This is a genomic window from Paenibacillus cineris (assembly GCF_018333335.1).
Lineage (GTDB): Bacteria > Bacillota > Bacilli > Paenibacillales > Paenibacillaceae > Paenibacillus_AQ > Paenibacillus_AQ favisporus.
This window is the reverse complement of record NZ_BORU01000001.1, coordinates 3,167,497-3,225,167: the sequence shown is the minus strand read 5'-3', so window position 1 is coordinate 3,225,167 and position 57,671 is coordinate 3,167,497. Positions and strand designations below refer to the sequence as shown.

The 57,671-nt window shown below is 49.0% G+C and carries 55 protein-coding genes and 1 pseudogene (2 of these 56 only partly in view); 41 read left to right on the top strand and 15 right to left on the bottom strand.

Annotation, left to right across the window (positions count from 1 at the left end; all coding sequences use genetic code 11):
• The 3 genes from KI379_RS15010 to KI379_RS15000 all read left to right on the top strand — a co-directional run.
• Positions 1–798 carry the 3' portion of a helix-turn-helix domain-containing protein gene (locus KI379_RS15010; RefSeq protein WP_212984055.1) on the top strand. It extends 57 nt beyond the left edge of the window, so the window shows 798 of its 855 coding nt (coding positions 58–855); the start codon falls outside the window, past its left edge; its stop codon occupies positions 796–798.
• Positions 799–897: 99 nt separating this feature from the next.
• Positions 898–1,206 carry a hypothetical protein gene (locus KI379_RS15005; RefSeq protein WP_076164638.1) on the top strand — a complete coding sequence of 103 codons (309 nt, stop codon included), beginning with the start codon at positions 898–900 and terminating at the stop codon, positions 1,204–1,206.
• A 20-nt stretch (positions 1,207–1,226) separates the two neighbouring features.
• Positions 1,227–1,598: an iron chaperone gene (locus tag KI379_RS15000; protein WP_212984054.1), complete on the top strand. Its 372-nt coding sequence runs from the start codon at positions 1,227–1,229 to the stop codon at positions 1,596–1,598.
• 107 nt (positions 1,599–1,705) lie between these two features.
• On the opposite strand, the gene KI379_RS14995 is transcribed toward KI379_RS15000, so the two are convergent.
• Positions 1,706–2,221 carry an RrF2 family transcriptional regulator gene (locus KI379_RS14995; protein WP_076164643.1) on the bottom strand — a complete coding sequence of 172 codons (516 nt, stop codon included), beginning with the start codon at positions 2,219–2,221 and terminating at the stop codon, positions 1,706–1,708.
• A 171-nt stretch (positions 2,222–2,392) separates the two neighbouring features.
• On the opposite strand from KI379_RS14995, the gene KI379_RS14990 reads away from it, so the two are divergent.
• From KI379_RS14990 to KI379_RS14975, 4 genes are all read left to right on the top strand, one after another.
• Positions 2,393–3,052 carry an FMN-dependent NADH-azoreductase gene (locus KI379_RS14990; protein ID WP_089547654.1) on the top strand — a complete coding sequence of 220 codons (660 nt, stop codon included), beginning with the start codon at positions 2,393–2,395 and terminating at the stop codon, positions 3,050–3,052.
• Positions 3,053–3,145: 93 nt separating this feature from the next.
• Positions 3,146–3,586, top strand: coding sequence for an ATP-binding protein (locus KI379_RS14985; RefSeq protein ID WP_212984053.1), 441 nt, complete (start codon positions 3,146–3,148; stop codon positions 3,584–3,586).
• A 395-nt stretch (positions 3,587–3,981) separates the two neighbouring features.
• Positions 3,982–4,587: a TetR/AcrR family transcriptional regulator gene (locus tag KI379_RS14980; RefSeq protein ID WP_076164652.1), complete on the top strand. Its 606-nt coding sequence runs from the start codon at positions 3,982–3,984 to the stop codon at positions 4,585–4,587.
• Positions 4,588–4,733: 146 nt separating this feature from the next.
• Complete coding sequence (locus tag KI379_RS14975) at positions 4,734–5,171, top strand: VOC family protein (RefSeq protein ID WP_163875551.1); 438 nt, start codon at positions 4,734–4,736, stop codon at positions 5,169–5,171.
• Positions 5,172–5,218: 47 nt separating this feature from the next.
• On the opposite strand, the gene KI379_RS14970 is transcribed toward KI379_RS14975, so the two are convergent.
• Positions 5,219–6,061: an AraC family transcriptional regulator gene (locus tag KI379_RS14970; RefSeq protein WP_212984052.1), complete on the bottom strand. Its 843-nt coding sequence runs from the start codon at positions 6,059–6,061 to the stop codon at positions 5,219–5,221.
• 173 nt (positions 6,062–6,234) lie between these two features.
• Between KI379_RS14970 and KI379_RS14965 the strand changes: the two genes are divergently transcribed.
• Complete coding sequence (locus tag KI379_RS14965) at positions 6,235–7,620, top strand: family 4 glycosyl hydrolase (RefSeq protein ID WP_212984051.1); 1,386 nt, start codon at positions 6,235–6,237, stop codon at positions 7,618–7,620.
• A gap of 330 nt (positions 7,621–7,950) precedes the next feature.
• Positions 7,951–9,138: a serine hydrolase domain-containing protein gene (locus KI379_RS14960; protein WP_212984050.1), complete on the top strand. Its 1,188-nt coding sequence runs from the start codon at positions 7,951–7,953 to the stop codon at positions 9,136–9,138.
• A gap of 50 nt (positions 9,139–9,188) precedes the next feature.
• On the opposite strand, the gene KI379_RS14955 is transcribed toward KI379_RS14960, so the two are convergent.
• Genes KI379_RS14955 through KI379_RS34350 form a run of 3 tightly spaced genes read right to left on the bottom strand, consistent with a single transcriptional unit; the run spans position 9,189 to position 10,922 of the window.
• Entirely contained in the window at positions 9,189–9,650 is a 462-nt protein-coding gene (locus tag KI379_RS14955; protein WP_212984049.1) for a hypothetical protein, read from the bottom strand.
• Positions 9,651–9,655: 5 nt separating this feature from the next.
• The gene (locus KI379_RS14950) at positions 9,656–10,447 is read right to left on the bottom strand and encodes a hypothetical protein (protein ID WP_212984048.1); all 792 of its coding nucleotides are present in this window, start codon (positions 10,445–10,447) and stop codon (positions 9,656–9,658) included.
• 22 nt (positions 10,448–10,469) lie between these two features.
• A complete protein-coding gene (locus KI379_RS34350; protein WP_373309559.1) occupies positions 10,470–10,922 on the bottom strand; it encodes a CBO0543 family protein in 453 nt (150 codons plus the stop codon).
• A gap of 263 nt (positions 10,923–11,185) precedes the next feature.
• Between KI379_RS34350 and KI379_RS14945 the strand changes: the two genes are divergently transcribed.
• On the top strand, positions 11,186–11,593 hold the full coding sequence (locus KI379_RS14945; RefSeq protein WP_244879301.1) for a hypothetical protein: 408 nt from the start codon (positions 11,186–11,188) through the stop codon (positions 11,591–11,593).
• A 97-nt stretch (positions 11,594–11,690) separates the two neighbouring features.
• Here KI379_RS14945 and KI379_RS14940 read toward each other — a convergent pair whose 3' ends face one another.
• From KI379_RS14940 to KI379_RS14930, 3 genes are all read right to left on the bottom strand, one after another.
• Entirely contained in the window at positions 11,691–12,911 is a 1,221-nt protein-coding gene (locus KI379_RS14940; protein ID WP_089550256.1) for an MFS transporter, read from the bottom strand.
• Between the two features lie 367 nt (positions 12,912–13,278).
• Complete coding sequence (locus KI379_RS14935) at positions 13,279–15,471, bottom strand: M56 family metallopeptidase (protein WP_212984046.1); 2,193 nt, start codon at positions 15,469–15,471, stop codon at positions 13,279–13,281.
• Positions 15,468–15,845, bottom strand: a complete 378-nt coding sequence (locus KI379_RS14930) for a BlaI/MecI/CopY family transcriptional regulator (RefSeq protein ID WP_212984045.1) — start codon at positions 15,843–15,845, stop codon at positions 15,468–15,470. The genes KI379_RS14935 and KI379_RS14930 overlap by 4 nt, the downstream gene beginning before the upstream one ends.
• A gap of 227 nt (positions 15,846–16,072) precedes the next feature.
• Here KI379_RS14930 and KI379_RS14925 point away from each other — a divergent pair, with 227 nt between their 5' ends.
• Complete coding sequence (locus tag KI379_RS14925) at positions 16,073–16,888, top strand: nucleotidyltransferase domain-containing protein (RefSeq protein ID WP_212984044.1); 816 nt, start codon at positions 16,073–16,075, stop codon at positions 16,886–16,888.
• 95 nt (positions 16,889–16,983) lie between these two features.
• Here the strand turns inward: KI379_RS14925 and KI379_RS14920 are convergent, their stop codons facing one another.
• On the bottom strand, positions 16,984–18,003 hold the full coding sequence (locus tag KI379_RS14920) for an alpha/beta fold hydrolase (RefSeq protein WP_212984748.1): 1,020 nt from the start codon (positions 18,001–18,003) through the stop codon (positions 16,984–16,986).
• A gap of 138 nt (positions 18,004–18,141) precedes the next feature.
• On the opposite strand from KI379_RS14920, the gene KI379_RS14915 reads away from it, so the two are divergent.
• Positions 18,142–19,047 carry a LysR family transcriptional regulator gene (locus KI379_RS14915; RefSeq protein ID WP_212984043.1) on the top strand — a complete coding sequence of 302 codons (906 nt, stop codon included), beginning with the start codon at positions 18,142–18,144 and terminating at the stop codon, positions 19,045–19,047.
• A gap of 137 nt (positions 19,048–19,184) precedes the next feature.
• Here the strand turns inward: KI379_RS14915 and KI379_RS14910 are convergent, their stop codons facing one another.
• Both KI379_RS14910 and KI379_RS14905 read right to left on the bottom strand, forming a co-directional pair.
• Positions 19,185–20,060, bottom strand: coding sequence for an aminoglycoside phosphotransferase family protein (locus KI379_RS14910; RefSeq protein ID WP_212984042.1), 876 nt, complete (start codon positions 20,058–20,060; stop codon positions 19,185–19,187).
• Positions 20,061–20,249: 189 nt separating this feature from the next.
• Positions 20,250–21,713 carry an alkaline phosphatase family protein gene (locus KI379_RS14905; RefSeq protein ID WP_244879300.1) on the bottom strand — a complete coding sequence of 488 codons (1,464 nt, stop codon included), beginning with the start codon at positions 21,711–21,713 and terminating at the stop codon, positions 20,250–20,252.
• A 125-nt stretch (positions 21,714–21,838) separates the two neighbouring features.
• On the opposite strand from KI379_RS14905, the gene KI379_RS14900 reads away from it, so the two are divergent.
• The gene (locus tag KI379_RS14900) at positions 21,839–22,732 is read left to right on the top strand and encodes a phosphotransferase enzyme family protein (protein ID WP_076164676.1); all 894 of its coding nucleotides are present in this window, start codon (positions 21,839–21,841) and stop codon (positions 22,730–22,732) included.
• Between the two features lie 31 nt (positions 22,733–22,763).
• Here KI379_RS14900 and KI379_RS14895 read toward each other — a convergent pair whose 3' ends face one another.
• Positions 22,764–23,660: an NmrA/HSCARG family protein gene (locus tag KI379_RS14895; RefSeq protein WP_212984041.1), complete on the bottom strand. Its 897-nt coding sequence runs from the start codon at positions 23,658–23,660 to the stop codon at positions 22,764–22,766.
• A 126-nt stretch (positions 23,661–23,786) separates the two neighbouring features.
• Here KI379_RS14895 and KI379_RS14890 point away from each other — a divergent pair, with 126 nt between their 5' ends.
• The gene (locus KI379_RS14890; RefSeq protein ID WP_212984040.1) at positions 23,787–24,131 is read left to right on the top strand and encodes a winged helix-turn-helix transcriptional regulator; all 345 of its coding nucleotides are present in this window, start codon (positions 23,787–23,789) and stop codon (positions 24,129–24,131) included.
• Positions 24,132–24,211: 80 nt separating this feature from the next.
• On the opposite strand, the gene KI379_RS14885 is transcribed toward KI379_RS14890, so the two are convergent.
• Positions 24,212–24,664: a carboxymuconolactone decarboxylase family protein gene (locus KI379_RS14885; protein WP_212984039.1), complete on the bottom strand. Its 453-nt coding sequence runs from the start codon at positions 24,662–24,664 to the stop codon at positions 24,212–24,214.
• A gap of 769 nt (positions 24,665–25,433) precedes the next feature.
• Between KI379_RS14885 and KI379_RS14880 the strand changes: the two genes are divergently transcribed.
• From KI379_RS14880 to KI379_RS14840, 9 genes and pseudogenes are all read left to right on the top strand, one after another.
• Positions 25,434–25,799, top strand: coding sequence for a DUF2089 domain-containing protein (locus KI379_RS14880; RefSeq protein WP_089547632.1), 366 nt, complete (start codon positions 25,434–25,436; stop codon positions 25,797–25,799).
• Positions 25,800–25,812: 13 nt separating this feature from the next.
• Positions 25,813–26,244, top strand: coding sequence for an SHOCT-like domain-containing protein (locus tag KI379_RS14875; RefSeq protein WP_212984038.1), 432 nt, complete (start codon positions 25,813–25,815; stop codon positions 26,242–26,244).
• Between the two features lie 6 nt (positions 26,245–26,250).
• Positions 26,251–26,595 carry a hypothetical protein gene (locus KI379_RS14870; protein WP_212984037.1) on the top strand — a complete coding sequence of 115 codons (345 nt, stop codon included), beginning with the start codon at positions 26,251–26,253 and terminating at the stop codon, positions 26,593–26,595.
• Between the two features lie 330 nt (positions 26,596–26,925).
• The gene (locus KI379_RS14865; RefSeq protein ID WP_212984036.1) at positions 26,926–27,255 is read left to right on the top strand and encodes a PadR family transcriptional regulator; all 330 of its coding nucleotides are present in this window, start codon (positions 26,926–26,928) and stop codon (positions 27,253–27,255) included.
• Between the two features lie 14 nt (positions 27,256–27,269).
• A complete protein-coding gene (locus tag KI379_RS14860) occupies positions 27,270–28,133 on the top strand; it encodes a pentapeptide repeat-containing protein (protein ID WP_212984035.1) in 864 nt (287 codons plus the stop codon).
• 165 nt (positions 28,134–28,298) lie between these two features.
• On the top strand, positions 28,299–29,543 hold the full coding sequence (locus KI379_RS14855; RefSeq protein WP_373309558.1) for a serine hydrolase domain-containing protein: 1,245 nt from the start codon (positions 28,299–28,301) through the stop codon (positions 29,541–29,543).
• Between the two features lie 444 nt (positions 29,544–29,987).
• Entirely contained in the window at positions 29,988–31,010 is a 1,023-nt protein-coding gene (locus KI379_RS14850; RefSeq protein WP_212984034.1) for an aldo/keto reductase, read from the top strand.
• A 12-nt stretch (positions 31,011–31,022) separates the two neighbouring features.
• Positions 31,023–31,139 (top strand): annotated as a pseudogene (locus KI379_RS14845) (SRPBCC family protein); the annotation flags it as partial.
• 174 nt (positions 31,140–31,313) lie between these two features.
• The gene (locus KI379_RS14840; protein ID WP_373309557.1) at positions 31,314–31,853 is read left to right on the top strand and encodes an NUDIX hydrolase; all 540 of its coding nucleotides are present in this window, start codon (positions 31,314–31,316) and stop codon (positions 31,851–31,853) included.
• Positions 31,854–32,052: 199 nt separating this feature from the next.
• Here KI379_RS14840 and KI379_RS14835 read toward each other — a convergent pair whose 3' ends face one another.
• Positions 32,053–32,943: an AraC family transcriptional regulator gene (locus KI379_RS14835; protein WP_280518756.1), complete on the bottom strand. Its 891-nt coding sequence runs from the start codon at positions 32,941–32,943 to the stop codon at positions 32,053–32,055.
• 179 nt (positions 32,944–33,122) lie between these two features.
• On the opposite strand from KI379_RS14835, the gene KI379_RS14830 reads away from it, so the two are divergent.
• From KI379_RS14830 to KI379_RS14795, 8 genes are all read left to right on the top strand, one after another.
• Positions 33,123–34,946 carry a beta-L-arabinofuranosidase domain-containing protein gene (locus KI379_RS14830; protein WP_244879376.1) on the top strand — a complete coding sequence of 608 codons (1,824 nt, stop codon included), beginning with the start codon at positions 33,123–33,125 and terminating at the stop codon, positions 34,944–34,946.
• Between the two features lie 29 nt (positions 34,947–34,975).
• Positions 34,976–36,397, top strand: coding sequence for a family 43 glycosylhydrolase (locus tag KI379_RS14825; protein WP_212984744.1), 1,422 nt, complete (start codon positions 34,976–34,978; stop codon positions 36,395–36,397).
• A 203-nt stretch (positions 36,398–36,600) separates the two neighbouring features.
• Complete coding sequence (locus KI379_RS14820) at positions 36,601–37,584, top strand: ABC transporter permease (RefSeq protein WP_076164706.1); 984 nt, start codon at positions 36,601–36,603, stop codon at positions 37,582–37,584.
• A 15-nt stretch (positions 37,585–37,599) separates the two neighbouring features.
• On the top strand, positions 37,600–38,487 hold the full coding sequence (locus KI379_RS14815) for a carbohydrate ABC transporter permease (protein WP_244879298.1): 888 nt from the start codon (positions 37,600–37,602) through the stop codon (positions 38,485–38,487).
• A gap of 63 nt (positions 38,488–38,550) precedes the next feature.
• On the top strand, positions 38,551–40,116 hold the full coding sequence (locus KI379_RS14810) for an extracellular solute-binding protein (RefSeq protein ID WP_212984031.1): 1,566 nt from the start codon (positions 38,551–38,553) through the stop codon (positions 40,114–40,116).
• Positions 40,117–40,220: 104 nt separating this feature from the next.
• Positions 40,221–41,984 (top strand): sensor histidine kinase, encoded by a 1,764-nt coding sequence (locus tag KI379_RS14805; protein ID WP_212984030.1) that lies wholly within the window; start codon positions 40,221–40,223, stop codon positions 41,982–41,984.
• Positions 41,962–42,708: a response regulator transcription factor gene (locus KI379_RS14800; protein ID WP_212984029.1), complete on the top strand. Its 747-nt coding sequence runs from the start codon at positions 41,962–41,964 to the stop codon at positions 42,706–42,708. Before KI379_RS14805 ends, KI379_RS14800 begins: the two co-directional genes overlap by 23 nt.
• 90 nt (positions 42,709–42,798) lie before the next feature.
• Entirely contained in the window at positions 42,799–45,084 is a 2,286-nt protein-coding gene (locus KI379_RS14795) for a glycoside hydrolase family 95 protein (RefSeq protein ID WP_212984028.1), read from the top strand.
• A 63-nt stretch (positions 45,085–45,147) separates the two neighbouring features.
• Here KI379_RS14795 and KI379_RS14790 read toward each other — a convergent pair whose 3' ends face one another.
• The gene (locus tag KI379_RS14790; RefSeq protein ID WP_089550251.1) at positions 45,148–46,011 is read right to left on the bottom strand and encodes an AraC family transcriptional regulator; all 864 of its coding nucleotides are present in this window, start codon (positions 46,009–46,011) and stop codon (positions 45,148–45,150) included.
• A 235-nt stretch (positions 46,012–46,246) separates the two neighbouring features.
• Here KI379_RS14790 and KI379_RS14785 point away from each other — a divergent pair, with 235 nt between their 5' ends.
• From KI379_RS14785 to KI379_RS14740, 10 genes are all read left to right on the top strand, one after another.
• Entirely contained in the window at positions 46,247–47,122 is an 876-nt protein-coding gene (locus KI379_RS14785; protein WP_212984027.1) for a fumarylacetoacetate hydrolase family protein, read from the top strand.
• A 21-nt stretch (positions 47,123–47,143) separates the two neighbouring features.
• Positions 47,144–48,610 carry an alpha-ketoglutaric semialdehyde dehydrogenase GucD gene (gene gucD / locus KI379_RS14780; protein ID WP_212984026.1) on the top strand — a complete coding sequence of 489 codons (1,467 nt, stop codon included), beginning with the start codon at positions 47,144–47,146 and terminating at the stop codon, positions 48,608–48,610.
• A gap of 16 nt (positions 48,611–48,626) precedes the next feature.
• Entirely contained in the window at positions 48,627–50,603 is a 1,977-nt protein-coding gene (locus KI379_RS14775) for a YjhG/YagF family D-xylonate dehydratase (protein ID WP_212984025.1), read from the top strand.
• A 234-nt stretch (positions 50,604–50,837) separates the two neighbouring features.
• Positions 50,838–52,064: a copper amine oxidase N-terminal domain-containing protein gene (locus tag KI379_RS14770; RefSeq protein ID WP_212984742.1), complete on the top strand. Its 1,227-nt coding sequence runs from the start codon at positions 50,838–50,840 to the stop codon at positions 52,062–52,064.
• Positions 52,065–52,176: 112 nt separating this feature from the next.
• Complete coding sequence (locus KI379_RS14765) at positions 52,177–52,614, top strand: Rrf2 family transcriptional regulator (protein WP_076164724.1); 438 nt, start codon at positions 52,177–52,179, stop codon at positions 52,612–52,614.
• Between the two features lie 498 nt (positions 52,615–53,112).
• Positions 53,113–54,333, top strand: a complete 1,221-nt coding sequence (locus KI379_RS14760; protein WP_212984024.1) for an MFS transporter — start codon at positions 53,113–53,115, stop codon at positions 54,331–54,333.
• Positions 54,334–54,459: 126 nt separating this feature from the next.
• Complete coding sequence (locus KI379_RS14755) at positions 54,460–55,314, top strand: alpha/beta fold hydrolase (protein WP_212984023.1); 855 nt, start codon at positions 54,460–54,462, stop codon at positions 55,312–55,314.
• Between the two features lie 385 nt (positions 55,315–55,699).
• Positions 55,700–56,890: an NAD(P)/FAD-dependent oxidoreductase gene (locus tag KI379_RS14750; RefSeq protein WP_212984022.1), complete on the top strand. Its 1,191-nt coding sequence runs from the start codon at positions 55,700–55,702 to the stop codon at positions 56,888–56,890.
• Between the two features lie 166 nt (positions 56,891–57,056).
• A complete protein-coding gene (locus KI379_RS14745) occupies positions 57,057–57,527 on the top strand; it encodes a hypothetical protein (protein ID WP_212984021.1) in 471 nt (156 codons plus the stop codon).
• Positions 57,528–57,594: 67 nt separating this feature from the next.
• Positions 57,595–57,671: the beginning of an NAD(P)/FAD-dependent oxidoreductase gene (locus KI379_RS14740; RefSeq protein WP_076164735.1), read on the top strand. Its footprint extends 1,108 nt past the window's final position; 77 of the gene's 1,185 nt are visible here — the first part of the coding sequence; its start codon is at positions 57,595–57,597; its stop codon lies off the right edge, out of view.

Here is a 57,671-nt window from a genome sequence, read left to right as displayed (position 1 = left end):
GAGGATCTCAGCATGCTTCCTTATCCTGAGCGTTATACGCTCATTCTCTTCACATCAGGAGGGATGAGCGGGACGTTAAACGAACGGCCGATATCGATCGCAGCTCCTGGTATCCTTTGCTTGGCCGGGGATGATGAGATAGAAGTGACAGAAAAACAAAACGTTGCTGCACAATCCTTTCGTTTTCATCCCGATTTTCTTAACACGATCACTCTCTCTGAAACACGGGACTATTTCCCGTCGAGTCCAAGAATACAAGCAGGCCGTTCCCTTTTTCAAAGGGAGGATTCATATACAGCTGTACCCCGTATCACCGAGAAAGCATTCCCGCGATTATTTGAATGGTTTTTCATACTTGGCATGGAAGTGCAGGCGCAAAGCGATGCCCGCTGGGTGTGCAGAATAAAGAAATACCTCATCCAGATTTTAGGTTTGCTCGAGGATTTAAACCGGAATGGCGAACATTCCCCTGTCGATTTGGTGCTAGAGTATATTCACACGAACTATTCCAGAAAGATTTCTTTGGAAGATCTGACGAGCTGCGCTCATTTAAACCGAGTGACGCTGAATAAGCTGTTTCAGGAAAGATGCGGTCATACAGCCATGGGTTACTTGCTGTCATACCGTTTAAAAGTTGCAAGTGAACTTTTAACGCACACCGGGATGAAGCTTGATGAAATTGCTCACGCTGCCGGATTTGAGTATGACACTCACTTGATCAAGCAATTTACGGCTAAAAAAGGCATTTCACCTACAAAATACCGGAACATCTCCCGCCAGTTCTCCACGGTTCAATAAAAGACGGAGAGCCTTTGAGCCTCCATTGACAGTGATCCGCTTAACGATTAAGGTAGTGGAGGATATGAAGTAGAAAGTCATTTATTGTGGAGGATATTTATGAATCAACGCTTTCGAATTACGAGATCGATGCAGCCGGACTCCGGTGATCAAGACATTTCATTGGAAGAATGCAAAGCTTATTTTTCAACCAAGGCTGATTTTACTTACCAAACGGTGCTGACTGTACAAGGGGAAGAAAGTACCATGTCGATCGAAGGGGATTTCTTTATGTGGCGGCATGGAGACACCCTCATTCCTTTTAGGCACTATATGGGGGAGTTGTATGCAGCTGTCTCACATCAAGACGTCGTACCCCTTATGATCGAAATTGCTGGAGATTTGCGGGCGGACATCGTGGAAGGGTAATGGACATAGGAGGGGAGACCATGGAAGTTTTTGAAGAATACTTAACACGGATCGATAACCTCGAGCACCGTGCCCGATTGGAAGAAATACTGGGCTGGATCACGAAAACATTCCCGAATTTAACGCCAAAGATTGCATGGAATCAGCCTATGTTTACCGATCACGGCACATTTATCATCGGCTTCAGCGTTGCCAAGCATCATCTTGCTGTTGCTCCTGAAAGGGCGGGAATTATTCGTTTTTCCGATGAAATAGTACAATCTGGCTATGATCACACCAAGGAGTTGGTGCGGATCCGCTGGGATCGTCCTGTTGATTACTCCTTACTTGAAAAAATGATCAAATATAACATTATGGATAAAACAGACTGCACAACGTTTTGGCGGGCATAGCTTATTCATAAAGTGCAAATCACTAGATTTCGAGAATACACATTAGTTAAAAAAGCCGCAGCTGCGCGGCTTTTTTTGTATTTTATATCCAATTTCAAAAACCTGTCCTACTTAACCTTGATGTTCTTCTTAAAATAGGCACGCGCATCTTCCCGGGTTTCCTTGGGCAAGGTGCGCTCCAGTTCCTCGTTCATCCACTGCAGGGTCCGGCTTCGCAAAGAATCCCGCATTTTCTCCTCCGCATCCAGCATGACCATGTTGATCAGGCAATCCGAAGGCGTACAGGAAGCGCACGCATCGTTGTTCTCCTTGCTCCGGTAGAAATAATTTTTATCTTTAATGTTCTGGCATTGAAAAATGGGCTGATCTCCTTCGACGGCCGTGACGACGTCCCAGAAAGTTATCGCATCCGGGGATTTGGCCAGCTTGTAGCCGCCCTTGACCCCTGGTACCGAATCCACAATACCCGCTTTGGACAGCTTCCCGAAAATTTTGGACAGATACGTCTCCGACAAACCTTGGTAGGCGGAAAGTTCTTTGATCCCGATCGGACTGTCCACCGGGAGATCAATCAAATATACGAGGCAATGCAAAGCATATTCGACCCCGATACTATACTGCATGCAAGCCACCTGCCTCCCGACAAATTCACTAACCATAATGTTAAAAGCAAACATTTTTGATGTCAAACGTAACGCGATTGACAAACGGAATGATTGCAAGTTATAATGTCGACAGAACTAATCGACGATTAATGTTATCGACAATTATAGATGAGTAGGAGAGGATGCATCATGAATAAAATGCTGGTTCTAAATGCCCATCCGGACGTACAATCCACCACCTCGGTGACTTTAAACGTGCTCGAGTCTTTTTTACAGCGTTACAGAGAGCTTGTCCCGGATGGTGAGGTCGAACAACTCAATCTTTATCGAGACGAGATACCTCTGCTGGATCACGTTGCTCTAGCGGCCCGCAGCAAGTCCGCTGCAGGACAATTGCTCACACCGGAGGAGCAGGCAGTTACGGACCGGACGAACGAACTGCTGCGGCAGTTCAAAGATGCGAAGAACATCGTCATTGCGATGCCGATGCATAATTTCAATATCCCGTCCAAACTTAAAGACTACATGGACGCCATTCTCATTCCGCGGGAAACGTACACGTTTACCCATTCGGGATCCGTAGGCTTGCTCAAAGACGGACGGAGCGTACTCGTTATTCAGGGAAGCGGATCGATATACACCAATAACGACTGGTACACAGAAGTGGAGTATTCCCATCAATATCTGCGATCGATGTTTACCTTTATGGGATTTGACAGCTATGAGATCATTCGCGCGCAGGGAAACGCTGTTTTACCGAAAGAGAACGTATTGGAGCGGGCTAAGCAGGAGGCCCTTCAGGCGGCCGAACGTTTCGCACATCGCATGTCTGGCAGCGTGACGAGATAAGGGCTCGTATTAAAGAGCGTGCTGGGGGATACGATAAAGATCAAAGCGGATCTGAAACGCCCCGCCATCTTTAGGCCAGGAAGGAAAACCGTCATGGAATGCGTCATTTTCACTGGGATACAAGCTTCCGGAAAATCAACATTTTACAAGGAAAGGTTCTTTGCAACTCATATGAGGGTTAATCTTGATATGTTGAGAACAAGACACCGGGAGAATGTTTATCTGGAAGCATCCGTCCGAACGATGCAATCCTTTGTGGTAGACAATACGAATCCCACCGTGGATGATCGAAAAAAATATATCGATTTCGTAAAAAAACATCATTATAAGGTTATAGGGTATTATTTCGAACCTGACTATGAATTATCCCAAGAGCGTAACAACAAGAGAGAAGGGAAAGAAAAGGTTCCTGAGATCGGTATGATAAGCACTTTGAAGAAGCTGCAACGACCGTCTTATCGTGAGGGTTTTGATGAGCTGTATATCGTCAAGTCGCTAAACGATGCGTTTGAGATTCAAAAATTACCTTTATGAAGGATAACACAAACTTACCGTGCGCCGTTAGGCGGCACGGTTTTTTGCTAATCCCTTCCGGTCAACAGTCGTCTTCCCAGCTGCAGCCTCGCTTCAAGCTCAATCCGGTTTTTGCAATCCTCGCAGTAATACATTCCATTTCTGTTTCGTTTCGCGCGGTCGTAAGCTGAAGTGCCCTCGAAGGCGATAAATGCCCTTTTGCACCCATAACAGATCAGTTGCACGCGAAATCCTTTAGATTGCTCCTGCACAGAATTCCCCCTTCTGTAATTGATAAAAAGTCCAGCTCCCTTGACTTGGTAACCACGGAACGGTATAACTGAAAAATGAAATAACACACTGTGCTATTTATTATAATACAGTGTGTTAAAATAAAATCAAGGGGCGTTTTCACCATGCCAAAAATTGTGGACCATGACCAAAAAAGAAAACTGATCGCCGAATCGGCATGGAAAATTATTGAAACAAAGGGGATCGAGCATGCGTCAATCCGCGCCGTCGCCGCTGCGGCAGGAGTGTCGCCTGGAGCTTTACGGCATTATTTTTCAACGCAGGACGAGCTGCTGCTATTTATCGTGGATTATTATTTAACGAGAGGAGCCGACAGAGCAAAAGGAATCGAGATAAGCCGTATTCCGATGAAAGCCGCACTGGAAGTGGTTTTAGAACTCCTTCCCATGGATTCGGACAAACGAACGGCAGCCGGCGTCTGGTGGGTATTCGCCATCCGTTCCCTCACGAGTTCGGCGTTACAAGATAAAAAGGATGAGCTCACGGACGGGCTTCTTGACCTGAGCAGAACCGTCCTTGATCTTCTGGCTAAGGCAGAGCTTCTTCCCTCATCCATCGACATGGAACTCGAAACCTTGAGATTGGCCGCGGTGATTGAAGGCTTGACGGTCCTCGCGTTGCTTCGGCCGGAGATCTACGCGCCGGAGACCATTGAACGGATCATCGTCCGCCACCTTCAGGAGCTGTGTGGTCAAGCCATGAGTGAGTAAACAAGATGAGGAACGGTTTCACCAAACTCAACTTAGCAATTGAAAAGAAATCGCTTTAGTTGATATACGTTAATATTGGTTTGAGCTTATTGCGTCATTCAAAAGCGATCTGCATCATTATTTCTCGGATGAAGGAGATGTGCGAGATGAAGGTTAATAAAATAGATCATGTAAGTATAAACGTAAATGATCTCGCTGCCGCCAAAGCGTTTTTTCTCGATATAGGCTTTGAGGTGCGAGCGGAATGGGAGATGGAAGGCGAGCTGTTGGATCGGGTCCTAGGGCTCCGCGATGCAAAAACAGCCTGCGTAGCATTGGGGGCACCAGGGAGCCAGGCATGGATCGAGCTGGTCAAATATTATCAACCGTCAGATGATACCGAAATTCAGCAGTCTTATCCCTATACGCTCGGTATCCGGCATATGGCCATTGAGGTTGAAGACATTGAAGGCATCGTATCCACATTGAAACAGAAGGGCACGGAAACCTTTAGTGAGATCCAGCAATATGAACAAAGTTACAAATTATGTTATGTTCGTGGGCCGGAAGGAATCATTTTGGAATTGGCAGAGAAGGTCAAATGACGGGAGATCACGTCTCTGACGTACGTTGGATGCGCAGACAACCAGGGTTATTCGAATTTCGAAGGCGGCACGTTGTAATATTTTTTGAAGGCTTTTGAAAAGGTAAACGGATCAGGATACCCGAGAAAGCCTGCGATCTGTTGGATCGTGTATTTTTTGGCGTAGAGATAGTCTCGTGCCCGGTTCATTTTGATTTGGAAAATGTACTGTCCCGGCGTAATGCCTACGCTTTTCTTGAAAAAGGAGATAAAATACTTCTCGGATACGCCGACAAGCGCAGCGAGCTCATTCATCCGAACGGAACGGTGCAGGTTTGCATCCACGTATTGAAATACGTCCTGCAGTACACTTAGGCTTCCTTCGGTTTTACCCGGTTTCCTTCCGTTGAGGAATGTGCCAGTGTAGGTGCCTTGCCCGTGAAGCTCAAGGATCTTTGCAATGACCGCAAGGAGGCATGCTTTCAAGTAAAGCTGATTCCCCGGTGTGCCGCTGACCTGTTTCAACCGGCGATAGGCCTGTGTGAACAATACCGCTTCCTCCTGGATCAGGCCGCTGGGCACGATTCCAGGGAGTTCGAACTCACCTAGTATTCGCTGTTGTTCGCCGATACCGAAATTGAAATGAATGTAAATGAATCGGCAGCCGTCCTCGGTCGTCGAAGCGTTATAAGGCATATCGGGATAAAAAAACACCGCATCTCCCGGACCCGCCGTATGTTCGGACCCGCCGATCGTTACCCTCACGGAGCCCGATTGAATGAACCATAGATCGTAATCGGGATGAGACTTGTGTTCGATCCAATTCTTATCGTGAGTTTGTTCTAAATAAGAGCTTATGCCGAGCGTGACATACTCCGAGAGTTCGTTGAGAATACTCATGTTGGCATTCATCGGGATGCATGGCCTCCTTTACTGCATGACATCTGTGATTTTAAACTTAGTATAACAAAGGGTTTACGAATTGTTAATGATATTACTTTTTGACATGTACTTGAAACGATCTCACATTCCGTTTTCCGGCCATCCTCCTATAATGGACTTATATCATACGAGGAGGGTTATTCGTGAACGGTGTGAACATGCAGCAGCCGAAGGTCGTCGTCATTGGAGCAGGCAGCCTGTTTTTCGGTCGTCAGTCCATTTGGCAGATGGTCCATTCACCATACTTGAATCAGGGAACGCTTGCTTTGGTGGATACGGACGAGGAACGATTATCGAAAATGGTCAAACTGGCGGAGATGGTGGCCAGGGAGAACAACGTATCTTTGAAAGTGGAGGGCTCAACGGACCGAAGACAGGTGCTTCCGGGGGCTGACTTTGTCGTACTCAGCTTTGCGGAGCAATCGGTCAAATACCGGGGCATCGACTGCCAAGTGTCATTAAAATACGGCATTCGCATGTGTTCCGGGGATACGATCGGTCCAGGCGGTATATTTCGGGCGATGCGGGAGCTGCCGGTCATTATGGAATGTGCTAGAGATGTTGAAGAGCTGTGCCCCGACGCCTGGGTGATCAACTATATTAACCCGTCTACCGTAAACGGGATCGCTTTACACCGTTATGCGCCGAAGCTGAAATCGTTCGCGCTGTGCGACAGCCACCATATGCCGCATAAAAAAGCCTATTACGCCGTACGGGCGGGAATTATCGGGGACAGAAGCGGGTTCAACGAGGAGATCGACAGGAAGTTCGACTTCCGCGTCGCCGGCGTCAACCATTTCACGTGGCTTTTGAAAGCGGAGTTCGAAGGCAAGGATGTCATGCCCATGATCGCGGAGGCGATGCGCAAAGCGGCTGGCGAGGAGAACAACGGAGGAGACCGCGGGGCAAAGGCGCTTCATAACGACGCCATTACATATGAGCTGTACGATATTTTCGGGTATATCCCTACGTGTACGGCCCATACCAAGGAATACGTCCGTTATTGGCAAGGTCACGGCAAGACGCCGGACGCCATTCCGCCGTTATCGATATGGGAGACGGAGGACCGGTATCAGCGGCACGACGAGATGTGGCGGCAGGTCGACGACTTCCTCACGGGGAATGTTCCGATTGCCGATTATATGAGTACCTTCGGCCCGGATCACGCGACGGACATTATCGAAAATATGGTAGGCAACTTGGGGAAACGGTTCTTCATCAATACGCTGAATCGCGGCGCGGTCACAAATATGAGCGACGACTCGTTCCTGGAACTGCTGTGCGACGTGAGCATGGACGGGGCGAAGCCCGTTCACGTAGGCGAGATGCCGCGGGGAATCCGGGGCATGCAGGAGCTTGTGCTGGATACGCATGAGCTTACGGCGGAGGCCGTCGTGGAGCAGAGCTACGAGAAGCTGCGGAGAGCGATGCTGACGGATCCGCTCGTGAACTCGATCAGCGACGCAGACCAGATCATCAAAGAACTGCTGACACTGGAGCGGGAGATGATCCCTGATGCCTGGTATTAAGCTTGACAATCCAAACCCAAACCAGGTTCGGCGTCATGAGCGTCAGTATATGTAGGAGAAAGCCGGGCGCAGTAGGCTGAGAAAGTTCCATGATTGAACCTTCGTGCCCGTACAACAACAAGCAAGCGAGCTGGCGCATTATGCGCAGCTCGTTTGTTGTTTTTGGATAATCAAGCCTCCGATCGTTCTGGATTTATCATTTCGGTCTGGGGTACATCACCATCACGCCAATTATACACATGAATCTTTAATAACACCTTATTATATAGAAGATATGTATTCAGATAAAATATGATTGAGGGGTATATAAAGAAGAAGGGATGGTGGTAAATGATGAATTTTACGAAGCTCACTGCGTATCTGGATACTTTTTATAATGAAAAAAACATTCCTGGTTTAGGTGTCGCTATGTATCACAAACACCAGCCTGTTTACGAACATTATACCGGGTTTTCAGATGTAGAGAATCAGGTTCCATTTAGAAGGGACAGCATTTTCAAATTGTATTCTGCAACAAAGGTCGTGACCTGTACAGCACTGCTGCAGCTGCTAGAGCGAGGAAAATATAAGCTCACGGATCCTTTGTATGAGTACATCCCAGAGTTTAAGCACATGCTTGTTCGTCATTCGCTGCCAGATGGAACAGTCGACCTGCTTCCTTCACAAAATCCAATTACCATCGAGCATTTGTTTACAATGACTGCAGGAATCGAAACGATTCATACGGATGCAGTACACAAGGCTGTAGCCGTGAGCAGTAGTAAGGGCCAGACACTTGCTGTGATCAAGACAGTGGCGCAGGAGCCGTTAGCCTTTGAACCGGGCTCGCATTTTAAATATACGGCGTGCCACGATGTGCTGGGTGCATTGCTCGAGGTCATAACAGGGCAAAGCTTTGGACAATATGTACAGGAAAATATTTTCGATCCGCTAGGGATGAAAGATACCTCATTCCAGCTAAAGGATGAGAGCCGCTTTTGCAAGCTGTACAATCGATTTAATGGTAAGACGCACACGGCAGAAAGCGTTGGAGAAACCTTAAAGCTTAAGCCAGGTCCAGCTTATGAAAGCGGCGGCGGCGGATTATATTCGACAGTGGCAGACTATATTATATTTGCAGAGGCATTATGCAACTACGGATTGGCACCGAATGGCGTGCGCATCCTTAAACCGGACACAGTGGATGCTATGCGAAGCAACCGCCTGTCACCTACTGCGCAGCAGGATTTTGCCAAATTCGGCGGGGGAAGCAAACTGGGCTATAGCTATGGCTTAGGCGTAAGAACCTTAGTGAATCCTGAGGATAACAATGCACTTAGCCAACATGGGGAATTTGGCTGGGATGGCGCTAGAGGCTGTTACGTTGTCATGGACCCTGAATCGGAAGTCACGCTGTTCTATGCGCAGCAGGAACATGGTTCGGAGTGGTATCGCTGGCACGGTACGATACGGAACTATGCCTATGCGAGCATTTGGGATGCAGGATGCCGCCAACCCAATAACAAAGCCGCCGTTTAGAGGATTTGTGAGGCGAAAAAAGCCGCATGGTTGCGGCTTTTTGTATTTTCTTAAACGACCCTTGCTGTTCCAAAAGCATAATGATGCCATAAAATATCTTCCACCGTGTCCGCCTGCTCCTCCTCGCATTCAATCAAGAGGATCACTTCCGAATTTTTGCCCCGTAACAGACGCCGCTGCTTTTTAATGACTTTGTAGTAAAACAAGTCGATGCAAACCCCAAGGATAAAACCAGCTGACGTGCCAATCAGGCCGCAGTAGATCGGTCCCCAAGCCAGCTTAAAACCGACACTGGCACCAATGACGGCAAACGCCGTTCCAAGCGCAGATCCTGTGCTGACCAATGAAATGCCGTCTGCGTTGTGAATGCTGTCAAACAATCGCCGCTCTGTTTTGCGGTTCGTTAAAGGTACAGCGAAAATGTTCTCTTTGTTGATTCCGTTTTTCTCCAGAACCGTGATCGCTAATTCCAAATTGGTGGAATGCTCAAACGTTGAAAATATTTGTACCATCCGGTTTATTTCACTACCTTTCCCTTTTTTACTTGAAACGAAGGGCTTTGGTAATGCTTGATCAGGAAGCTCTTCTGCTCGTTGTTAAACAGCTTGTTGTTTTCCACGGTGTTTGCATACGAATCGTACGCTGCGAATCCCCACATAGAGGGCATAAACAGCAGCCATTGTTTGTCAAGCACGGCCGTTGACTCCGTTAATTGACCAAGGAACAGGTATTGGACGGACAGAAGCAGTTTGGAGAAATATAAAAATGCGATCGTCCAAGCAAGTGAGAAAAACGCGGTGACGATGCGGTGAATGTGCAGCTGTCCAAGCCCTGGCATAAATAAGGACCAGATGACCGACATGACGGGTTGCCGTTTATCCAAATAATTAATTTCCATCGCTCCGATGGTAAAAGAGTTAAATGGCGCATTTTCTTTTTCAGCGAGCAAATAAACTTTGTTCATATCGACCGATGTCCGGTAACTGTCCCAAATGCCAAACAGATAAACCGGAATATACATGAGCATCCACCTTGAATCCAGTACCTCTTTCGCTGACTCAATATTCCCGCAAAACGAATGTACCATCGCCAGATTAATCTTTGCGTTGTAATTGACAATCACTTCCCATATAAACAAGGTGAGCCCACGTAAATATTTGCTTAACAGGAGGTGCCCAAAACCCGGAAATGCTGCAGACCACCAAGCAATGATATACGGATTGCGGATATGAAACTGGGTGGTGCCTGCAATGGAAATATGGGCTTTGTAGCGGCGGAATTTGTTTTCGACATTCCTGTAATTATCCACGAACTTTCCTCCATAAATACACTTAACGATTGGTTGTTTGCCTTCTCACGAGTTTCAGATTACACACCAGAATTAAGAATATAAAGGGATACAATACAGCTGAATACCACAGCTTCCAACCGTTGTAATAAAAAAAGTCAGTCTGCAAGGTCAGCCATTCAAAGCTGATCGAAAATGCGGACCACGCTAAAATATATATGATTTTGGACCAGTTTCTCTTATGGAAAGGAAAAAAATTCAAGAACAGAAAGCTGACGGACGGGAAATACATGATAATTGCCAACATAGATAACCACTGGAATCCAGGGGATAGATAGCCATAGAGATCATAATGCAGGTCAAACACCACATCCGTGGTAAGACCGAATGCGTAGGCAAAAAAAGAAGTCGCATAAACCTCAATCCTGCTTAAATTTTTGGGAACAGAAAAAGACAAAATGTTCAGAAATAAAAAAAATACAAATATATAGACCATGCTTATTGACCACTTCCCATTTTGATCCGGCGCAGTTCTGTGCCTGATTAGCATTATGGGATGATTCAGATGATTATAAACCCCCTTCACTGAAGACAGTAAAAAGCCATCGGCGATGGTAACAAGGACTTATCGAATTTTTGATAGGCATTACTAGTCTCCCAAAAAGATCATACTTTTGGCCGGGCCGTGTTTCTACCCAAGCATTACCATAGGGACAGCATACATTAATAGAGTCAACTTATGATGATTAAGGAGGAGATATGATGGGGAACAACAATATTCACGGCTGTCCCGCTCCACAGAATATTACATTGGTGCAGCGCTTGCAGGCGCTTGTGGGACGAACGGTTACGGTGTTCCAGCCCGGGTTTCCGAGATTAACCAAAACGACAGGCAAGCTCTCCAATGTGACCAAGTCTTCGTTTACAGTTGGCAAGACTGTAGTCGCAATTCAAACCTCCTTCTATATCGTCACGAATGAAAAGGTTATACGGACGAAACCCTTTGACTTGACGGCCACCGCAGAAGATATCGGCGAATTGAGCGGGATTTTAATCCGCGTGGGCCGGGGGTTTGTCGAGTTTGTCCAGACCCCGGGACGAAGAGTGCCTACCATTTTCCCATTGAATATATTTACTGAAGTGATTTGCGAAAGCGAAGAGGAGTAAGAGCCGGACCAAAGCGAAAACCTTCAATCCGTGGCATGGATTGAAGGTTTTTTGAGTTTAGATGCTACTATTAAATTGTAAGATGCAATGCAGTTTTTTACCCTTCTTCCGTCGAGTAGGTCTTCAGGTTCCGAAGAACCGGGAAAAGCCAATACATCCAGATTACGGCAACAGCAAGGGTACCAACGCCGCCGATGATGGTTGCCGGCACGGCACCGACCAACCCGGCCATCGTGCCGGATTCGAATTCGCCGAGCTGATTGGAAGTGCCGATGAAGAGCGAGTTAACGGCATTGACCCGGCCCTGCATCTCTTGGGGCGTGTTCACCTGTACAAGCGTCGAACGGATCACGACGCTGACGACGTCGGCTGCGCCGGTGAGAAACAACGCGAAGAGCGAAAGCCAGATGCTGCGGGAGATGCCAAACAGGATGGTCGCCAAGGCGAACATCACGAGCGAGGCAAACAGCGTTTTGCCAATGGCTTTCTCAATCGAAATTCGCGTGAGAATCAGCGAAACAACGATCGCGCCGACTGCTGGCGCGGCGCGAAGCAGGCCGAGGCCAGTCGGACCGGTCTTCAGGATTTCGTCGGCAAAGATGGGCAGCAATGCCGTCGCACCGCCGAGCAGAACGGCGAACAGATCGAGCGAGATGGTGCCCAGGATGATTTTACGGGCGAATACGAACCGCAGACCGCTGAAAAAGGTGTCAATCCCGACGGCATCCAGCTTTTTAACGAAATGAACGGTCTTCACGAAGAAAATCAATACGACGGATATAAGGAGTGCGACCAGCGTTGTAATGTAGGCCGTAGAGATGCCCCAGATCACGAGTACGCCTCCGAGCGACGGGCCGACGATCATCGCCGTTTGCATCCCCGAGGCGGACCAGGCGGCTGCCTGCGGCAGCTGCTCGCGGTCGACGATATCCGGCACGAGGGCGGCAGAAGCCGGACCCTCGAAGGTACGGCAAGCGCCAAGAATGGCCGCGGCGATCAACAAATGGACAGAGGTGATCCAGCCCTCAATGCTGCTGATGACGAGAAAGACGACGACAGCGCACTCCATGAGTTGGCAAATATACACGATGGTACGGCGATCATAGCGGTCCGCCGTCTGCCCGGCCGGCAGCGTCAGCAGCAGCATAGGCAGGAACTGGGCCAGGCCGACAAAGCCGAGCTGAAAGGCGCTGTCCGTCAGTGCGTACATCTGCCAACCAATGACGACGGACAGAATTTGAAACGCGCTGGCCGAGAAAATCCGCGCAATCCATAAGTGCAAAAATGAGCGGTTATGGAGCACGGACGAAGTGTTCACATTCAATGCAAGTCATCCTTTCTTGGTGTGGAAAAATGCCGAACGTATAGTTTCGGTTAGGCGAAACTATGTATTTGCTTACATAGTGCTCATTCATTTTATATGAAATGAAAAAAAGAAGGAAGGGAGGGGGAGAAAAACATTCTCAGAACCGCCAAGGGCTGTCTTATACTTGGATGCCACTGGAGATGTGAGGCATGCGTTACTTTGGACGATTCAAAATTTAGGGGATGTTAAAGTAAACCGGATCTTAAGCATCAACGGCGAACTATAATGTGAAGATTACAAGCAAGCCCCTCACGATAATGATCGAGAGGGGCTTGCTTATTATTCGTGCTATTTCCGAAAGTTACCTTTTCCCCAGGGACTATTGCAATGGAGCAGAAATCATAGCTTTCAGGCTGTCTTCCGGGAGTTTGTCCATGCCCCAGAAAACGGCACTATAATAAATATCGTTCTGGTTCCATAAGTAATAAGGAAGTTTAAGGTTATTGTCGGATGATAAGTAGACATGATTCTTGTCTTCATAAGCTGAAACTTCGACGCCGTCCACCTCCAGTGTCCGGGTGAGCGAGAGTTGGGACGCGTCGAAAAGCGGCTCTTTGCTCTGATATAGCGAGACACCGGTTGAGGAATCGGAAGGTCCGTGATAAGTTGTCCATAGTGCGTCCGCCGCTGGTCTGAAACCATACCTGGTATTCTGGTCGCCGGCTCTAAGCAGTACCGAACCGCTCAGTTTATGTTCGGGCAATTCCTGAGGGATTTTCACCTTAAAGCCGAGAATGTTCTTCGCCGCAAGCAAATCTTTCTCATCATACAGGGGAAATGAGTTTCCAGCTCCGTCGTAGCGGACATGCTGTACTTCCTTCGGCATGACAAAAGATTGCACCATTTTGGTGAGATCTTCCAGCGACATATACTCGCTATAATAATTGATTGCGTACCATACGTGGTCATCCTGCCAGTAGAAGCTTCTGCCGGTTTCCGGCCTTTTCTTGTCGCGTCTCATTTCCGTGAATAACGTGCCTTTGACATTGCCGACCGTCACAGCTTCCTGTCGGTATTCAAGCGGCTTGTTCGGATTTGGGGGAATCTGAGAATAAGTAGCTCCCTGCAATTCACCTTCCTCCAACAAATTTCCCTTGCCCTTGGAAGCCTTGACCTCTATGGTTTGTTCATTTTTTTGGTCAAAGTTAGATACAAAAGTAACGGATACTCCGTCGATAATAGGATCGGTATCATGAATGTTGGTGACGTTCTTAAAATATAATATATCCTCCAATTGATAACCTTCAGGAAGATAGTCAGGCACTTTATAGTTATACTTCGGAAAATCAAGTGCCCGATCGATACTATGAAACCATCTGAATCTGTCGTTGTATGTAGGATATAGGTTCAAACCCGTGTTTACGGATGGTTTCGCCATATCCAGCCTAGTATCCTTCCCGGCATCCGACGCATTGGTGAGCAAGATGGCTCCCAAGACGATAACCAAAAGAATCGCAGCGGCGGATAGCTTGTACGAACCTTCCTTAAACTTGGCAATCATCATCATTCTCCGTTTCGCTTCATATTTGCTGTCCCCAAAATGCGACAGGTTGATGCCAGGAGGAGGTTGTTGGGAAAATGAACGCGACAGCATGAGTAACGTCTTGCCATAAGGCAAAGCTTCACGCTCTCCCAATGTTTCAAGAACTCTTGCGTCGCAGGCCACCTCCTGATCGGCTTTCATTTTTCGAACGGAATGCCACACCAAAGGGTTGTACCAATGCATTCCTACGGAAAGAGCCCACAGAGAGTTGAACCACAGGTCTTTACGCTTGTAGTGAATCAGCTCATGCATCAGGATATGCGTTAGCTGGTTTGAATCAGCGATCGTGCTGACATCTTCGGGCAAATAAATCCTTGGCTTCCATAAGCCATAAAGACAAGGACTGCGAAGATAGCTTGTTTCATAGGCGTATATTCGTTTTTTTATGTTCAGCTTTCGTTTACACGCTTCAAGAACGTCGAGTACTTTAGTGTTCTCAATCTTTATGGAGTTTTCAAATCTTTTTCTGAAAATGAGCGCGCTCAGCAGGTAATATCCTCCTAAGCATAGAAGCCCTACAAGCCATACCAGCGAGCCGATCGATAGCCAAGTCAGTCCATTCGTAATGCCTGTGGAATGGTCTTGAGAAGAACGTGTTATGAAGGAAGACCCAAGTTCCTCTGCCGGATTTGGAGTGAGTTCAGGAAGCTGGTTTTTTACATCAGTTTCATTGTATTGAATTTCCGTGCTTGATCCGTTCTCACTTTGATGAGTAGGTTGTATACTTTGCTGATCCGAATTTCGTTCCATCGGGAACATTTGCGGCAGCACATTAAACAGGCTCATCGGACTCTGCGGAGCAATGGGAACCAGAAGCTTAATTAACACAAGAAACCACAATATATAAACAACTCTCGGTTTAAGATGCTTTTGGAACAGCTTCCGGATCAAAAGCAATAACAGTAGGATTACCGTCGATGCCACTGACGCTGTGAACAGAAGAGTGAAGGCCGTTTCCAGATACTTCATGACTTCTTCTTGTTCTCCAAGATTTGTTGAAGCTCCTCAATATCTTTCTCCGAAAGTGTCTCTTCTTCGAGAAATTTTGCGCACAGCATCCCTACAGCTCCTTTATAAACTCTATTCAGGAATGAGCGATTCTCGGCTTTCAAGTATTCATCATGCGAAACCAGCGGATAGTAGAGGTAATTCCGGCCGGACTTTTCAAATCGAATGGCCTTTTTCTTGTGAAGCCTATTCAGGAAGGTTTTAACTGTCTGGTCTGACCATTGCATTTGCTGGGTTAATTCGGAAATGATCTCGCTGGCGGACATAGGCTCCTTTTCCCAGAGAAGCTTCATCACTTCGCTTTCGGCTTCGGTAATGTGAGGGGATTCGTGCATGGTATTCACCTTTCTTGTTTTTTTGTTTACAGCTGTAAACGATGTTTAAAGTTTACAAGTGTAAACGAAACGTGTCAAGCCTAAATCGAGCTCCCTGAACCCAACAAAATATTCATGCTTTTACCACCCGCATCCTTGAAAACGGCATACAGTTGACGATCCATCTTTGTAAATGTTATTTTGTAATAATACCCATTTTATGGGTCATAAATGAAGGAGTGCTTGGCATGAAGTTACCTTTACACGATCGATTCATTAAACAAGCGATTGAACATGTAAGCAAAGATCAACGTTTTATGGGCCTGCTCGCAGGCGGATCTATGTTGTATGGAGAAATGGATGAGTATAGTGATCTGGATTTAATTATCGTCTACGATGATGCTTTTCAAAAAGAGATCATGGAACAGCGCATCCCATTTGCCGAAAGGCTTGGTCATTTACTTTCTGCATTCACAGGCGAGCATGTTGGGGAACCCCGATTGCTTATTTGTTTATATGGACCAGCCCCTCTCCATGTCGATTTAAAATTTGTTCATTTGGAAGAGCTCGAATCCCGGGTCGAGAACCCACTGATTCTTTGGGAGAGAGGTAGTGGAATTTCAACAATACTCCATAATACAAGTGCATCGTTCCCCTCCCCTCAGCCTCAATGGATCGAAGATCGCTTCTGGGTATGGGTTCATTACTGTGCTGCAAAATTAGGGAGAGGCGAATTATTCGAAGTGATTGATACGATAACATATATGCGGAATACAGTGTTAGGACCATTGGTACTCATCCACAACGGTCATTCCCCGAGAGGAGTCCGAAAGCTCGAGAAATATGCTCTCAAGGAAATGGAGGAATTACAAGGAACGGTCCCTATCCATAGCTTTGAAAGCTGTTATCATGCGTTAAAAAATACGATCCAGATGTATCAGCGACTACGCCAAGGTTCGGATATTGTGCCAAGGAACGAAGCAGAACGCGTCTCTATCGAGTTTCTTGACGGTATCTATTCAGAAAATTCCAATGGAGGCTCGTTCAACGAACGGAAACTATAGCGCAGCATAAACACAACAGCAGCCGATCCAACGGATCGGCTGCTGTTGTTACTCTCACAAGGGTTTGTTCGATGAGGCGTCATGATTTTAATGAACTATTCATTTACGCGAATCGCTAACAGGCGTTTTAGATTGTCATCAATAAATTGATTATCGGCAGAGTTGATTCCACGGCCGGCAAAATGGCCCCAGATCGACTCGATCGGTTTAAAAACCGCATGAGGTATAAGCTTAGCCTCATATTCACTATCGTCCGCGGGACAGAAGAGATCCGTACTTCCCGGCATGATGCAAGCATGCGCCTTAATGCTTCCCAGCGCCTTATCGAAATCCCCGTTATAAGCGGGGTTTGCACTAATATCCGCATGTTGGCCGGTCCATAACATGGCCAGTACGTTGTGCGGATCCATCTTCATAAAGCTATCCTCCCAGACGCCAGCCATAAAATCTGCCAAAGTTCTGAATCCCATCTCACGATAAATTTCCTCTCTGTAAAAGGCCTGAGATACACCCCATCCCGCATAGACATCGCCAACGGCGCGCATGTCAGTAGAAGTCAACCCGTCAAGTTTACTGGAATCGAATCGGACTGCAGCCATGAGCGCGGCTTTCATTCCGCCCAGGACTACATACGTTTGCGGCCAGGTCTTTGCTACTCCGGCGAAAGGAGCGATTCGTTCCACCATGTCGGGATAGCTTGCCCCCCATTGGTAGGCTTGAATGCCTCCCATGGACCAACCGACAACGAGAGCAATCTTCTCAATGCCGAATTTTTCGGTCACCAGCCGATGCTGGAATGTAACGTTGTCATAGATCGTTACCTGCGGAAAATTCGCCCGGTCGAATGGAGGAGGCGTGTTGCTGGGAGAGGAGGATAATCCGTTGCCCAGCAGATTGGGAACGATGATGAAATATTCTCGCGGATCCAGTGCCATGCCGTCTCCGATCAACCATTCATTTTGAACATGCTGGTCGCCAAATGCCGTTGGATAGACGATGACATTATCTTTCTTTTCATTCAATTTTCCATAAGTCTTATAAGCAAGAAAAGCGCTCGGTAACGTTACTCCCGACTGCAAGGTTACGTCCCCCAAATCAAAAATTTCATAATCCATCATATCGTTTGCTCCTTTCAAGTTGAAACCAATAGATTGTATTTCTTGTTGTCAGTATAGTTCTGTGTTACTCTCAATAAAAGTGAATAGAATTCAAAGCAGTGTTCAATATTATTGAAAATGAAAGGGGAGCGTGTGATGGAATTGCGCCAGCTGATTACGTTCCGTACGGTTGCATCCACATTAAATTTCAGTCGGGCTGCGGAAGTGCTAAACTACGTCCCCTCCAACGTCACGATGCAAATAAAAGCATTGGAAGATGAGCTTGGGGTTCGTCTCTTTGACCGATTGGGCAAGCAGCTTGTTCTCACGACGGCGGGGAAACGCTTTTTAACTCACATTCAAGGTGTTCTGGACAAGCTGGACGAAGCTCGCAGCGTGATTCATGACAATGAAGATTTAACCGGCACCCTGACGATCAGTGCCAATGAGGTCGTGTGCGCCTATCGGCTCCCAGCTGTCTTTCAACGATTTCGCTCGCAGCATCCGGGGGTTCGTCTGATCTTCCGCTCCGTTCCTAATCTAGAGCTCAAGCAAGCACTATTTGAGGGAACTGCCGACGTCGTCTTTATGCTGGATGAGCCCATTCGCTCGAGCAGACTTGCCGTGGAGCCGTTGGTGGAAGAGAGGTTTCGTCTCTTTGCTGCTCCCGACCATCCTCTCGCCAAAAGAAAACTGCTGCAGCTGGAAGATTTTCACGGAGAAGTGTTCCTGACGAATGAAAAGGGTTGTCCTTACCGAACCATGTTCGACCGGTCATTTGAGAAAGAGGGGATAGATAGTATTACGTATTTAGAGTTTCAAAGTGCTGAAGCGATTAAACAATGTGCCGTTTCGGGAATCGGTATTGCCTTCCTTCCTGAAATCGTAACAGAAGCTGAAGTTGATCGGGGCGACCTTGTTGCTCTTCCATGGGAAATTCCGGATCTGCACGTGTATACCCAGATGTCTTGGCATAAAGACAAGTGGCTTTCACCAATCATAGAGTCTTTTATAGAAGCGGCAGGAGAAGTGCTTGCAAATTCCCCTATTCATGCCGTGTAGTTCGCAGAACCATTTATTAAACAAAAAACAAGTTCTTATCTTTTTCGAAAGACAAGAACTTGTTTGGTTAATATGAATTGTGGGGGAACGTATCATATGGATAGAAGGGATTGGCTAGAGGCACTAAGGTTCTTTACTTACAACCGCTTGTAATCCTGGACAATGGTGTCCACCACATGCTTTCCCCAATCCGCAGCTTCCGAGCCCTTTTCATTCCAATCAAAGGTGATGAGCCCTTTCCATAGGGCCCATCCGCGAGCGCGATGAATGGTGTCCTCATCAAAATCCATCCGTTTCAGGAAGTGGCCGCGGCTGGCTTCATCAAAAAAGTTCCAGGCCATCACAAGGTCGCTCGAAGGATCGCCTACGCCCATCGTTCCAAAATCAATAACGCCGCACAGTCGTCCATCCCTCACGAGCAAATTGCCTACGGCAACATCACCATGCAGCCACAGCGGCTTTGATTGGTATCTTGTCGCAAGGGCAAGCTCCCATATTTCCGTTAGCAGCTTGTGATCGTATTGCCCGGATAGCTTTTCGATGATCGTTCTTGTCTCATCATCATATACCGTAAGATTTCCCCCTCGATGAAAGTTCTGGACCCCTGCCGGGACGCCGCGGCTTGCGTCGATCGCCTCCAACTCTTGTAAAAAACTGGCGAGATCTTCGGCAAATTGGTTGTGATCGGATATGTTGCTGTGCGTGACCGTGTCGCCGTCAATCCAAAGGTTCACGGACCAGGGAAGAGGATATTCGTCCGTGGGCGCTCCTTTGGCAACCGGAACCGGAATGGGGACGGAAAGAAGCGGCTTGAAAACGGGAAGCCAGGTCAGTTCTTTTTCAACAGCCGAGGCGTAGCGTTCATGGCTTGGTAAACGGACGGTCATTTCACTGCCCAGTCGGTAGGTACGGTTATCGTGGCCGCTTTTTTCTACAGGCATTATCTCTAAATTCGCCCATTCCGGAAATTGACTATCGATTAATCGGCGTACCAGCTCACAGGTAATCTCCATCTTCTCACCGCTTTCTAAAAAATGGTAATCAAATTATAACCTTTCACCTGCATCTCCTCAAGGGTTGGAGACCGAGAAATAAGAACGTAAAAAAAACCGGGATATGTATAGCCCGGCTATCGCTGTTTTTGATCATGTCTCTATGAAATCAGACCAGTCACCATGGGGCAGAGCAATGTTATAATCAGCTCAAACCTTTAAAAGTTGAAGAAAATAAGATTTTAAATCGACGACCCGTAGTGACTCCGGTTTATGGTCTGTACCGGCAATTATTAGAGGAACGAGCGACTCCGCTTGACTTATGCCCCCGTGCCCTGCGCCCCCTATATGGGTGGGTGAACTGCCGTACTTCAATTCAAATCCCGGCTTTGCGGTTACGACCATGTATTCCCCATGATGTGAATGTAAGGCAGCGGACAATCGCCGGAGAACATCGGGGTAATGTCCATAGTCCACCGTGTTCTTTTGGGTATTGATTTGTAAATCAAGCACTTCGGGATCTTCGGCCAATGTCCATGATTGATGATAGGGATCAACCAGGTCTCCTTGTGACCGATAGGCGAATTTCTTGGATGATTCTGATCGAACAACGCGAATCCAATCATCATCTTTCCAAGCCAATATATCGATTCTCGGATCAGCCTTCAATACCTCTGATATTTGCTCAAAAGAATATTGTGAGGTTAGCTTATACAGATAAGCCATTCTATCATTGATGGCAAGAATAAGCTCGGTCTGGTCCGTGACGGCGCCTCCCTGCCGTAAAATGCGGTATTCGTTCAAGATTTGCCCTAAATCAATGACCGGTTGGCGATTTTTTGGGTGGACGTGAGCCATTCCGTTATCCCCCATGATGATGATTACGGCTTTTTCCAGAGCCTCTTCCGGTGAACCAAATGCCTGCAGCAAGGTCTTCAATTGGTGATCGGTGCGGATCACGCCATCCAAATCCGACGGCCCTTTTTTATGTATTTTTTGGTCCAGATCGGGGAAATAGACATACAGAAAATCAGGCAATTGCTCGTTTTGAATAAGATGCGTCACCATTCCGAGCGAATATTCATTGTTAAAGCCGAACTTACCGATGGGGCTCACCGGCAAGCTTTTCACGCTTTTCAGCGGATTTGAGAATGCTCCATAGGCCAACAAATCCGGACCTTTGACCGTGATATTTTTAGGTAATGCTGTCGGCATATGAATCCAAAAAGGAAAATTCAGCTGGTGATCCGCGCTTCCCCGATAGATCAAACCATTAACGGACCCCGATTGTAACCCCATACGGTCCAATTCTTCAAAAATGGTCGGTATTTGCGGATTCAGGTGGTCGCCGTTCATACGGATTAAGGCATCATTCAAATATTGGTTGATTCCGTTCCTGTAGATTTCCCAAAATCCGCTGCCATAATTAATGACTTTTTTGTCTTGTGCTGAGTACCAGACCAGTCCCGGTACACGATGTTCATCCGGATACGTTCCCGTCAGCAGTGTGCAGTCAATCGACACGGACATGGTGGGAAATGAGGTGACGACATTCTTATAGTATTGACCGTGTTCCATCAAGAACTGAAAAGTTGGAAGTTTGTTTTGCCCGATTCCCTTATCAATCGCCTGGCTCATTAACGTATCGACACAAATGAAGATAATGTGCTGCAACCTGTTCACCTGCCAATTTTTTCTGCAAGCCTATTCTTAAGCCACATTATTTGCTTTCAGTATTCAAAATATTCGGCAAGCGGAATGTCATGTAGGATGACATTTGTATCGAAGGGGGAGTAGAAGTGAGCGATCGCGCGGATTTGGCGCTGCCATTGGATAAGCTTTTTGAACAGTTTCATATCAAAGTGGTCTCTCCATTAGGCGGGAGACTCAACCAGCACTGGCTGGTAAATTTCAAGAACGACCACCTTGTATTACGGCGCTGGTACAAAGAAACTCATTTGGATGAGATCGATTATGAGGTGAAATTGCTTAAAAGCATAGCTGAGCTTGGATGGCCTGTGGCTTCCGTTATTGAAGGGCCGTTCGAGATGGATGGGTATATCTGGGGTTTGTTCCCTTATCTTTACGGTGAATCGCCATCTGTCGACAACCGGGCGGCCGAACAGCGTGCAAGGGGGCGGCTTATGGGTCAGTTTCATTCAGACCTTGGCAAACTCAGTGGAATCGGTCAGCGCAAGGATTGGCGGCGGTGCGAAGAGATTCTATTTGACTCTGAGCTGGATCGATTGCTGTCACGAAATGAAAAGCAGCGCCCTGAGGAAATACGGATTCTGTGGTGGCATTTGGAGCGTGCCCGCAGGCGGGTGGAGGAGCTGAAACTTCATTCCAGACCCGGGATCGTGATCCACGGGGATTTTACACCCTGGAACCTGCGATTCCAGGATGGGAAGCTCTCCGGCATACTCGATTTTGAGCTTGCGCACTGGGATCATCGAGTAGGCGACTTTGCTCTTTCTTGGCGGGGAAAGTACGACGAGGTGATTTATGGGTATAATGAAGTATCACCTCTTGAGCTGGAGGAGTGGGAACTGATTACGCCCATATGGTGGGCGGGGTTGATTGAGAATGCATGCAGGCACCTGAAGGAAGGAACTTGGGACGACGGCTGGATTGTCAGGAAATTGTTAGAGCGTTCACCGTTGATGGGACAGGACGCCGTCCCGTTCCGTTAAATGCGGCTGTTAGACTTCAGGATGATAAACTTTAATTGGTTTGGTTCGTTTGAAAAAGTACTTCGAACATCGCTTTCCCTTTCTTCTCCAGCCAAGTGTCAAAATCCATAAGACCGGGGTGTAAGCTGCGCAATGTTGGAAAATCGACTTCGTAGCCGTCTCCGTTTAACCATTCATAGATCCGCGCCAAGGTTTCGTTGTGCTGACGTATCGTTTCTATAGGGATTTGTACATAGCTTATCGGGCGGCCTGTCGCACGAGTGATGGCTGAGGCAATGCTAGGCGGAGTCCGTGCGTCACCGGCGATTTCGATCGTTTTGCCCAGAAATTTGTCGGGATGTTTGAAGGCCAGCTTGACGAACGCACCGATGTCTTCCACAGCTATGCAATGTACAGGTACGTCCGGGTTGGTGGCTTCAGCCAATGTCCCATGCTGAATACCATAAAACGGACTGGCGTAACTTTCCATAAATCCCGACGGGCGCAAGATCGTTGCAGGAAGGCCAAGCGTCGTAATGTATTGTTCAATTTCCCACTTGGCAAAATAACGAAAGTGAGACTGTACGTCAGCACCGCTATTCGATGAATAAACGAAATGCTGAACCCCGGCATCTTTCGCCGCATCGGCTGCATTTTTACCCCAACGAATTTCTTCGGCCGTTCTTGCATCGCTAGGCTCCCACGTAGGTGGTTGAACGCTGAAGACCCCGTGCACTCCTTGCATGGCAGCATCCAGCGATGCGCGATCTCCCAAATCCCCACGGAACAATTGAGCACCCGCTTGAGCAAGGGTTTGGGCTGCCGTACTTGAAAGATCACGTGTGAAAGCACGCACCTGCCAGCCATCAGCAAGCAGATGTGACGCTGCCGCACCCCCTTGCTGGCCTGTGGCTCCTAAAACCAAAATCGTCTTCTGAAGCGTAGTCATATGCTTCCTCCTTCAAGGTAATGGAATAACTAATTGAAAGTGTAAATCATATATGATTTCTTTGTAAGGAGACACTTTGTTGAGTTATACTTACGAATAGTAAGTAATTTGTGAGGAAGTGATTGCTTGAACCCAAGTGATGAACAAAAATGCCTATCCGCAGTTAACGAAGCGTTACAAGTGATAGGCAGCAAATGGGCTTTCCTGGTAATCTCTCAATTGTATTATAGTCCTCAGCGCTTTAATCAGCTGCGCCGGAATTTGAGCACCATCAGCATCAAATCTTTAACCGATATTTTGCGGCATTTAGAACATTATAAAATCGTAAATCGTCAGGTTTACCCAACAAATCCTATTAGCGTCGAGTACTCTTTAACGGAAAAAGGGAGAGAGTATAGGGAAGTACTTTTTCAAATGCGCCAATGGGGAGAAAAATGGAGCTCCACCCCAAATGAAGCTGATCACCCTTAAATCGGAGAGTCATGTAATAAAAAAATGAGCACCGTCCCTCGGGACAATACTCATACCTGGAATAGCCGCTTTCTTTTGACTCATTCTGCTTCCGGCTGGAATCCCATCGCAATCGACATTCGGTTCCAACTATTGATCATCATGATTAACATCGTTAGATGGATGTACTGAGTTTCCGAAAAGTACTTCCTGACGTTATGATATACATCATCCGGCACTTTAAGCGAGGGCAGCAATGTTATATGCTCTGTAAGCTCTAACGCTGCCTTCTCCATTTCCGTGTAAAGGTTGCTTTCTTCCCATGCACTGAGACAATACAGCCTCATTTCGGATTCCCCTAACTTCCGGGCATCAGCTGCATGATAAGAAAGGCAATATACACATCCGTTAATTTGCGATGCTCTGAATATGACCAGTTCGCGAAGCTTTGGATCAAGATCTGTCGATTTCGTATACGCATCCAGCTCACCTAGAAGCTTAACTCCTTGCGGCGCTAATTTCATTACCTGATGAATATCAAACCGTTGAGACATAAAGAGTTCCTTCTTTCTTGTTTGATTTTTTTGCTCAGGCAAACCGTTTCATGCCTTAGCCAATCCAGTACTACAGGGAGGAATCGGAAAGGGTTTTACTTTTGACTAATCATATCTCGATATCACTGACAGTTACGGTCAGTATTTTTGTACCGGATTTCTTTTTATGAGACGTTCCTGAAGAAGGGCCTCTTAAGACACGTGTCCATCCAAGGACCGCCGACCTGTAGCCGCTACCAGGATTTGCGCGCTTCAGGAAACACACAGCTAACCAACATAGAAAAAGCAGTAAGCGACACCGCGGAATCGATGCAGTAAATGCCGTCAAACTGCATATTTCTCTGCAGCTTAAGAGGTGTTGGCCTGGTTTTGGATCATCTTGCTATAAAAGAAGGCTGTGGAGGATAGCAAAACAAAAAGCCCGACTAACATGAAGTTAATCGGGCTTTTGTGCGCAGGCCGGCTTTAATGATTAACTCTCAGGACAGAATATATATGTCCATCAGGGCCAATAAACCCAAAGAAGCGGACAATGCTTTCATCGCGGATGGGTTTAACCGGAACGCCTTTTGCACGAAGAAAGCGATAGACCAAATCAATTTGATTTGAATTCGTTGGTGTTTCTGGTTTTGTTAAATGGCAATTAAAAAATGTTTATAATAATCACAATAAAATTAATAAATTTGATTCAAAAATTAAAATAATTAATTTTTAGGATTCACAAATTGAATATATTGTTTTATAATTCAAAAAAAGAAAGGAGTAGAGTATGAAGTATCCCATCATCACACAGTGTCCTGTATGTGACCATCCGCTGCACGCAGTCAAGCTGGAATGTGGACATTGCCGGACGACGATTGAGAACACGTTTGAATTATCAAAGCTGGCTCTACTCTCACCTGAACAGCTCCATTTTGTAATCACCTTTCTTGTGAACAGGGGCAACATCAAGGAAGTAGAGAAAGAGCTCGGCATATCTTACCCGACAGTTCGCGGCAAGCTCAATGATATCATCACGGCCCTCGGTTACGATACGCGGAAGAAGCAGGAAGTCGATGAGAAAAAGGTCATTTCCATGCTGGAGAATGGCGAAATTACCGCGGACGAAGCGGTCAGAATGTTGAAGGATGAATAAGGAGGAAGAAACGATGAGAGAAGAAATCAGCAAAGTGCTCTCCATGATGCAGGAAGGCAAAATTGATTCTGATAAGGCAACGGAGTTGATTAATGCACTGCAGGAGAAGCAAATGGCACATCCATCGCAAGCCGTGCAGGTACTTGGGAAACCAGACTATTCGAAGAAATTGTCATCGGGTTCCGGCCGTTATTTAGACAAAACGTTGAAAATTCGAGTAACAACTGAAGAAAACGATAATGTCAGCATTAATTTACCGATTAAACTGGTGAAGGCGGTTCTCGGAGCGGGGCACAGCATCGCATCTAATATTCCGCAATCCGCGGAATATGTGAAGAATATCGATATCGATCTGCTGATCGATGCAATCGAAAACGAGCTTGACGGGCAAATCGTTGATGTCCGTACGGGTGACGGGAATACCGTCGCCGTAGTGATTGAGTAATTGGCCATGATAACTGTTAAGGTTAAGAGCAAAGGGTATGCTTTTGTGATTCCAGTCCCTTATGCCGTATTGCGCATGGGAAGTGGTATTCTGACTTCCGGTTTAGTTCAGCGCAAAATGAAGGATTGGATGAACAAGTCTGGCGGACATGCGGGTGGGGACTCGAGCCGGAATCAGGATTTCGATTCGGACGGCAGACGATTCGGGACTGAATTGCTGCTGTCAATTCTTGAGAACGCAAGCACGCAGCAAGCGATCAGGCAGCTCATCAAGGAACTGCAGCGGTGCAAAGGTACGGTTCTGGTCGATGTCCAGGCTCAGGACGGTACGAAAGTGTTGATTAAATTGTAGGCAAAGCTTTTAATTACAGCATCATCGTGCTAGAGAGAAGTGGCCTATGCTGAATCATAGCACGTAATACGACAGGAGCATATACGTGTGATAGCCGCGGCGCTGCGGCTTTTTGTGTTTTAGCAAGACATGTTTTTTTCAAAACCGAAAGCAAAGAACAAATATCACGTTGACGAGAAAAAAACATGGAGCTTATTTGGTTAACCATAATTAAGTTATGTTAACTAATCACAATTAGCGAAAAAGGGATTTTAGCAAAGTGTTTTAATAAATTAATTACCTTGACAGTCACAGTAGTGAATTGTATTATGCAGATATGGAGGTGATTGTATGAGTGATAACAAAATCACATCCGACCTGCTGCGAGGCCATACCGACACGATGATTTTACGATTATTATCCGAAGCGGACCGCTACGGTTATGAAATTGTCAAGCTGATTGCCGAACGTTCGGGAGGTGAGTACGAACTAAAGGAAGCCACGATGTATTCCAGCGTCCGGAGGCTTGAAGGGGACGGAGATATCGAGTGGTATTGGGGCGATGAATCGCAGGGCGGACGGCGCAAATATTTTCGAATTACCGCGAAGGGCAAGGAAACGTACGAGCGCAACAAAAGCAACTGGGAGTACGCCAAGCGTGTGCTTGAAAACTTGTTATAAGGGGAGTCGATGGGATGAACGAGAAATTGACGAACTATCTGAACGGGGTTTTTGCACCGTACGACGGGGTAAAGAGCGTCAGCGAATTAAAGGCGGACCTGCACTCCGATTTGCAGGAGCGGTTCCGTGAATTGAAAGCCGAGGGCAAGGACGATGAAACGGCTTTGGAGATGACCATCGACAGCATCGGCGACATAGAACAAACCGTACTGGAGGTGGCAAACCTCTCCCGTTCGCTGGAGCGGCAGGTGCTGACCAACCTCAGCGCGAGCAACTTGACGGGGAGCGACTTTGCGGGTGTTACCGCCCATAAGGGAAAATTCACAGCGAGCGCGCTGCGGGGATCCGACTTTACGAATGCGGACTTAACCGGCAGCTCGTTTAAGAGTAGTGACGTGCGGGACGCCCGTTTCGACGGCGCCAATCTGACCGACTGCAACTTATCCACCCTGGACCTTGCGAATGCAAGCTTCCATAAATCCATCCTCGTGCGTACGAACTTCAGCAAATCATGGCTGGCCGGAGCAAAATTCACAGGCGTTCATCTGACTGACGTCAACCTGACGATGACCGCTCTCACCAAAACCGTTTTTGAAAACTGTGTTTTTGACGGGGTGGACTTCACGTCCTCCGATTTGAGCGGACAGCGTTTTGACGGTCAAGTCTTCGTCGGCGTCAAGTTCGATAAAGCTGGATTGAAAGAAGTTTCATTCAAGGGCGCTACGCTCAAGAATGTATCTTTCCAAGGATCTCTGTTGACCAAGAAATATTACCGCGCGATTAAAACCGTTTGCTTTGACGGGGCGTCGATGGATAAGCTGACCTTTGCCGCACTCAAGGGCATGGATGCCAATTTGTCAAAGGTTACGGTGATCTAGTACATATCTCGATTTGGATACCCGAAACAGGAGGTGAGCCATCTTTTACTTGCCGATATTTCGTCTCGTTGATGCAGCTAATATACCTTTTTGACAAAGGGCTTTAAAGCATGAATGACAAGAGAGAAACATAGGGCTGATAACAAGTAAAGAGAGGTCATCCAAATGGAAAAGATGATATCGGGAAAAAGCAGCAGCGGCTTTTCCGAAACCGGGCTGCAAAGAATGCGTGACGTGCTGACGCGGCATGTTGAATCGGGGAAAATTCCCGGGCTCGTCGCCCTGGTCAGCCGGAACGGAGAAACGCACGTCGAAGCGATCGGCACGATGCGCCATGACGGTGGCGTACCGATGCGCCGGGATACGATCTTCCGGATGGCGTCCACTTCCAAGCCGGTCACGATGGCTGCGGCGATGGTCTTGCTTGACGAGTGCAGGCTGCGGCTGGACGATGTGGTAGATCCGTGGCTGCCCGAACTCGCCGACCGGCGGGTGCTGAAGAGAGCCGACGGCCCGCTGGACGATACCGTGCCGGCGCGGCGTCCGATCACAGTAAGGGACATTTTGACCTCCACATTCGGGCTTGGTATGGATATGACGTCGCTGGGCACGCCGATCATGAACTCCATTTTCGAGCAGGGGCTCACGCCAGATCTGCCGGAACCGATGCCCGAGCCGGATGAGTGGATGCGCCGCCTGGGTGCGCTTCCGCTGATGCACCAGCCCGGAGAGCGCTGGCAGTACCACATCAGCAACGATCTGCTCGGCGTACTCGTGGCCAGGGTCACGGGTCAATCATTTGAGACATTTCTGCGCGAACGCATCTTCGATCCCCTCGGCATGAAAGACACAGGTTTCCATGTGCCCGCCGACAAGCTCGACCGCCTGCCGCCCCTTTATGCCCCCAACCCGCAGACCGGTGAGTTCACCGTGTGGGACGAAGCCGAAGGGGGACGCTACAGCCAGCCTCCGGCGTTCCAGGGCGGCGGAGGCGGACTTTGCTCCACTGTTGATGACTACCACGCGTACTTTCAAATGCTGTTGAATCAGGGGATGCACGGGAACGAACGGATCCTGTCCCGGCCCGCCGTTGAGCTGATGACCACCAACCGCCTTACGCCCGAGCAGCAAGCCGCCCGACACGCCATGGCCACGAACAATGTCCACGTGTCATTCGGTCAAGGGCAGCACGGCGGCTGGGGCTTCGGGATGGCGGTGCGCACCTACCGTGGTGACTACGCGCCCATCGGCCAATTCGGCTGGGACGGCGGAAGCGGCACCTCGACCTACGCCGACCCGCACAACCAGGTCACGGGTATTCTTCTCACCCAAGTCGGGATGTCTACTCCGGATTCAGCGCGGCTTATCCACGACTTCTGGACTACGGTCTATCAGGCCATCGAAGATTAACAACTGGGTAACATTAGCCTCGATGTACCACCTCAAGAAAGGGCACAGAGCCTTTCAGAAAATTCTCCATCCATTTGAGATTCTGGGAATCGATCAGCATATTCAATAATGAAGCAGGTTAGAAGGCGGCCGTCATGATGATCGGCTGTCTTTTAATTTGCATGAACGTCTCACGCTTGTATGCCGCATGATTGCGGTTATTTGTTTTTTTACGATATACGTTACCTGACAAAACTGAGGACCAGAACAAATAGACGGATGTTGGGAGTAGAGTACTTTTTGGTGCCTATAGTACTTCAAAGTGCGTACTTTCCTTCTCTGTTTAAATGCTTCATAATCTATTTTTGTTAGACGATAAAATGACATTTGTTGATTTGATTAGGAATTAGTTTCCATATCAATGAACTATCAAATTGAATTATATATACTAGGAGGACATCTTAGATGAGAAATATACTGCAAGGAAAAATTGGATTTGGTACGGCGCCGCTAGGCAATATGTATCGCAATATCCCGGAGGAAGAAGCTATAGCCACTGTAGATGCAGCTTGGGAGAGCGGCATCCGTTACTTTGACACAGCTCCGCTGTATGGATCTGGCTTGGCGGAGATTCGTCTGGGTGAAGCACTGTCGAAAAGAAACCGGGACGAGTACGTTTTAAGTACAAAAGTAGGCCGAATTATTTCGGATGAATTGGAAGATCCATCTGCACGTGATTTAGGGGAAAAAGGGGGACTTTTCGAATTCGGCCGTAAGAATAAAATTATCAACGACTACAGTGCGGATGCGACCCTTCGCTCGATCGAGGATAGTTTGAAACGTTTAAAAACAGATCGTCTGGACTTTGTTTATATCCATGATGTGGCGCAAGACTTTTATGGTGATGAGTGGATTTCGCAATTTGAAACGGCCCGAACCGGGGCATTCCGTGCGCTCACACGTTTACGTGAAGAAGGAGTCATTAAGGGCTGGGGCCTTGGAGTAAACCGGGTAGAGTCGATCGAACTCATGCTGGAATTGGAAGAACCCAAGCCGGATGTATCTTTGCTGGCTGGTCGGTACACCTTATTGGACCATGAGCGTGCGCTGCAACGAGTTATGCCTGCGGCAGTAAAACATCAGATGGACATTGTTGTCGGCGGACCCTATAGCTCAGGTGTTCTTGCTGGAGGTACCCACTTCGAGTATCAAAAAGCGACACCAGAAATTGTGGCAAAAGTTGAGAACATCAAAAATATTGCAGATCGTCATCAAATCAGCATCAAGGCGGCTGCTTTACAATTTTCGCTGGCTAATCCGGCGGTTGCAGCCGTCATTCCCGGTGCAAGTCGTCCTGAGCGGATTGCAGAAGACAAAGCTGCATTGAATACAGTCATTCCGGCTGCTTTCTGGGAAGAAATGCGCGAACAAAAACTGGTAGCACCCCATGCACCGCTGCCTATCGACATGAAATCAATAGGGGAGTAATGAACATGGCACATACGGCTGTCTGGCAGTTTCACCCCGGCAGGGGTCAGTGATCAAGAGGCTATTGATCTGTTCCATGGGATCTATCAAGACGGCTTAGAGGCATTACGACAAGCATTTTTAGATTGAAGATGTAATAAGTAAAAGAGGCGTGTATCTGAGGCGAAATTTGAACTTGGATACACTCTTTTTTTGTTCGCTCAAATACAGAAGCGTTCATAAAATATGCCCAAGTATGATTTGCTGTGCTCAAGGTTCGAACTTGTGGGTCATATCATCCTTTCCATAAAAGCAGGAAAGTGCATGAAGCAAGAGGAATACATAGACAAATCATCAAGCGAAGGAGGTCATGAAGTGGCGTTTCCGACACATATCGTATCTGCAGGCGGTATTGTAGAAGATGGAAAGGGAAATATCCTATTAGTAAAAGCGCATGACGACGGTTGGGTATATCCTGGGGGAATCACTGAAGTTGGCGAAAACCTGATGGATGGCGTGATCCGTGAAATCAAAGAGGAAAGTGGAATAGACGCCACGGTTAGCCATTTAATCAGTGTGGTTTCAAATACAGCGATCCATAAGTGGTATGACGGTGTAACCGATGTTCCTACGAAGGTCATGTTTGATTTCGTGTGTACAGCTGTGGGGGGAGAGTTAGCGACGTCTGAGGAGACGAGCGAATGCAGGTGGGTTCCCAAAGAAAATGTTTTGGATTTGATCACCTTACCCGCAATCCGCATGCGGTACGAAGCTTATTTGAACTTTAACGGCTCTGTGAATTATATGGACTACGTCACTGCAACAACTTCTGAATGTCAGGTTAAACTTCAAAGAAACATTTAGTTGTACGTGCCATTAAATCCTTTCATTACGGGATACTTTTAGTTCAGGGTCATCCAGCAGCAGATTTTCAATGTAAATTTAGACAAGCACATATCCTCTGAATAGCCGCATGATTGCGGCTTTTTGAAGTTCTCCTCCTATTGTGCCGGCGCGGCGGCTAAGAACTCAAGGCTAATGTTGAAGAAAGCATCCTACTGTTCTACATTCCGGAATAATAGGATTTAAACTGTGAAGGCGTCATATTCATATAGAACCTGAACCATTTGGAAAAATAACTGACATGTTGATAGCCAGACTCGAGAGCAGCCTCAAGCACATTGTACGATCCTGTGCTCAGCAAATTAGCAGCTTTGTTGATGCGGATAAAATTCAGAAATTCCATCGGCCGCATCCCGGTCTGCGTTTTGAAAAATTTGCAAAAATGGGAGCGGCTGAGAGAAACTACGCCAGCCAACTGATCCAATGCTAGCTTTTCGTGAGAATGCTCTTCCATAAAAGCCAGCACTTTTTTAATTTGCTGGTTATATTCGTTTCCGGGGCTGTTTCGCGGCTCTGCTCTTTGTTCCATCATTCCGAACTGGCACATATCTGCAATCAGTTGCAGGAGAAGGCCCTTCAAGCTCAGCTCGTAAGCGGGTGAACGGTTCTCGTAACGAACAAGGATCTGTTTTATATAGCCCAACAATTCGGGAGGCGTGCCGCCTGAAACCGATAATAAGTCGGGAAGTCGGAGTTCCCCAAGCAGGATTGGCCCAAGGAACAGCTCCTGGATTCGATCCGCTTGGATCGAAGACAACCAGGATAACTTAAATACGATCGAGTAATAGCATATCCCCATATCTTGATCGTTAATTCCCGAATGGAGTTCGCCTGGGTGAACGACGAGCGCTTCTCCTTCACGGATAGCAAACTCCCGGCTTTCGATTCGGAATGTGGCCGTTCCCTTGGACAAATAAATGATTTCCATCTCATTATGCCAATGGACGGGGAGAATGGAATGAACCCCGGCTTGATGCTCCACTTTGTATATATACAGGGGGAAGCCGGGAACTCCGTGCAGCTTGTTTTCTCGGTACCGGTGCTCGTACATTTGGGCTCTCCTAAAAATCGTAATATAGTGACGATAGTACGCGATTAAATGCTAGATCATTCAAAAACAACAATAATATCATTATATTAAATCACATCCTTAGGGAAAGGAGTAGTGATATTCATAAAATTCGGGTTTCATACATTTTTATGGTATGGATCATAACCGATGGAAAAGAGGTGACCGGTTTGTTTACCAACTTTCGCCATGATGAAGTAAGGTTGACAGACAGTTCCTTTGCATTTCGCAGACAACTTGTAAAAAAGTATATTGTTGAATTTGATCTGAACCGGCTTATGCATACGTTCAAAATGAATGCCGGGCTTCCGTCCAACGCGGAGCCCTTGGGCGGGTGGGAAAGCGAAGATAGCGGTCTCCGAGGACATTTCGTCGGTCATTATCTGTCTGCCTGTTCCAAATTTGCCTTTGCCGATCAGGACGAGGGGTTGAAATCAAAAGCAAATGAAATCGTCGATATGATGGAGTTATGCGCTAAGCCTAACGGATATTTGAGTGCTTTCGAAGAGGAGAAGCTCGATACGCTCGAATTCGAGGAAAATCGAAATGTATGGGCGCCGTACTACACCCTGCACAAGATTATCCAGGGGTTGGTCGACTGCTATGCGTATCTCGGCAGTGAAAAAGCTCTGGCTCTTTCCGTAAATCTGGCCCACTACATTCACGGACGTTTTGAAAAGCTTTCCTTCTGGAAAATCGATGGGATTCTCCGTTGTACGAAGGTGAACCCTGTAAATGAGTACGGAGGGATCGGCGATGCCCTGTACACCTTGTATGACATCACCGGCGATGCCAAAATACTTGAGCTGGCCCAACTCTTCGACAGGGATTATTTCCTGGATCATCTTGCGGACGGCAAGGATGTTCTTGAAAATCTGCACGCAAACACTCACCTGCCGATGATTATAGCGGCAATGCACCGGTTTGACCTTACGGGCGAGGAAAAATATCGAACGGCGGCCTTGAATTTTTATGATTACTTAAAGGGAAGAACTTTTGCCAATGGAAACAACAGCTCAAAGGCCACCCATTTTATCAAAGGCGGAGTTTCCGAAAAATCGGAGCACTGGGGAGGCTACGGACAACTGGCAGATGCTTTGACCGGCGGCGAATGCGAGAGTTGCTGCGCGCATAATACGGAAAGGATTCTGGAGCGGTTGTTTGAATGGTATGGGGCGGTTGAGTATCTGGATCATATGGAATCGCTGAAATACAATGCGGTGTTGAATAGCGCCAGCGATGAAACGGGCCTTTCGCAATACCACCAGCCGATGGGCAGCTGCGCGATCAAAAAATTCAGCGATCCGTACGATTCCTTCTGGTGTTGTACCGCCTCAGGCATCGAGGCAATGAGCGAGCTGCAGAAGAATATCTGGTTTAAAAGCGGGGATGCTCTGCTGATGAATGCCTTTATTCCATCTGCTGTGGTTTGGAAAGAAAAGCATGTCACAATCACGCAGCATACGGAATTCCCCGATGGGCTTACGTCCAAGCTCGTGGTTGATGCAGCCGGACCGTCAGCTTTCAAATTAATGCTCAAGGAAAAAGCAGTTAAAGCTGTAAAAATCAATTCCGCTCCGATCGAACTTATCAGGGAAAACGGGTACGTCGGGATTCAACGTGTTTTTCAGGATCAGGATACGATTGAAATTGAAATAGAGGCTTCCCTGCATTTGGTTCCGCTCCAAGGTTCAGACCGTTTGGCGGCGGTGATGTTTGGCACCGTGTTACTGGCTCAGATCGGGCAAGGTTCGCTTTTGCAAGGGATGTCAAATGCAAATATCAACGAAAGATTCGTCAGGGCGGAAAAGAAGCAACTGGAGTTTGCCCTTGACGATGACCAAGTCAAACAAGCGAAATTCATACCGCTATTCAGAGTTGAGGAAGAAGCGTATTCGGTATATTTGGACTTAGAAGAGGATTCCAGCCTCAACCGCCGTTTTTCCTTTGCTAAAGATGGCAGCTCGGCGTATGAAGAAGCGTGAAGGCATATTTAAAGGAGTGAACGTTTATGATGAAAAAACAAGGGCTAAACCCCTATCTCCCATCGTGGGAATACATACCTGACGGGGAACCGTACGTTTTTAACGACAGAGTTTATGTATATGGCTCGCATGACCGCTTTAACGGACATGTGTTTTGTTTAAACGACTACGCTTGCTGGTCGGCACCCGTGAATGATCTAGGCGACTGGCGGTACGAGGGCGTGATCTACACCAAAACGGATGACCCGCTAAATCCTGATGGCAGAATGTGTCTTTATGCGCCCGACGTTACCGTCGGACCGGATGGTCGTTATTATCTTTATTATGTCCTGGATAAGGTTCCGGTTGTTTCGGTTGCCGTCTGCGAAACACCTGCTGGAAAGTATGAATTTTACGGATACGTAAGGTACGCGGACGGTACACGTTTGGGCGAAAGAGAAGGAGACGAGCCCCAGTTTGATCCGGGTGTATTGACAGATGGGAAGAAGACGTACTTATATACCGGCTTCTGTGCACCCAAGGATAAATCCAGACATGGCGCAATGGCCACGGTGCTTGGTGAAGATATGCTTACCATTGTGGAGGAACCTGTATTTGTCGCCCCAAGTGAACCTTACAGTACGGGAAGCGGGTTTGAAGGGCATGAATTTTTTGAGGCTCCCTCCATCCGAAAGAAGGGTGATACCTATTATCTTGTCTATTCATCGATTGTCATGCATGAATTATGTTATGCCACCAGTAAATTTCCGACAAAAGGCTTCGTTTATCAGGGCGTCATCATAAGCAACAATGATCTTCACATCGATTCCTACAAACCGGCGGACAAACCGATGTATTACGGCGGTAATAACCATGGCAGCATTGTGGAAATGAACGATAGATGGTTCATTTTTTATCATCGCCATACCAACGGTACGGCTTTTAGCCGGCAGGGCTGCATCGAACCGATCGTCATTCGGGAGGATGGAACGATTCCTCAAGTGGAAATGACCTCTTGCGGTCCTAATGACGGCCCGCTTGTGGGTCGCGGTGAATACCACGCCTACTTGGCATGTAATCTGTTCTGTAAAGACGAAGAATTGTATACAGGCGGTTTTGGCTCAGGGGCATGGATGGACAGCCGTTTTCCGAAGATCACGCAGGAGGGAAGAGACGGAGACGAAGAGATCGGATACATCGCTAACATGACAGACTCCGCTACTGCCGGTTTCAAGTATTTCGACTGCCAAGGAATCCGGAAGGTGAAAATCAAGGTGCGTGGTTATTGCCAGGGCAACTTTGAAATTAAAACGGCTTGGGACGGCCCGGCTCTCGGTAAAATACCTGTTAACTTTACGAATATATGGACGGAATATTCAACGGATCTCGTCATTCCGGATGGCATACAGGCTCTATATTTTACGTACACAGGCAGCGGAAGCGCGGATCTGGCTTCGTTTATTTTAGAGTAAGCCGCCCGCCCGTGAACCAGCTTCCCGAAAAAATACGCAAGCAGTTCCGAGCATTTTCCGGAACTGCTTTTTGTTTTTTGTGTGATCTTTTAATGATAAAGCCATGGAGGCCGAGTATTAAAAAATGACAACGCTTTCTTAAGAATGTTGGCTTACGAGCAGGTGGGTCAAGAGGATAGACTAGCAATAAAGGAGGAGCGCATATGGATTTGGATGCACAGTTTACGAGAACTGCGGATCACGGCGGCCAGCAGCACCAATTATGGAAGCGGTTCAAAAAGCAAAAAGTACTGCATGTATTTGTAGGGCTGGGTATGATCTTTCTGCTGATTTTCTCGTACACGCCGATGTTCGGTATTCTTATGGCGTTTAAAGACTACAGTATTTCAAATGGTATCAAGGGGATCTTTACCAGCGAGTGGGTCGGTCTGAAATATTTCGATGAATTCATCCATGATTATCAGTTTGCCACGATTGTACGCAACACGCTTGTCCTGAGCTTACTGAAGGTCATTTTCGCTTTTCCCGCACCGATTTTGCTTGCGATCCTGTTGAATGAAGTGAAAAATATGGCGTTCAAGCGATTCGTTCAGACGATCAGCTACCTGCCGCATTTTATTTCCTGGGTTGTTGTCGTCGGAGTATCCTACGCCTTCCTGTCTGCGGATGTTGGCATGGTAAACCGGGCCCTGGTCGAAACCGGGCTGATTGACAAACCGCTCAACATTTTGACGAGTCCGAACTATTTCTGGGGGCTTGCCGTCGGCAGTGCGATTTGGAAGGAAATGGGCTGGTGGACGATCATCTTCCTGGCCGCCATCACGGGGATTAATCCTTCGCTTTACGAAGCTGCCGAGATGGATGGTGCCGGAAGGCTGGCACGAATCCGATATATCACACTTCCGGGAATCAGAGGAACGATCGTCGTCGTGCTGGTGTTGACCATTGGCAGTATTCTCGGAGGCGGCCTGGTTGGCTCCAACTTCGAACAAGCCTACTTATACGGCAACAGCATCAACAATCCGACATCGGAAATTGTTCAGACGTACGCATTCAAGGTTGGTCTGAGTGACGGGCGATTCTCCTACGCGGCAGCAATCGATCTCATTCAGTCCGTCATCTCGGTCATTTTGATATTTTCCAGTAACTTCATTGCCAAGCGGGTGTCAGGGTCAAGCTTATTCTAAAAAGGAGGGCTGGTGGTGCTGAAGAGCCAAAGACAGAAGGATGTTATTTTTGACAGCTTTATTTACATCATGTTGTTTATATTGATGCTCATCATGCTGTATCCATTCTATTATGTATTCATCGCCTCGTTTAACAAAGGTTCCGATACGCTATTGGGAGGCATTTATTTGTGGCCCCGAAACGTAACTCTGGAAAATTACAAAATTTTTCTGGAAGATCCGAAGTGGTATCGAGCCTTTTTGGTCACGGCTGCCCGGACGATATCGGGCACGGCATTGGGACTGCTGCTGACAAGCCTGGTCGCTTACGCCCTTTCGCACCGTGATTTGTTGTTTAGCAAAACGTATTTTACGGTCATCATTTTCGCGATGTACTTTTCCGGCGGATTGATTCCTTATTACGTCGTGCTGCGCTCGATTGGATTGCTTAATTCATTTGCAGTATACATCGTGCCGTCCATGCTCAACACGTTTTTCCTGCTCATTGCCATCTCGTTCTTCCGCGAAATCCCGGGCGAACTCAAAGAATCGGCGCATATCGACGGCGCTGGCGAACTCAAGATCTTTTTTCGGATCATCCTGCCGGTCTCAACGCCGGTACTCGCCACGATGGCGTTATTTATGGGTGTCGGCCAATGGAATTCGTGGCTGGACTCCGCTTATTTTGTGCAATCGGAAAACTTGCGAACGCTTACCTTCCGGATGATGGAAGTGATCAACAAGAGCAACACGCCGCTGGATTCCATCGCTGTAGCAAACAGCGCCTCGGCTTCGGCCGGCGTGACGAGCTTCTCGCTGCAGGTGACGGCGATGGTCATCTCCATCGTGCCGATCATATGCGTATACCCGTTTTTGCAAAAATATTTTGTGCATGGAATTATGTTAGGATCTGTGAAAGGGTAAATCGCTGTTTCTATATTTAACCGCTTACATTAAAATACCAGTAAATCCATTGGAGGGGTACACTTGAAAACAATCAAGAGCTATAAGCTGCTCGCTGCGGCACTGTCTGCGGTGCTTGCCTTTACAATGCTGTCCGCCTGCGGCGGCAACGGTAACGGCGGGAACTCGGCTGCGAAGCAGGACGGTGATTCTTCGGCATCATCAGGCGGCGTGAAGGAATTATCGCTGTTTATCGATGCGCCGTGGTATCCCGTTAAGGAATGGAAAGGCCCGGTAGCCGAGAAGATCACCGAAAAGACAGGAGTCAAGCTGAATGTCACTGTGGCAACCGACGATAAGCAGCTGCCGCTGATGATCGCTTCAGGAGATTTGCCCGACCTCGTCTTCACGTATGCTAACATCGATCGGCTGTCGGACTCGAAGCTGTCCTATCCCTGGAATGAGTTGATCGAAAAATATGCGCCCGATTTCAAAATCGACAAAACGAGAATCGCGATCCATACGATGGACGACGGCAATTTCTATACGGTGCGGAATTCCTTCGCTACGCAGGAGGAAATGGCTCAAAACAAATATTCGATTGGCAGCGACGGCCATCCAGGTGTTGCCGTTCGGGAAGATATTCTGAAGGAGCTCGGCAATCCGCCGATCCAATCGCTGGACGATTTTGTAAAAGTTTTAGGCATGGTCAAGCAGAAGCATCCGGAGATGGTTCCGCTGGTTCTGGATAAGGAATGGGTTGAGCAGTACTTTATGCAGCAGTTCGGCACGGAAGCACTCATTGACGGCTGGTATGAACGAGACGGCAAAATCGATTATGCGATCAGACAACCGAAGATGCTGGAGTATTTCAAGTTTATGAACAGCTTATATCGCAACGGATACATTCTCGCGGAAAATTTTGCTTTTGCGAATGATCAGATTGACGATCAATATGTGACAAGCGGCAAAGCTTTTGCTCACGGCTACACCGTTTCCGCTGCGGAAGCGGACAACAATAAAATCAAGAGTAACGGGGGCGCCTTTACGTTGAAAATGCTTCCGAGCGCATTGTCGAAGAATGCCAAAGCTGTGAGTACGGGTCTGGGATTTGCGGGTACCTTCATCACGAAGAAAAATAAGGATCCGGAAGCATCCATCAAGTTTATTCAATACCTGGCAAGCGACGAAGGCAAAAAATTGACCATGTTTGGTGTCGAAGGCGAACATTGGACCTGGAATGAAGCGGGTTATCCAAATCTGAAATACGATCCATCGGATGCCGATTTCGTTAACGGCAACGGAATCAAATGGTGGTACTTGTACAATGACGGGGTCACCGAAGGCATGTTGTCCTATGTTCCCGGAGCGCAGAAAACACAGGCGTTAATGGAGACGAAGGCCATCACGACCTATAAACCGGCGATCGGTCTTATCCAAACGCAGCCGGATTCCAAAGAAAAGACGCTCAAAACAAAAATCGACGAGATGATCAAGAATGAGAAGGTCAAGATTTACCTGGCGAAATCCGAAGAAGAGGCGGTTGCCAACTACGAGAACATGGTGAAGACTGCCGAGAATATGGGCTTGCAGCAGCTTGTCGATTGGGCAAATGAGACATACCAGAAGAAGAAAAGTTTGTTTGAGTAACACGATGCCATTAAAAACCGGTAGGGACGTAAAATCTCTACCGGATTTTGCTTGCTCATGGTACGTTTAGTAGAAATAAACCGGCAGCGGGGGGATTCAAGACCGTGAGTATCGTGCGCAAAATTATTATCGGATATATTTTCTTTGTCTTTATCCCGGTCGTTACGTTTGGATATTACTACTACGTACAAATATACGGCAATCTGACCCAGCAATTCGTAGAAAGCCGGCAAAAGATCCTGGAGCAGGCCAAGGCAAATATGAAAGCGGATCTCACCCGCATCGAATCCGTCCATCGCTTGCTGCAATATAACCCGTATGTCACGGACTACCTGGGCGGAGTTTATGGATCCGACGCCGAAAGCATATATGCCTACAACCGTTATATCAGTCCGATCATGACACAATCGCTATTTGCCAATCCGGAAATCGAGTCACTTCGAATCTATAAAACCAAGAAACAAGTGCTTCGAATTACCGACCGGTTTCTCGATATGTCCTCTCTTGATGCACAGGGCAAGAAGATAGCAAGTTCATTAAAACCCGGTCAAGGAGGATGGATTGTTCAAAGTCCGGAGGCTCAGGAACCGCGGCTTGCTTTTTATCAGAACATTTATAACCCGGAGTTTACCGAAATTGTCGGGCTTCTGGAGCTGCGCATTGGCGGCAGTCTCATGCAGAAATTTTACAAGGCTATCGGCATAGAAGGTGACTGGGAAGCGATCCTGTTACCGTTTGGTGAGGAGGCAGCGGAGGACACGGCTTCCGGAATGGATGAGGAGACGCTCAAACTGCTCGGCGGAAGTGACAATAAGCCCTATTTCATTAACCGGAAAACGATCGTGAATCAGCTCTCCTTTGAGGAGCTTGGGGTCAGAGTTGTTGCGATTGGAAAAGTAGACGTCGTGTTTCACGCGATCAAGCGCAAAGAGATGATTCTAATCTCAACCGTCATCGTTTTTTTGGCGGCATTGTCGCTAGCGTATTATGTACTCGCTTCCACAATCACCAAGCGCATTCTTCGCCTGGCCAGACACATGCGTAACCTGGACGACAACAATATGAGACCGTACATCAGCAAGCACGACAGTCCGAACCGTCTGGATGAGATTGGCTTTCTGATCATGACTTACAATTCGATGATTCAGCGGATGGACGAATTGATTAACAATGTCCACCGGGCCGAGCTGCGAAATAAAGAAGCGGCCTATAAAGTGCTTCAGGCTCAAATCAAACCGCATTTTCTTTATAATACGCTCGAAACGATCAGAATGCTGGCCGAGTCCAATAACGATAAGGAGGTAGCCGACATTTCCTTTTGGTTCGGGAAGCTGATGCGTTACAGCTTGTCCTCCAAGGAGGATCATACGGTTCTCGCCCAGGAAATCGAGACGGTCATCTTCTATCTTAAGATTCACAAGATGCGGCTCCGAAACAGACTGAGCTATGAGCTGGACATCGATGTGGATGCAGATCGGATTGATTGTCCCCGGTTTATGCTCCAGCCCTTGATCGAGAACAGCATCGTCCACGGAGCTGCAGCAACGCTTCGGCCCGTCCATATCAGGCTGCGTGCGTATGAAACGGCGGACGAAGTTCGGATCTCCATATCTGACAGTGGGGCAGGCATGCCGGAGGACAAGCTGTCCAGGCTACGTTCACTGCTCATGGGGGATAGTGACAACAATTCCAGCAGAGAGACCGAGGGCGGTGGTGTGGGCCTGATTAACGTCAGCGAACGGGTGAAATCCTTTTTCGGCGGTGATTCACGGCTGGTTATTGATAGTGAGCAAGGAGTGGGAACATGTCTCACAATCATCATAACGAAAGGGGCGGCGGTTAACGATGAAACTATTGATAGTAGATGATGAGCCGATTATTCTTGAGGGATTAGTCAAGGTCATCAAGGACGCGGCTCCGCTCGGTACGGAGGTGCGAGAGGCAGGCAACGCTTTTGAGGCTCTTGAAGTCATGAAGGGTTTTATGCCGGATGTCACGGTAACGGATCTTCATATGCCGGAAAGAAACGGTTTCGAGTTGATGGAGGAGGCGAAAGGGAACGGGCTGTGTAAGCGGTTTATTATTCTGACTGGCTATGACGAATTTGAATACGTAAGAAGAGCACTGCGCAGCGGCGTCGTGGATTATTTACTTAAACCGCTGGACAAAGACGAAATTGCTAACCTGCTAGCACTTATCGATGAAGAGCTGCCCTCCGAAGCCGATTCCGACTGTGAACGGCACACAAAACGCATTCTTGCTTACACGCAAACGAATTTTATGAACGATCTTTCCTTGGATCACCTTGCCGATTTGATGAACCTTCATCCGAATTACATCAGCAGCCTGTTCAAGAAGGTGACAGGAGACACGTTTATAAATTATTTGAACGCATTTCGGATCAAGGAAGCGCAGAAATTGCTGAGGACGCATCGGCATCTTTCCGTAAGCGAGGTTGGTCGGCGGGCGGGGTTTGAAAATAAACATTATTTCACCAAAGTCTTCAAAAAGTATACAGGAATCACACCGGGTGCCTACCGTGAAACAGATGTTATGGATAATTTAGAGGTGGATTCTAAGGAAAGCTGCTAAACTGGGAGATGACTCATGGTCATTAAAACGTTGATTGAACTGGATTGAACACACCATTTTTTCGCCAGTGAGGCGGATTGGAGGAAAAGCATGACGAATACGAATCCCACGGATACCGTGGAACAGAAACAGCGATTATGGTACCTCAAGCCTGCCGCAGAGTGGAACGAGGCACTGCCGATTGGGAACGGCCGGCTCGGCGCCATGATCTTTGGTGGAATAACCGAGGAGAAGCTGCAGCTGAACGAAGATTCTGTATGGTATGGCGGTCCGCGTGATCGCAATAACGAAGACGCCCTGGCGCATCTGCCGGAAATCCGCAAACTGATTATGGAGGGACGCCTGAAGGAGGCGGAGGCACTTGCGGGGATGACGATGGCGGGGCTGCCCGAAACGCAGAGACACTACTTGCCGCTCGGCGATCTTCTGATTTCGTTCGATCATCATGAGAAGGCCGTGGATTACGTACGGGAGCTGGATTTGGAACGCGGCGTTTCCCGGGTCAGCTACCGGATCGGAGATGTCCGGTATATCCGTGAGCTGTTTGCCAGTTACCCGGATCAGGCGATCATGATGCGGATTTCTGCTGACAAGAAGGGGGCGCTTTCCTTAAAGGCAAGGTTTAACCGCCGAAACTGGAGATACATGGAGAAGACGGAAAAATGGGGCCAGCAGGGACTTGTGATGCAAGGGGAATGCGGCGGCAAAGAAGGCAGCTCGTTCTGCGCCATCGTGAAGGCGCTTCCAGAAGGCGGAGTGTGCAAGACCATAGGCGAATATTTATTGGTTGAAAATGCGGATGCGGTTACGCTGATGATTGCCGGGGGTACCACCTTCCGGCATCCCGATCCGGTGCTTTACGGCAAACGACAGTTAGAGGAATTGAGCCAGGTTTCCTATGCCGAGCTGCTTGCCCGGCATGTGAAGGATTACTTTGAATTGTTCGGGCGGGTTACCCTGAGGCTGCCGGAAAGTCCAGGCAAAAACGTGCTGCCGACCGATGAAAGACTGAATCGGTTCCGGGAGGGCGAAGAGGATAACGGGCTGCTCGAAACGTATTTTCAATTTGGCCGATACTTGCTTATTTCCTCCAGCCGGCCGGGTTCCCTGCCTGCGAACCTTCAAGGGATCTGGAACGATAGCTTTACTCCGCCTTGGGACAGTAAATTCACGATCAATATTAACACGCAGATGAACTACTGGCCGGCGGAGAACTGCAATCTGGCCGAATGCCATGAGCCATTGTTCGATTTGATCGAAAGGATGCGTGAGCCCGGCCGGGTCACGGCCAGCGTCATGTATGGCTGCCGGGGATTCACGGCGCATCACAATACGGATATTTGGACGGATACGGCCCCGCAGGACACATATCTGCCGGCATCCTTCTGGCCGATGGGCGCTGCCTGGCTGTGCCTGCATTTATGGGAGCATTATCGCTTCAGCCAGGATCGTTATTTTCTTGCGCGTGCCTATGAGACGATGAAAGAGGCAGCGTTGTTCCTGCTCGATTATTTAATCGAGGATAACGAGGGACGCCTGATGACTTGTCCGTCGGTCTCCCCTGAGAACAGCTACAGACTCCCCAATGGCGAAACAGGAGTTCTCTGCGCCGGGGCCACCATGGATTTTCAGATCATCGAAGCGCTGTTTGACGCTTGCATCCGCAGCGGGGAAATCATTGCAAGAGATGAGGCGTTCCGAGAGGAGCTCGCTGCCGCCTTGAAGCGGCTGCCCAAACCGCAAATCGGCAAACATGGACAAATTCAGGAGTGGATGGAGGATTACGAGGAGGTGGAGCCGGGACACCGCCACATCTCCCATCTATTCGGGCTTTATCCGGGCGAAGGCATTAACGTGGATTCCACACCGGAGCTGGCCGCAGCGGCTCGTACGACATTGGAGCGCAGGCTGGCTAATGGCGGCGGACACACCGGCTGGAGCCGGGCGTGGATCATCAACTTCTGGGCCCGGCTGTTGGATGCCGACAAGGCTTACGACAACGTAAGAGCGATGCTCCAGCATTCCACGCTGCCTAACCTGTTCGACAATCATCCGCCGTTCCAAATCGACGGCAATTTCGGCGGCACGGCAGGCATAGCCGAGATGCTGCTGCAAAGCCACGCCGGTTTGATCCGGCTGCTGCCCGCTTTGCCTGACAGCTGGAGCGATGGGGAAGTCAGAGGGCTGCGGGCTCGGGGCGGTTTCACCGTGAATTTCACCTGGACGAAGGGCCAGGTTATTGAGGTGGTCGTAACCTGCGCGGTTTCCGGTCCATGCCGTCTGGAAGCACCTGGTCTTGATCCCGTTTCGTTTGAGGGAAAAGCCGGCCGTTCCTACACGTTCACGAAACGATTGAGTAATGAAGTAACACATTAATTGCTTGTGACTGTTTAAAAACTTATGACCGGATCATAGAGGAAGCCGATTATAGGATATCTTTTACTGATCCGGCTCATAAGCTAGAGGCTGCTGCTGGACTTGGTTTCGGTACTCGCTGGGAGCCATCCCCGTCCACCGCTTGAACTGGCGGCTGAAATGCGAATTGGTTTTATACCCGAGAATCATGGCGATGTGGTCGATCCCCAAATCGGTTTGCAGCAGCAAGCGCTGTGCTTCGTTCAGCAGCGTTTCGGACATAAACTTACGCGGGGCTTTCCCGTAGATCTGCTTAAAGATGCGGTTCACTTGCGAAGGACTCATATGGACCGACTTGGCAATATCCTGAATCCAGGTTCGTTCGTTTTCCCGAATCTCTCCGTGAAGGAGAATGTATTTTACGGAATCTTCTATTTGCTCGGCGATCTGCTGGGCAAGGGATTCCTTTTTGGATCGGGCGACGGTTGCAGTCTCTGACAATTGGCCAACCAGGGATCCAAGCAGCTCGAAGACAGCTGCATGGACCTTCATCTGTTTGGATGTTGGGAGCGGGCTGCGCAGGTGCTCTGCCGCAAGACGATACAGCGTCGACAGAGACGGAGACAGCCCTTGGACCAACGGCGAGTCTGACGGATAATAAAATTCCTTGCAGCGGTTGAGCTCCTTGCAAAAGGATGTATCGTCTACGCTGAAGTGAACGGAAAAGTAGGTGAAACCCTGGGATCCGGCACGGGTGCAGGAATGCGTCATACCCGGATGGATGAATAGCAGGTCCCCCCGGGACTGCCGGTATTTTCGCCCATTAATCACCATGTCCATTTCTCCCTCCACGACCCAGTGGATCTCGTACATGGGATGCTCGTGGGAAGGATAGGTCCAGCGGGAATCCACTTTTCGCGCATGCAGCCCCAACAGCTGAAATGACATACGGACATCGGGAAGACGGCCAACATAGACTCCGGGAAGCTCGGTCACGGAGATACCCTCCTCTGTATGGTACAAGTTTAGTTGTCAATTTGTTACGATTATAGCTTGATCCTTCCGGAAAAGAAATGCGTGAAAAGGGTAAATCGAAGTGAAGATTAGCGTATCGTCAAGGGTCAAAGGCGATGATATGGTAGTATTATCAACCCTTATAGGGAGAAATTGGGGGCAATATTGAATGCGAATTATTCGATATTTGGACGGACGGCAGACGAGACTCGCGGCGGTTACGGATGATGAGAGGGCTTATCCATTGCCTCATTCTGATTTGATATCGTTGATCGATGAGGCCAGGGCGAAAGGCGTTTCACCTGTCCGAATTGTTGAAAGCGCTATTACACCGCAAAATGAGCTGACTGCCGCATGGCCGTCATTGCAGCTGCTTACTCCAGTAGATGCGCCGGAGGTCTGGGCAGCCGGCGTTACCTATCAGCGCAGCCGGGAGGCTAGGAATTATGAAGCCACTGGCGGAAGAATGGATGCGGAGACGTTCTACGACAAAGTCTATGACGCCGTGAGACCAGAAATATTTTTGAAATCCACGGCAGCACGCACGGTCGGACCGAATCAGGATGTAACGCTGCGCAGTGATTCGGTATGGCAAATCCCCGAGCCTGAGCTTGGCTTGGTGCTTGCCGGAGACGGGACCATCGTGGGATACACGGCTGGCAATGACATGAGCTGCCGCGATATTGAGGGAGAGAACCCGCTATATCTGCCGCAGGCAAAAATATGGCGGAAGTCCTGCTCGATCGGGCCCGCAATCCGGCTCGCGGAAACCGTGGAAGACCCCTACGATTTCAGAATCGTCTGTCAAATTTACCGCGAAGGCCTCGTTGTGGTGGAAAGTGAGGCAAGCACAAGTCAGTTAAACCGCAAGCTGGATGAGCTGGTCCGCTTCCTGGCGGCGGACAACGATTTGTTTGACGGTACCGTTCTGTTGACGGGCACAGCTATTGTGCCGCCGGCCGACTTCACGCTTGCTCCCGGCGACCGCATCGAGATCTCGATTAGCGGGATCGGGACGTTGGTGAACCACGTTATATCAAACTAGGTATTTGGGGAGGAGATTGTAATGACAGCATTCCAGGGAGAACAGATTTATCGCAATTTCATCAATGGAGAATGGACGGAGGCTTCCACCGGACAAACGGAGCCCAGCATCAACCCCGCTAATCGCCATGAAGTGGTCGGTTATGTACCGGTTTCCACAGAAGAGGATGTGAACCGAGCCGTCGCAGCAGCTACAGCAGCCCGGCGGGCTTGGCGCAGCCTGCCCGGATCGGAACGCGGCAATATCCTGTTTCGTGCGGCCAGCGTATTGGAACGGCGGGCTGATGAGGTTGCCGAGGCAATGACAAGAGAAATGGGCAAGACGCTGGCGGAAGCCAAGGGGGAGACGATGCGCGGAGTCGCTATCTTGCGGTACTACGCCGGTGAGGGGATGCGCAAGTCCGGGGACGTGATACCTTCGACGGACAGCGAGGCGCTGATGTTCACGACCCGGGTGCCGCTGGGGGTTGTCGGTGTGATCGCCCCGTGGAATTTCCCCGTAGCCATCCCCCTCTGGAAGACTGCGCCGGCTCTTATATACGGCAACACCGTTGTGTTGAAACCGGCCCAGGAAACGGCTGTGACCGCAGCCAAATTGGCCGAATGCTTCGAGGAGGCGGGAATTCCGGCGGGTGTCTTCAATCTTGTATGCGGCAGCGGTTCGGTGGTCGGTTCGGCGCTTGTGGAGCATCCGGACGTGGGCGGAATCACTTTCACGGGCTCCAACGAAGTCGGAAAGCGCGTCGGCGCTGCGGCACTGGCGCGAGGAGCCAAGTACCAGCTCGAGATGGGCGGCAAAAACCCGATTATTGTCGCCGGGGATGCGAACCTGGATTTGGCGGTCGAAGCGACGATCAGCGGCGGCTTGAAATCCACCGGCCAAAAGTGCACGGCGACCAGCCGGGTGATCGTTGTACGCGAAGTGTATGAAGCATTTAAAGCGAAGCTGCTGTCCCAAATCGAGGGCATTCGGCTTGGTAACGGCATGTTAGCCGAGACCTGGATGGGGCCCTGCGCTAATGAAAGGCAGCTGGAAACGGTGCTGCACTACATCCAAAAAGGGCTGGATGAAGGAGCCGTATTGCTGACCGGAGGGGCAAAGGCGAGCGGATCGGCACTTGAGGATGGGTTCTATGTCCAGCCGACCGTATTTGACGGGGTGACTCCTCAGATGTCCATTGCCCGGGAGGAGATTTTTGGTCCAGTGCTTGCCCTGATTGCCGTGGACAGCCTTGAAGAAGCGATAGCGACGGCCAACGATAGCGATTATGGCTTGAGTGCCTCCATCTATACGCAAAATATAGGCGCCATGCTGTCCTTTATTCAGGACATGGATGCCGGGCTGGTCCGGGTAAATGCGGAAACAGCGGGCGTTGAACTGCAGGCCCCGTTCGGCGGGATGAAAATGTCGAGCTCGCACTCCAGGGAACAGGGGCAGGCGGCCATCGAATTTTTCACTTCCATCAAAACGGTTTTCGTGAAGCCATAATCTTGGGGAGGGTGCCATGCACAATTCGATCAAGTCGATCATGGGGAAGGATGACCTGGCAAGCGGCGACATTACAACGCATGCCCCCGGGATGCAGGGAAGGCTGCCATTAACAGATGATCTGCTGAGAAATGCCCCAAGCGGAGACCTGTTTGGCATGTCCCAAAACGTCGGGATGGGCTGGAAGCCGGGAGAACTGAACGGAAAGCAGTTTCTGATTCTGAGCACGCAGGGAGGGATTCGCCAAGAGGACGGCAGTCCCGTGGCCCTGGGATATCACACAGGACACTGGGAGGTTGGCTTGCTGATGAAGGCTGCGGCGGAGGAAATTTCAGGCCGCGGTGGTATCCCGTTCGCCGGCTACGTGAGCGACCCCTGTGACGGCAGGTCACAGGGAACGTCGGGTATGTTCGATTCGCTCCCCTACCGGAACGACGCAGCCCTCGTGTTTCGCCGGCTTATCCGCTCGCTGCCTACGCGAAAAGGTGTTATTGGCGTTGCCACCTGTGATAAGGGGCTGCCTGCCATGATGCTTGCGCTTGCGGGCATGCCGCAGCTTCCGGGAATTATCGTTCCCGGAGGGGTAACGCTTCCGCCGACCGAAGGGGAGGATGCCGGCAAAATTCAAACGATCGGCGCCAGGTACTCAAGCGGCGAACTCACGCTGGAAGCCGCGGCGGAACTTGGCTGCCGGGCCTGCGCGACGCCTGGTGGGGGATGCCAGTTTCTCGGTACGGCGGCAACGGCCCAGGTTGTCGCCGAGGCGCTTGGCATGACGGTTCCTCATGCCGCGCTCGCGCCTTCGGGCCAGCCCATCTGGGAGGAAATGGCCCGCCAATCCTCCCGTGCGCTGATGGCGATGGAGTCTCAAGGACTACGGATGGGTGACATCCTCACAGATGCGGCAGTACGAAATGCCATGGTCGTTCATGCTGCGTTCGGAGGCTCGACCAATCTGCTGCTCCACATCCCAGCGATCGCCCACGCAGCCGGATTACAGGTGCCGGCGGTGCAGGATTGGATCCAAGTCAATCGGGATGTACCGCGCATCGTCAGCGTACTACCGAACGGCCCGGTTTTTCACCCGACCGTTCGGGTATTTCTGGCCGGAGGCGTGCCGGAAGTGATGCTGCACCTCAGACGTCTCGGCGTACTGGATGAATCGGTGCTTACAGTAACAGGCTCCTCACTGGGAGAAGTTCTTGATTGGTGGGAATCGTCGGAGCGTCGTCATCGGCTGCGCAAGCAGCTTAAGGAAAAGGACGGAATCGATCCGGACAGTGTCATTATGAGCCCGGAACAATCGAGGCTCCTTGGCATCACTTCCACCGTCACGTTTCCAACCGGGAATATCGCTCCGGAAGGCTCTGTGATCAAATCCACATCGATAGACCCTTCCGTCCTGAATGAGGAAGGCATATATCATCATAAAGGCAGGGCCAAGGTGTTTACAACCGAACGCGACGCGATCCGTGCGATTAAGAACGGGGGTATTCAGGCAGGGGATATCATGGTTCTCATTGGCAGGGGACCGTCCGGAACGGGCATGGAGGAAACGTATCAGCTCACGTCCGCGCTTAAGCACCTGTCCTTCGGTAAATATGTGTCGCTTATCACTGATGCCCGTTTTTCCGGCGTTTCAACCGGCGCGTGCATCGGTCATGTCGGCCCTGAAGCGCTGGCAGGCGGACCGATCGGCAAGCTCAAGGACGGCGATTGGATTGAAATTGTCGTTGACCGGAACCGGCTGGAAGGGCGGGTTGATTTTATCGGAGAAGGGGACCAGGAGGTAACGCCGGATGAAGGGGCCCGATTATTGGCCCAGCGGCCATTTCATCCAGGAATGCGTCCCGATGATGACCTCCCGGACGACACGAAGCTATGGGCTGCTCTGCAAGCCGTCAGCGGAGGCACATGGAAAGGCAATGTTTATGATGTGGAGCGAATCGTCACAGCTATCGAAGCCGGAAAAAAGGCGCTTGGTTGGAACTAAAACCTAGTAAACCTGATCAAAATTCTGTAAGGAAATTATGGGATGATCATTGCTTTCATATCAATAGAAGGACTGCTGATTATTTCGGTGGTCCTTTTGTTATTGAAGTAAAGGGTTAAGCGTAATTTGCCCGTTGAGCTTGTTACCAATTATTACATACCGTATAATTTCAATGTGCGGCCAAGTGTGCGCAATGTGGTAAAGAACAAATTTAATAAGATAAGGAAGTCACTCATGAGAAAATGGTTAGTATGCACGTTAGCGATCATGCTGAGCTTAGGTGCATTTTCCCCCGCAATCTACGCTTCTGAAATCCGTGTATCCGTGGATGGGCGTGAAGTACAATTTCCGGACGGACACCCCTATGTCGATCAAAAATCCAGCCTTACGATGGTTCCGCTTGCTTTTGTATCCGACAAGCTCGGAGCGACAACGAAATGGAACGGAAGTTTAAAACAAATCACGATCTCGTTTAACCGTGACATCATTATTTTGGTGATTGGCCATAGTTATGCACTGGTGAATGGGAAAAGGGTGGACTTTGCAGGGTCGGCGGTGCTTAAAAATGGCCGCACGATGGTTCCGCTGCGCTTTATTAGTGAAGCTCTGCACTCCAACGTGGATTGGCAGCCTTCGAGCAATCTGGTGAGCATCATGTCTTCGGTGGCCCGGGTTCCGAAAGGAACATGGATATGGGACAGTCACATTCTCAAACAGGATCAAGATCAAATACTAAATTTCGCAAAAGTAAAAAGTGTAACATCCATTTACCTTCAAATCGACAGAGATCTAGATCCGGCAATTTATGAAGGGTTCATCCGGAAAGCGAAGAAGGAAGGAATTCAAGTGGAGGCACTTGAGGGCCGTCCGGAATGGGCCAAAAAGTCTGCTCAGGGGGATATTCAAAAATTTATAGCGTGGGTGAAAGCCTATAATTCTTCTGTTGGCCCGGAAGCAGGCTTCACGGGATTGCATTTCGATATTGAGCCTTATGGTCTTAGCGAATGGACCACGGACAATAAGACCATTCTTGAAAGCTGGATGGACAATTTGCGACTGATTGAGAAAGAAAGCAAAGGAAGCGGCTTGAACATCGCGATCGACGTTCCGTATTGGCTGAATACGATTAAATTACCGGGAAAGGATTACAGCATGAGTGCATGGATGCTGGAGAAGTTCGATTCCCTTGTCATTATGAATTATCGGAATCATGCGTTGGGCGGTAATGGCATTGTGGAAAATGCACAGGCCATGCTGAGGGAAGCTTCCACGCTGAACAAGAAGATTGTTATTGCTGTCGAAACGGTCAAAAGCAATGAGGGTCCGCGGGTCTCCTTCTATTCCATGAGCAGCGATATGATGGATAAAGAGCTGCAGTCCGCCCATAATCAATTGGCTCATTATGCAAGCTATGCCGGCTTCGCCATCCACGATTTCAAAAGCTGGCAGGACATGAAGTAAAAAGCCAATCCATTACAAAGTACACCTTATAGCTGCTGAAAAGAGAAAGGGAGCCGTTGACGGGGGGCGTTCAATGAAACTATAATGGTTTTATTGAAAGGGGATGCCGAATATGGCTATCGTAAGCCGCTACACCGTTGCGCTTCATATATTGACTTGGCTGGCTTATTGGTCGGAGAAGGACGAATTTTTCCCTTCCGACCGGATTGCGAACAGCGTGGGAACGAGCCCGGTTTTTCTGAGACGGATTCTCGGCCAGCTCGCGAAAGCAGGCCTTGTTCTGGTGCAGCACGGAGGGACAGGGGCTGGATGGAAGCTGGCGCGCCTTCCGGAGGAGATCAGCCTGCTGGACGTGTACGAAGCCGTTGTGCAGACGCCACTATTCGAGCTGCATCACAGCCAGCCGAACCCGAGCTGTATTATCGGCCATGGCATTCAGCCGGCTCTGCAATCGGTTTACGAGGACAGCGAGGAAGCGTTGAAGCGCCGGCTGGCTCAGGAATCGATCCGTGATCTGGTCACCTCGTCGCTGGAGCAAGGGAAGCGGTGATGCCGCCGCAACGGCAGGCATTCTTCGAGAATCGCTTGCCGGAGTGGGCCAGATTAACGGCCAGCAGCTGCTGGGTCCGAGATTCCGGCCTCCGGGGACCCCGGGTGAGAAAGCTGTCCCGCCGTTTGACAGACCCGCGTTTTTTTGCTCCTCAATGTAACTGATCTAGTTTCAATGAGAGGGGGTGGCAGGCGACTGCTCACGTTCATGTAAGGATGGAAGTGGGGGAAGGCCGTATAGTGAAATAACACCTGCCTGATCGCGGGCGCGAGGGAGAAGCAGGTATGATATTGGACTGTCCTTCAGCTGGTGGTTTGTCCTAGGTGTGTATCGAATCGGCTGGATGTGGGCTCATTACGGTGTTTAATGTAACCGATTCGGTTGTAATGATGATGAGAAAAATATAAGATGTAACCGAAATTGAGCTTTTTTTGCTTCTCAATGTAACTGATTCGGTTCTATTGACAAGACGAATCTAAAAAAAAGGAGAGGGTTTTCATGGACAAACGGATTTTTTGGCTGGCGCTTGGGTCGTTTGCGGTCGGCACGGAAGGGTATATGATCGGCGGGCTGCTGCCGACACTGGCGGCGGCAATGCACGTGTCAACGGCGCTTGCCGGACAGCTGGTGACGGCGTTTGCGCTCGTGTACGCTGTATCGTCGCCGCTGTTGACGACTCTGACAGCGAGGATGGAGCGCAGGAAACTGCTATTCGGTTCGCTGCTGCTGCTCACTGTCGGAAACGTGCTGTGCGGGTTCGCCTCTTCTTATGGCCTGATGATGACCGGGCGGATTGTCGCCGCGCTGGGGGCTGGCCTGTTCTCGCCGGGGGCCGTCGCCGTCGCCTCCACGCTGGCCCCGGCTGAGAAAAGAGGGCGTGCGGTGTCGATCGTCGTTGCTGGGCAGACCGTCTCCCTGATCCTGGGCGTCCCCTTCGGGATGTGGGTCGCCCTGACGTTCGACTGGCGTACGACGTTTTGGATCGTCGGCGGGGTGGCGCTGCTCGCCGCATTTGCCATCCGGCTGCTGTTCCCGCAGGTGGCGCCGGGCGCGGCGATCGGCATACGGGAACGCCTTTCGTATCTGAAGAAGCCGGAGCTGCTATCCGCCTTGCTGATTACGCTCGCTTGGGCCACCGGTATTTTTGCGCTCTTTACGTATGTTTCCGAACTCTTTTCCGGCTATGGTGCCGGCGGCCGGACGATCAGCATGGTGCTGTGTCTCTCCGGTATCGCCAGCTTCATCGGGGTGCGGACAGGCGGCTTGGCCGCAGACCGGATCGGACCGAACCGGGCGATTCCGCTGGCGCTGACTCTGCTCACAGCCGCGCTTATCTTGATGTCGGCGTTATACGGTTTCGCCGGCCGGCCTGGTATTCTCGCCATGGCGGTGGCTGCTATGGCACTGTTCGGCTTCAGCGGCTACATGTTCAATCCTGCGCAGCAGCACCGTCTGATCGGGCTGTCGGGGCCTTCGTCCGGCATCGTCCTGTCGCTGCAGTCTTCCGTCCTGTACGTCGGCAGTGCCTTGGGCGCATCGGCCGGAGGAGCTGTTGTGCGCTTCGCTACCGTCGGTGAAATTGGCTATTTCGCAGGGGCTATGACGGCGCTGTCGCTCGTCTTGTTTGCGGTTAGCCTGCGTCTGGAGCGTCGTATGAAGCGGCGGGCAGCCGTAACGGGGCATGCGCACGCTGCAGACGAGTCGGGTGCCGCCGGCTAAGCTCAGCTGGCTTTTACATCCGTCCGCATTTTGTAAATACGATGTGTCAATGGTGACGAGATGTTGTCATATTTTGAATGCTACGATGAAGAGGTGATCAGAAAATTTCGATAGGAGTGAGAAGGTTTGTTCACACACCGGGAAGTACGTGTCAAAGAAGTCCCGATCCATGTAGTCGAAGCCGGTCCCATATCAAAGCCGACTGTGTTTTTGATTCATGGTTGGCCGACCTGTTGGCTGGAATTTGAAGGCGTGATGCAAAGGCTTGCTGAAGAGTACCATGTTATCGCCATCGACATCCCCGGGATCGGGAATTCAGTCATTCCTCTGCAGTCATACAGCAAACGCAATATAGCCGAGTATGTTCGGGGAATTATGGATCATATGAATTTACAAGATGTGACGTTGGTAGGGTGTGATGCTGGGGGCCAGGTGACGTATGCTTTTCTGAAGAGCTATCCTGACAGGTTATCGCGCGCGGTAATTATGAATGTCGCCATTCCTGGAGTTGATCCGTGGAACGAGGTGAAAAGTAATCCTTACATCTGGCATTTTGGTTTTCATAACGTGCCCGAATTGCCCGAAATACTGGTTTCAGGCAAAGAACTTACCTACTTCTCTTATTTCTATGACGTGCTCGCCGGAAAAGGCAAGCGAATGAGTGATGCCACCAGAACATTATATGCCGAAGCCTATTCCCGTTTGGACGCATTGAAAGCAGGATTTGATTTATACAGAAGTTTTCATGAAGATGAACAGGATAATGCCGCGTTAAAACATGTTGCCGTGTCAACGCCAGTTCTGTACTTACGAGGATCGGATGAAAACGCAGATATTGAAAAATACCTTGCCGGATTTAGGGAAAATGGCCTGCAACATATCCAAGCCACAACCATCGAAAATTGCGGTCATTTTTCAGCAGAAGAACAGCCTGAACGAGTTGCACTGGCCATAAAGGAATTTATCCTTAGTTCTTTGTAACGTTAAATGGCTTGGCTAACAGTACGATGGTACATGGCAAAGTTGTAAGACAACCAGAACAAAAAAAATCACTTAAGAGCCGCATTGTTGCGGCTTTTTATCATTTCTCGGCCTATGATGTGACTTTACCTATAATTTTGCCGCCTCTTGAATCATAAGTTTGCCATTACTTCGCCTAGATTCTTTAGAAACGACCCCCAAGTAATCTCAATGCATCCAAAAGCCGAATACTCTCATCTAATGTTCCAAAGCACATAAATATGGTGAAAGTTAACAGGTAAATTTACTCACTGATTAATCGGGCTCAATAGGGGGAATCGTTTCCGAAGTCACATATCATTGCCTTAGATCGTTATATGTGCAAAACGAGAAGGAGCTGAGGAAAATGAGCGACTTGACTTGTATCATCATCGGAGGCGGCCATGCAGGGCTTGCAGCGCTAAAAGCAATAAAGGAAACGACCCGAGGCATGGCTAACGGGCGGCGGATTCGGTTTGTTCTATTCGACAAGCAGCCCGGTCATGTGCGCAAAATATTGTTGTTCCGACCGGCCGCGGGCGGGGAAGAGATTGTAGTTCCCTGGACGCATTATGAGTTTTCTGAAGGAGTCGAATTCGTGCACAGTACAGTTACTTCTGTGGATCGTAGGGAAAAACAGATCCGATATGAGGATGTGCAAGGAAAGGATGCTCGCATGCAGTATGACCTTTTAGTCGTGGCGGTTGGCAGCGTCGTCCGGCAACCGGGTCCTGAGCAGGGTGGTATTTCTTTAACCGATCTGCAAACCGCAGCAGTCATCCGGGAGCGCTGGCGTGCCAATTTGCGGCAAGCTGCCCATGAGAAAAATCCGAAAGAACGAAAGCGACTGATGACAGTTGCAGTTACGGGTGCGGGCATAAGCGGCATCGAGACGTCATCTGAACTGGCTCTTGAAATGCAGAAGGAAGCCTCGTCACTAGGACTGAGCCCGTCCGATATTTCTGTTTATTTAGTGAGTGGACAGGAACGATTGTTCATGGAAGGACCCAAGAAAGTTGGACGAAAATTGGATCAGATGCTCAGCGAATGTGGAGTGACGGTGGTTTACAACCGTAAGGTGATGCGGGAGGAAGCCGGAGTGGTGACGCTCAACAATGGGGATCGTCTGTCGGTCGGCCTATGCATTTGGACAATAGGTCTGATTCCGAATCCAGCCCTTCGCACGATGGGTTTGCCGCTTACTCCTGATGGCCAAGTGCTGGTGGATGAATCCTATCGCGTTCAAGGGGCGCCGGGTGTATACAGCATTGGCGACTGTGCGAGAATCGTTGACCCAAAAACCGGCAAGGCAGCTCTGATGAGGTGCGCAGAACTTGCTCTACAAGATGATCGACTGGGCAAAATCATGCTGGCAGATCTGGAGGGCCGCCCTGCGCCAGTCCACAAATCAGCGCCAATAGATCTCTACTGCATCGGTCTGGGAAAAAATGGCGGATTGGTATGGGGACGCAAATGGGGACTTAGCATGATTGTAACGGGAAAACTTGCGTGGAAATTCAGGAAAGTTGCATGGGATGCAGGCAGTAAGCTTCGATAGGAACTAGATACCAACCAACAGCTAGAAATGGCGAGACGGGGATTGGAGGAACGGCGTTTCCTTATTTCAGCTCTTATGGCTCGCATGTATCGCCTACTCGGCAATCCTTTTTATAACCGTCAGTAAATTATCGATTAAGACCCGAAGAGAGAGCCTGGTATCGAAGTTGCTGCATATCCTGATGGGCGCCGTCACAGCTCTTTTGGTTGGATTCGGACTAACCTTCCTTGCGCATGGAATGCTGGATCTAGATATTCCTAAATTTACGGATACCGCGCTGTTCTTATCCGTTACGTTTTTCAGTTTTTTCCTTATGATAACAGCTGTATTGTCTATATTGGGGATCAGTGGTGTTGCAATATTTGCCTTATTGCTTTTCTTCGGTGCATCTTTGCTGGCTTTGGCACCAGAAATGATGTCTTCTTTCTATCGCGGGTGGATTCATCCTTGGCTCCCCATGCGCTTTATGGTCGATGGTCTTCGACAATTGTTCTTCTTTGGAAAAGGATTTGGTTGGAATGCTCCCGTAGCCGCTCTTACATGGATCTCATTGGTAAGCGGCATCGTCATTCTGGGCACCGCAGTAAAGGTTCGTGTACAGAAAATCGATAGAACAGCAACGGCTTCAAGGCCATAGTAGCCAGTAAATCATATCGAAACCAAATTTCTTTGAAGATAACGACTTGTTAAGGAGATGCAGAGAGATGAACGACTTGACATGTATTATCATTGGAGGCGGCCATGCAGGGCTTGGTGCGCTCAAAGCTATAAAGAAAGAGAC

What these genes read in the sequence shown, in the direction of transcription:
- KI379_RS14880 (WP_089547632.1), top strand. Translation starts at nt 25,434, where the DNA reads ATGAAGTATCCCATCATCACACAGTGTCCTGTATGTGACCATCCGCTG.
- KI379_RS14790 (WP_089550251.1), bottom strand. Translation starts at nt 46,011, where the DNA reads ATGTCATTTCAGCTGTTGGGGCTGCATGCGCGAAAAGTGGATTCCCGC.
- KI379_RS14925 (WP_212984044.1), top strand. Translation starts at nt 16,073, where the DNA reads ATGAAGTTACCTTTACACGATCGATTCATTAAACAAGCGATTGAACAT.
- gucD (WP_212984026.1), top strand. Translation starts at nt 47,144, where the DNA reads ATGACAGCATTCCAGGGAGAACAGATTTATCGCAATTTCATCAATGGA.
- KI379_RS14910 (WP_212984042.1), bottom strand. Translation starts at nt 20,060, where the DNA reads ATGGAGATTACCTGTGAGCTGGTACGCCGATTAATCGATAGTCAATTT.
- KI379_RS14855 (WP_373309558.1), top strand. Translation starts at nt 28,299, where the DNA reads ATGGAAAAGATGATATCGGGAAAAAGCAGCAGCGGCTTTTCCGAAACC.
- KI379_RS14860 (WP_212984035.1), top strand. Translation starts at nt 27,270, where the DNA reads ATGAACGAGAAATTGACGAACTATCTGAACGGGGTTTTTGCACCGTAC.
- KI379_RS34350 (WP_373309559.1), bottom strand. Translation starts at nt 10,922, where the DNA reads ATGGTCTATATATTTGTATTTTTTTTATTTCTGAACATTTTGTCTTTT.
- KI379_RS14885 (WP_212984039.1), bottom strand. Translation starts at nt 24,664, where the DNA reads ATGTCTCAACGGTTTGATATTCATCAGGTAATGAAATTAGCGCCGCAA.
- KI379_RS14945 (WP_244879301.1), top strand. Translation starts at nt 11,186, where the DNA reads ATGATGGGGAACAACAATATTCACGGCTGTCCCGCTCCACAGAATATT.
- KI379_RS14800 (WP_212984029.1), top strand. Translation starts at nt 41,962, where the DNA reads ATGAAACTATTGATAGTAGATGATGAGCCGATTATTCTTGAGGGATTA.
- KI379_RS14915 (WP_212984043.1), top strand. Translation starts at nt 18,142, where the DNA reads ATGGAATTGCGCCAGCTGATTACGTTCCGTACGGTTGCATCCACATTA.
- KI379_RS14825 (WP_212984744.1), top strand. Translation starts at nt 34,976, where the DNA reads ATGAAAAAACAAGGGCTAAACCCCTATCTCCCATCGTGGGAATACATA.
- KI379_RS14930 (WP_212984045.1), bottom strand. Translation starts at nt 15,845, where the DNA reads ATGCACGAATCCCCTCACATTACCGAAGCCGAAAGCGAAGTGATGAAG.
- KI379_RS14785 (WP_212984027.1), top strand. Translation starts at nt 46,247, where the DNA reads ATGCGAATTATTCGATATTTGGACGGACGGCAGACGAGACTCGCGGCG.
- KI379_RS14920 (WP_212984748.1), bottom strand. Translation starts at nt 18,003, where the DNA reads ATGGATTATGAAATTTTTGATTTGGGGGACGTAACCTTGCAGTCGGGA.
- KI379_RS14980 (WP_076164652.1), top strand. Translation starts at nt 3,982, where the DNA reads ATGCCAAAAATTGTGGACCATGACCAAAAAAGAAAACTGATCGCCGAA.
- KI379_RS14795 (WP_212984028.1), top strand. Translation starts at nt 42,799, where the DNA reads ATGACGAATACGAATCCCACGGATACCGTGGAACAGAAACAGCGATTA.
- KI379_RS14995 (WP_076164643.1), bottom strand. Translation starts at nt 2,221, where the DNA reads ATGCAGTATAGTATCGGGGTCGAATATGCTTTGCATTGCCTCGTATAT.
- KI379_RS14850 (WP_212984034.1), top strand. Translation starts at nt 29,988, where the DNA reads ATGAGAAATATACTGCAAGGAAAAATTGGATTTGGTACGGCGCCGCTA.
- KI379_RS14840 (WP_373309557.1), top strand. Translation starts at nt 31,314, where the DNA reads ATGAAGCAAGAGGAATACATAGACAAATCATCAAGCGAAGGAGGTCAT.
- KI379_RS14770 (WP_212984742.1), top strand. Translation starts at nt 50,838, where the DNA reads ATGAGAAAATGGTTAGTATGCACGTTAGCGATCATGCTGAGCTTAGGT.
- KI379_RS14985 (WP_212984053.1), top strand. Translation starts at nt 3,146, where the DNA reads ATGGAATGCGTCATTTTCACTGGGATACAAGCTTCCGGAAAATCAACA.
- KI379_RS14865 (WP_212984036.1), top strand. Translation starts at nt 26,926, where the DNA reads ATGAGTGATAACAAAATCACATCCGACCTGCTGCGAGGCCATACCGAC.
- KI379_RS14935 (WP_212984046.1), bottom strand. Translation starts at nt 15,471, where the DNA reads ATGAAGTATCTGGAAACGGCCTTCACTCTTCTGTTCACAGCGTCAGTG.
- KI379_RS14820 (WP_076164706.1), top strand. Translation starts at nt 36,601, where the DNA reads ATGGATTTGGATGCACAGTTTACGAGAACTGCGGATCACGGCGGCCAG.
- KI379_RS15000 (WP_212984054.1), top strand. Translation starts at nt 1,227, where the DNA reads ATGGAAGTTTTTGAAGAATACTTAACACGGATCGATAACCTCGAGCAC.
- KI379_RS14750 (WP_212984022.1), top strand. Translation starts at nt 55,700, where the DNA reads ATGAGCGACTTGACTTGTATCATCATCGGAGGCGGCCATGCAGGGCTT.
- KI379_RS14765 (WP_076164724.1), top strand. Translation starts at nt 52,177, where the DNA reads ATGGCTATCGTAAGCCGCTACACCGTTGCGCTTCATATATTGACTTGG.
- KI379_RS14990 (WP_089547654.1), top strand. Translation starts at nt 2,393, where the DNA reads ATGAATAAAATGCTGGTTCTAAATGCCCATCCGGACGTACAATCCACC.
- KI379_RS14895 (WP_212984041.1), bottom strand. Translation starts at nt 23,660, where the DNA reads ATGACTACGCTTCAGAAGACGATTTTGGTTTTAGGAGCCACAGGCCAG.
- KI379_RS14875 (WP_212984038.1), top strand. Translation starts at nt 25,813, where the DNA reads ATGAGAGAAGAAATCAGCAAAGTGCTCTCCATGATGCAGGAAGGCAAA.
- KI379_RS14955 (WP_212984049.1), bottom strand. Translation starts at nt 9,650, where the DNA reads ATGGTACAAATATTTTCAACGTTTGAGCATTCCACCAATTTGGAATTA.
- KI379_RS14760 (WP_212984024.1), top strand. Translation starts at nt 53,113, where the DNA reads ATGGACAAACGGATTTTTTGGCTGGCGCTTGGGTCGTTTGCGGTCGGC.
- KI379_RS14870 (WP_212984037.1), top strand. Translation starts at nt 26,251, where the DNA reads ATGATAACTGTTAAGGTTAAGAGCAAAGGGTATGCTTTTGTGATTCCA.
- KI379_RS14775 (WP_212984025.1), top strand. Translation starts at nt 48,627, where the DNA reads ATGCACAATTCGATCAAGTCGATCATGGGGAAGGATGACCTGGCAAGC.
- KI379_RS15005 (WP_076164638.1), top strand. Translation starts at nt 898, where the DNA reads ATGAATCAACGCTTTCGAATTACGAGATCGATGCAGCCGGACTCCGGT.
- KI379_RS14960 (WP_212984050.1), top strand. Translation starts at nt 7,951, where the DNA reads ATGATGAATTTTACGAAGCTCACTGCGTATCTGGATACTTTTTATAAT.
- KI379_RS14970 (WP_212984052.1), bottom strand. Translation starts at nt 6,061, where the DNA reads ATGAATGCCAACATGAGTATTCTCAACGAACTCTCGGAGTATGTCACG.
- KI379_RS14835 (WP_280518756.1), bottom strand. Translation starts at nt 32,943, where the DNA reads ATGTACGAGCACCGGTACCGAGAAAACAAGCTGCACGGAGTTCCCGGC.
- KI379_RS14975 (WP_163875551.1), top strand. Translation starts at nt 4,734, where the DNA reads ATGAAGGTTAATAAAATAGATCATGTAAGTATAAACGTAAATGATCTC.